Source organism: Agreia sp. Leaf283 (genome assembly GCF_001422485.1).
GTDB lineage: Bacteria > Actinomycetota > Actinomycetes > Actinomycetales > Microbacteriaceae > Agreia.
The window spans coordinates 1,715,949-1,769,196 of sequence record NZ_LMNF01000001.1 but is presented as its reverse complement, the minus strand read 5'-3'; the positions used below and the strand labels follow the sequence as shown (position 1 = coordinate 1,769,196).

Annotated in this window: 70 protein-coding genes (2 of these 70 only partly in view); 6 read left to right on the top strand and 64 right to left on the bottom strand. The window is 66.4% G+C overall.

Going from position 1 to position 53,248, the window contains the following annotated elements:
* Positions 1-906, top strand: partial view of a class I SAM-dependent methyltransferase gene (locus ASF51_RS08045; RefSeq protein WP_055927196.1) — the 3' portion only. 282 nt of this gene lie to the left of the window's left edge; only the last 906 of its 1,188 coding nucleotides appear in the window; its start codon lies off the left edge, out of view; its stop codon occupies positions 904-906.
* 114 nt (positions 907-1,020) lie between these two features.
* Here ASF51_RS08045 and ASF51_RS08040 read toward each other — a convergent pair whose 3' ends face one another.
* From ASF51_RS08040 to glmS, 10 genes are all read right to left on the bottom strand, one after another.
* Positions 1,021-1,545, bottom strand: a complete 525-nt coding sequence (locus ASF51_RS08040) for a DUF4190 domain-containing protein (RefSeq protein ID WP_055927193.1) — start codon at positions 1,543-1,545, stop codon at positions 1,021-1,023.
* 78 nt (positions 1,546-1,623) lie between these two features.
* On the bottom strand, positions 1,624-1,950 hold the full coding sequence (locus tag ASF51_RS08035) for a DUF4190 domain-containing protein (RefSeq protein ID WP_055927190.1): 327 nt from the start codon (positions 1,948-1,950) through the stop codon (positions 1,624-1,626).
* A 10-nt stretch (positions 1,951-1,960) separates the two neighbouring features.
* Positions 1,961-3,052 (bottom strand): tRNA (adenosine(37)-N6)-threonylcarbamoyltransferase complex transferase subunit TsaD, encoded by a 1,092-nt coding sequence (gene tsaD, locus ASF51_RS08030; RefSeq protein ID WP_055927187.1) that lies wholly within the window; start codon positions 3,050-3,052, stop codon positions 1,961-1,963.
* On the bottom strand, positions 3,049-3,570 hold the full coding sequence (gene rimI / locus ASF51_RS08025) for a ribosomal protein S18-alanine N-acetyltransferase (RefSeq protein WP_055927184.1): 522 nt from the start codon (positions 3,568-3,570) through the stop codon (positions 3,049-3,051). The genes tsaD and rimI overlap by 4 nt, the downstream gene beginning before the upstream one ends.
* Positions 3,567-4,184 carry a tRNA (adenosine(37)-N6)-threonylcarbamoyltransferase complex dimerization subunit type 1 TsaB gene (tsaB, locus tag ASF51_RS08020; RefSeq protein WP_055927181.1) on the bottom strand — a complete coding sequence of 206 codons (618 nt, stop codon included), beginning with the start codon at positions 4,182-4,184 and terminating at the stop codon, positions 3,567-3,569. The genes rimI and tsaB overlap by 4 nt, the downstream gene beginning before the upstream one ends.
* A 45-nt stretch (positions 4,185-4,229) precedes the next feature.
* Positions 4,230-4,724 (bottom strand): tRNA (adenosine(37)-N6)-threonylcarbamoyltransferase complex ATPase subunit type 1 TsaE, encoded by a 495-nt coding sequence (gene tsaE, locus ASF51_RS08015; RefSeq protein WP_055927178.1) that lies wholly within the window; start codon positions 4,722-4,724, stop codon positions 4,230-4,232.
* Positions 4,721-5,482, bottom strand: a complete 762-nt coding sequence (locus ASF51_RS08010; RefSeq protein WP_055927175.1) for an alanine racemase — start codon at positions 5,480-5,482, stop codon at positions 4,721-4,723. Before ASF51_RS08010 ends, tsaE begins: the two co-directional genes overlap by 4 nt.
* Positions 5,479-6,591 carry an alanine racemase gene (alr, locus tag ASF51_RS08005; RefSeq protein ID WP_235497164.1) on the bottom strand — a complete coding sequence of 371 codons (1,113 nt, stop codon included), beginning with the start codon at positions 6,589-6,591 and terminating at the stop codon, positions 5,479-5,481. Before alr ends, ASF51_RS08010 begins: the two co-directional genes overlap by 4 nt.
* Positions 6,588-6,944, bottom strand: a complete 357-nt coding sequence (locus ASF51_RS08000; RefSeq protein WP_055927172.1) for a holo-ACP synthase — start codon at positions 6,942-6,944, stop codon at positions 6,588-6,590. The genes alr and ASF51_RS08000 overlap by 4 nt, the downstream gene beginning before the upstream one ends.
* Positions 6,945-6,953: 9 nt before the next feature.
* Positions 6,954-8,804, bottom strand: coding sequence for a glutamine--fructose-6-phosphate transaminase (isomerizing) (gene glmS, locus ASF51_RS07995; protein WP_055927169.1), 1,851 nt, complete (start codon positions 8,802-8,804; stop codon positions 6,954-6,956).
* Positions 8,805-8,852: 48 nt separating this feature from the next.
* Between glmS and coaA the strand changes: the two genes are divergently transcribed.
* A complete protein-coding gene (gene coaA, locus ASF51_RS07990; protein WP_055927166.1) occupies positions 8,853-9,809 on the top strand; it encodes a type I pantothenate kinase in 957 nt (318 codons plus the stop codon).
* Positions 9,810-9,846: 37 nt separating this feature from the next.
* Here the strand turns inward: coaA and ASF51_RS07985 are convergent, their stop codons facing one another.
* From ASF51_RS07985 to infA, 11 genes are all read right to left on the bottom strand, one after another.
* Positions 9,847-10,701: an SDR family oxidoreductase gene (locus ASF51_RS07985; protein WP_055927164.1), complete on the bottom strand. Its 855-nt coding sequence runs from the start codon at positions 10,699-10,701 to the stop codon at positions 9,847-9,849.
* A gap of 38 nt (positions 10,702-10,739) precedes the next feature.
* On the bottom strand, positions 10,740-12,104 hold the full coding sequence (gene glmM, locus ASF51_RS07980; protein ID WP_055927161.1) for a phosphoglucosamine mutase: 1,365 nt from the start codon (positions 12,102-12,104) through the stop codon (positions 10,740-10,742).
* A 41-nt stretch (positions 12,105-12,145) separates the two neighbouring features.
* On the bottom strand, positions 12,146-12,646 hold the full coding sequence (gene rpsI, locus ASF51_RS07975) for a 30S ribosomal protein S9 (RefSeq protein ID WP_055927157.1): 501 nt from the start codon (positions 12,644-12,646) through the stop codon (positions 12,146-12,148).
* Positions 12,647-12,696: 50 nt separating this feature from the next.
* A complete protein-coding gene (gene rplM / locus ASF51_RS07970; protein ID WP_055927154.1) occupies positions 12,697-13,143 on the bottom strand; it encodes a 50S ribosomal protein L13 in 447 nt (148 codons plus the stop codon).
* 209 nt (positions 13,144-13,352) lie between these two features.
* Positions 13,353-14,198 carry a tRNA pseudouridine(38-40) synthase TruA gene (gene truA / locus ASF51_RS07965; RefSeq protein WP_055927151.1) on the bottom strand — a complete coding sequence of 282 codons (846 nt, stop codon included), beginning with the start codon at positions 14,196-14,198 and terminating at the stop codon, positions 13,353-13,355.
* A 93-nt stretch (positions 14,199-14,291) separates the two neighbouring features.
* Positions 14,292-14,840, bottom strand: a complete 549-nt coding sequence (rplQ, locus tag ASF51_RS07960) for a 50S ribosomal protein L17 (protein ID WP_055927148.1) — start codon at positions 14,838-14,840, stop codon at positions 14,292-14,294.
* 56 nt (positions 14,841-14,896) lie between these two features.
* Positions 14,897-15,886 carry a DNA-directed RNA polymerase subunit alpha gene (locus ASF51_RS07955; protein ID WP_055927145.1) on the bottom strand — a complete coding sequence of 330 codons (990 nt, stop codon included), beginning with the start codon at positions 15,884-15,886 and terminating at the stop codon, positions 14,897-14,899.
* 151 nt (positions 15,887-16,037) lie between these two features.
* Entirely contained in the window at positions 16,038-16,436 is a 399-nt protein-coding gene (rpsK, locus tag ASF51_RS07950) for a 30S ribosomal protein S11 (RefSeq protein WP_044440047.1), read from the bottom strand.
* Between the two features lie 51 nt (positions 16,437-16,487).
* Positions 16,488-16,862 (bottom strand): 30S ribosomal protein S13, encoded by a 375-nt coding sequence (gene rpsM, locus ASF51_RS07945; protein ID WP_055778034.1) that lies wholly within the window; start codon positions 16,860-16,862, stop codon positions 16,488-16,490.
* A 162-nt stretch (positions 16,863-17,024) separates the two neighbouring features.
* On the bottom strand, positions 17,025-17,141 hold the full coding sequence (gene rpmJ / locus ASF51_RS07940; RefSeq protein WP_044440044.1) for a 50S ribosomal protein L36: 117 nt from the start codon (positions 17,139-17,141) through the stop codon (positions 17,025-17,027).
* An 85-nt stretch (positions 17,142-17,226) separates the two neighbouring features.
* Entirely contained in the window at positions 17,227-17,448 is a 222-nt protein-coding gene (gene infA / locus ASF51_RS07935; protein ID WP_022883252.1) for a translation initiation factor IF-1, read from the bottom strand.
* Between the two features lie 168 nt (positions 17,449-17,616).
* Here infA and ASF51_RS07930 point away from each other — a divergent pair, with 168 nt between their 5' ends.
* The gene (locus ASF51_RS07930; protein WP_055927142.1) at positions 17,617-18,180 is read left to right on the top strand and encodes a CDP-archaeol synthase; all 564 of its coding nucleotides are present in this window, start codon (positions 17,617-17,619) and stop codon (positions 18,178-18,180) included.
* Here the strand turns inward: ASF51_RS07930 and ASF51_RS07925 are convergent.
* Genes ASF51_RS07925 through ASF51_RS19030 form a run of 5 tightly spaced genes read right to left on the bottom strand, consistent with a single transcriptional unit; the run spans position 18,167 to position 23,144 of the window.
* Positions 18,167-18,784 (bottom strand): hypothetical protein, encoded by a 618-nt coding sequence (locus ASF51_RS07925; RefSeq protein WP_055927141.1) that lies wholly within the window; start codon positions 18,782-18,784, stop codon positions 18,167-18,169. The genes ASF51_RS07930 and ASF51_RS07925 overlap by 14 nt on opposite strands.
* Complete coding sequence (locus ASF51_RS07920) at positions 18,781-19,287, bottom strand: hypothetical protein (protein ID WP_055927138.1); 507 nt, start codon at positions 19,285-19,287, stop codon at positions 18,781-18,783. The genes ASF51_RS07925 and ASF51_RS07920 overlap by 4 nt, the downstream gene beginning before the upstream one ends.
* A complete protein-coding gene (locus ASF51_RS07915) occupies positions 19,275-19,889 on the bottom strand; it encodes a phosphatidylcholine/phosphatidylserine synthase (RefSeq protein ID WP_055927135.1) in 615 nt (204 codons plus the stop codon). Before ASF51_RS07915 ends, ASF51_RS07920 begins: the two co-directional genes overlap by 13 nt.
* Entirely contained in the window at positions 19,876-22,308 is a 2,433-nt protein-coding gene (locus ASF51_RS07910; protein ID WP_055927133.1) for a PEP/pyruvate-binding domain-containing protein, read from the bottom strand. The genes ASF51_RS07915 and ASF51_RS07910 overlap by 14 nt, the downstream gene beginning before the upstream one ends.
* On the bottom strand, positions 22,305-23,144 hold the full coding sequence (locus ASF51_RS19030; protein ID WP_157412048.1) for a hypothetical protein: 840 nt from the start codon (positions 23,142-23,144) through the stop codon (positions 22,305-22,307). Before ASF51_RS19030 ends, ASF51_RS07910 begins: the two co-directional genes overlap by 4 nt.
* A 12-nt stretch (positions 23,145-23,156) precedes the next feature.
* On the opposite strand from ASF51_RS19030, the gene ASF51_RS07900 reads away from it, so the two are divergent.
* Positions 23,157-23,645 carry a hypothetical protein gene (locus ASF51_RS07900; RefSeq protein ID WP_055927127.1) on the top strand — a complete coding sequence of 163 codons (489 nt, stop codon included), beginning with the start codon at positions 23,157-23,159 and terminating at the stop codon, positions 23,643-23,645.
* Between the two features lie 23 nt (positions 23,646-23,668).
* A complete protein-coding gene (locus tag ASF51_RS07895; protein WP_055927124.1) occupies positions 23,669-24,115 on the top strand; it encodes an SRPBCC family protein in 447 nt (148 codons plus the stop codon).
* A 5-nt stretch (positions 24,116-24,120) separates the two neighbouring features.
* On the opposite strand, the gene ASF51_RS07890 is transcribed toward ASF51_RS07895, so the two are convergent.
* From ASF51_RS07890 to ASF51_RS07865, 6 genes are all read right to left on the bottom strand, one after another.
* Positions 24,121-25,269, bottom strand: a complete 1,149-nt coding sequence (locus tag ASF51_RS07890) for a mannitol-1-phosphate 5-dehydrogenase (RefSeq protein WP_055927121.1) — start codon at positions 25,267-25,269, stop codon at positions 24,121-24,123.
* Positions 25,266-25,703, bottom strand: coding sequence for a PTS sugar transporter subunit IIA (locus tag ASF51_RS07885; RefSeq protein ID WP_055927118.1), 438 nt, complete (start codon positions 25,701-25,703; stop codon positions 25,266-25,268). The genes ASF51_RS07890 and ASF51_RS07885 overlap by 4 nt, the downstream gene beginning before the upstream one ends.
* A gap of 108 nt (positions 25,704-25,811) precedes the next feature.
* Positions 25,812-27,383 carry a PTS mannitol transporter subunit IICB gene (locus ASF51_RS07880; protein ID WP_055927115.1) on the bottom strand — a complete coding sequence of 524 codons (1,572 nt, stop codon included), beginning with the start codon at positions 27,381-27,383 and terminating at the stop codon, positions 25,812-25,814.
* Between the two features lie 67 nt (positions 27,384-27,450).
* Positions 27,451-29,103: a phosphoenolpyruvate--protein phosphotransferase gene (gene ptsP / locus ASF51_RS07875; RefSeq protein WP_055927112.1), complete on the bottom strand. Its 1,653-nt coding sequence runs from the start codon at positions 29,101-29,103 to the stop codon at positions 27,451-27,453.
* Between the two features lie 12 nt (positions 29,104-29,115).
* Positions 29,116-29,382: an HPr family phosphocarrier protein gene (locus ASF51_RS07870; RefSeq protein ID WP_055927109.1), complete on the bottom strand. Its 267-nt coding sequence runs from the start codon at positions 29,380-29,382 to the stop codon at positions 29,116-29,118.
* A gap of 35 nt (positions 29,383-29,417) precedes the next feature.
* Complete coding sequence (locus ASF51_RS07865) at positions 29,418-29,741, bottom strand: PTS sugar transporter subunit IIB (RefSeq protein WP_055927106.1); 324 nt, start codon at positions 29,739-29,741, stop codon at positions 29,418-29,420.
* 156 nt (positions 29,742-29,897) lie between these two features.
* On the opposite strand from ASF51_RS07865, the gene ASF51_RS07860 reads away from it, so the two are divergent.
* Positions 29,898-31,811 (top strand): transcription antiterminator, encoded by a 1,914-nt coding sequence (locus ASF51_RS07860; protein ID WP_055927103.1) that lies wholly within the window; start codon positions 29,898-29,900, stop codon positions 31,809-31,811.
* A 145-nt stretch (positions 31,812-31,956) separates the two neighbouring features.
* Here the strand turns inward: ASF51_RS07860 and ASF51_RS07855 are convergent, their stop codons facing one another.
* From ASF51_RS07855 to fusA, 32 genes are all read right to left on the bottom strand, one after another.
* Positions 31,957-32,244: a GIY-YIG nuclease family protein gene (locus tag ASF51_RS07855; RefSeq protein ID WP_055927098.1), complete on the bottom strand. Its 288-nt coding sequence runs from the start codon at positions 32,242-32,244 to the stop codon at positions 31,957-31,959.
* A 221-nt stretch (positions 32,245-32,465) separates the two neighbouring features.
* Positions 32,466-33,296, bottom strand: a complete 831-nt coding sequence (gene map, locus ASF51_RS07850) for a type I methionyl aminopeptidase (RefSeq protein WP_055927096.1) — start codon at positions 33,294-33,296, stop codon at positions 32,466-32,468.
* Positions 33,293-33,889, bottom strand: coding sequence for an adenylate kinase (locus ASF51_RS07845; RefSeq protein WP_200926100.1), 597 nt, complete (start codon positions 33,887-33,889; stop codon positions 33,293-33,295). The genes map and ASF51_RS07845 overlap by 4 nt, the downstream gene beginning before the upstream one ends.
* The gene (secY, locus tag ASF51_RS07840; protein WP_055927092.1) at positions 33,886-35,208 is read right to left on the bottom strand and encodes a preprotein translocase subunit SecY; all 1,323 of its coding nucleotides are present in this window, start codon (positions 35,206-35,208) and stop codon (positions 33,886-33,888) included. Before secY ends, ASF51_RS07845 begins: the two co-directional genes overlap by 4 nt.
* Before the next feature lie 129 nt (positions 35,209-35,337).
* Positions 35,338-36,027, bottom strand: a complete 690-nt coding sequence (rplO, locus tag ASF51_RS07835) for a 50S ribosomal protein L15 (RefSeq protein WP_055927090.1) — start codon at positions 36,025-36,027, stop codon at positions 35,338-35,340.
* A complete protein-coding gene (gene rpmD, locus ASF51_RS07830; RefSeq protein WP_044440029.1) occupies positions 36,027-36,212 on the bottom strand; it encodes a 50S ribosomal protein L30 in 186 nt (61 codons plus the stop codon). The genes rplO and rpmD overlap by 1 nt, the downstream gene beginning before the upstream one ends.
* Positions 36,212-36,883 carry a 30S ribosomal protein S5 gene (gene rpsE, locus ASF51_RS07825; protein WP_044440027.1) on the bottom strand — a complete coding sequence of 224 codons (672 nt, stop codon included), beginning with the start codon at positions 36,881-36,883 and terminating at the stop codon, positions 36,212-36,214. Before rpsE ends, rpmD begins: the two co-directional genes overlap by 1 nt.
* 29 nt (positions 36,884-36,912) lie before the next feature.
* A complete protein-coding gene (rplR, locus tag ASF51_RS07820; RefSeq protein ID WP_055927088.1) occupies positions 36,913-37,284 on the bottom strand; it encodes a 50S ribosomal protein L18 in 372 nt (123 codons plus the stop codon).
* Between the two features lie 2 nt (positions 37,285-37,286).
* On the bottom strand, positions 37,287-37,823 hold the full coding sequence (gene rplF, locus ASF51_RS07815; RefSeq protein WP_055927085.1) for a 50S ribosomal protein L6: 537 nt from the start codon (positions 37,821-37,823) through the stop codon (positions 37,287-37,289).
* 6 nt (positions 37,824-37,829) lie between these two features.
* A complete protein-coding gene (gene rpsH, locus ASF51_RS07810) occupies positions 37,830-38,228 on the bottom strand; it encodes a 30S ribosomal protein S8 (protein ID WP_044440024.1) in 399 nt (132 codons plus the stop codon).
* A gap of 183 nt (positions 38,229-38,411) precedes the next feature.
* Complete coding sequence (rplE, locus tag ASF51_RS07805) at positions 38,412-39,002, bottom strand: 50S ribosomal protein L5 (RefSeq protein WP_044440023.1); 591 nt, start codon at positions 39,000-39,002, stop codon at positions 38,412-38,414.
* A complete protein-coding gene (gene rplX / locus ASF51_RS07800) occupies positions 39,002-39,361 on the bottom strand; it encodes a 50S ribosomal protein L24 (RefSeq protein ID WP_044440022.1) in 360 nt (119 codons plus the stop codon). The genes rplE and rplX overlap by 1 nt, the downstream gene beginning before the upstream one ends.
* Positions 39,362-39,364: 3 nt before the next feature.
* The gene (rplN, locus tag ASF51_RS07795; RefSeq protein WP_044440021.1) at positions 39,365-39,733 is read right to left on the bottom strand and encodes a 50S ribosomal protein L14; all 369 of its coding nucleotides are present in this window, start codon (positions 39,731-39,733) and stop codon (positions 39,365-39,367) included.
* A gap of 35 nt (positions 39,734-39,768) precedes the next feature.
* Entirely contained in the window at positions 39,769-40,074 is a 306-nt protein-coding gene (rpsQ, locus tag ASF51_RS07790) for a 30S ribosomal protein S17 (protein WP_044440020.1), read from the bottom strand.
* A complete protein-coding gene (rpmC, locus tag ASF51_RS07785) occupies positions 40,074-40,403 on the bottom strand; it encodes a 50S ribosomal protein L29 (protein WP_044440019.1) in 330 nt (109 codons plus the stop codon). The genes rpsQ and rpmC overlap by 1 nt, the downstream gene beginning before the upstream one ends.
* On the bottom strand, positions 40,403-40,822 hold the full coding sequence (rplP, locus tag ASF51_RS07780; RefSeq protein ID WP_055927082.1) for a 50S ribosomal protein L16: 420 nt from the start codon (positions 40,820-40,822) through the stop codon (positions 40,403-40,405). Before rplP ends, rpmC begins: the two co-directional genes overlap by 1 nt.
* 2 nt (positions 40,823-40,824) lie before the next feature.
* On the bottom strand, positions 40,825-41,634 hold the full coding sequence (gene rpsC / locus ASF51_RS07775) for a 30S ribosomal protein S3 (RefSeq protein WP_055927079.1): 810 nt from the start codon (positions 41,632-41,634) through the stop codon (positions 40,825-40,827).
* Entirely contained in the window at positions 41,634-42,029 is a 396-nt protein-coding gene (rplV, locus tag ASF51_RS07770; RefSeq protein ID WP_055927076.1) for a 50S ribosomal protein L22, read from the bottom strand. Before rplV ends, rpsC begins: the two co-directional genes overlap by 1 nt.
* A gap of 24 nt (positions 42,030-42,053) precedes the next feature.
* Positions 42,054-42,335, bottom strand: coding sequence for a 30S ribosomal protein S19 (rpsS, locus tag ASF51_RS07765; RefSeq protein WP_044440015.1), 282 nt, complete (start codon positions 42,333-42,335; stop codon positions 42,054-42,056).
* A gap of 12 nt (positions 42,336-42,347) precedes the next feature.
* On the bottom strand, positions 42,348-43,187 hold the full coding sequence (gene rplB / locus ASF51_RS07760; RefSeq protein WP_044440013.1) for a 50S ribosomal protein L2: 840 nt from the start codon (positions 43,185-43,187) through the stop codon (positions 42,348-42,350).
* A gap of 18 nt (positions 43,188-43,205) precedes the next feature.
* Positions 43,206-43,511, bottom strand: a complete 306-nt coding sequence (gene rplW, locus ASF51_RS07755) for a 50S ribosomal protein L23 (RefSeq protein WP_044440011.1) — start codon at positions 43,509-43,511, stop codon at positions 43,206-43,208.
* Positions 43,512-43,513: 2 nt separating this feature from the next.
* Positions 43,514-44,176 (bottom strand): 50S ribosomal protein L4, encoded by a 663-nt coding sequence (rplD, locus tag ASF51_RS07750; protein WP_055927073.1) that lies wholly within the window; start codon positions 44,174-44,176, stop codon positions 43,514-43,516.
* A 3-nt stretch (positions 44,177-44,179) separates the two neighbouring features.
* Positions 44,180-44,851, bottom strand: coding sequence for a 50S ribosomal protein L3 (rplC, locus tag ASF51_RS07745; protein WP_055927070.1), 672 nt, complete (start codon positions 44,849-44,851; stop codon positions 44,180-44,182).
* A gap of 17 nt (positions 44,852-44,868) precedes the next feature.
* On the bottom strand, positions 44,869-45,177 hold the full coding sequence (rpsJ, locus tag ASF51_RS07740; protein ID WP_018171443.1) for a 30S ribosomal protein S10: 309 nt from the start codon (positions 45,175-45,177) through the stop codon (positions 44,869-44,871).
* 407 nt (positions 45,178-45,584) lie between these two features.
* Positions 45,585-46,556, bottom strand: a complete 972-nt coding sequence (locus ASF51_RS07735) for a DNA topoisomerase IB (RefSeq protein WP_055927067.1) — start codon at positions 46,554-46,556, stop codon at positions 45,585-45,587.
* Between the two features lie 107 nt (positions 46,557-46,663).
* Entirely contained in the window at positions 46,664-48,628 is a 1,965-nt protein-coding gene (locus ASF51_RS07730) for a hypothetical protein (RefSeq protein WP_055927064.1), read from the bottom strand.
* A complete protein-coding gene (locus ASF51_RS07725; protein ID WP_055927062.1) occupies positions 48,625-49,128 on the bottom strand; it encodes a GtrA family protein in 504 nt (167 codons plus the stop codon). The genes ASF51_RS07730 and ASF51_RS07725 overlap by 4 nt, the downstream gene beginning before the upstream one ends.
* A complete protein-coding gene (locus ASF51_RS07720) occupies positions 49,128-50,144 on the bottom strand; it encodes a glycosyltransferase family 2 protein (protein WP_055927059.1) in 1,017 nt (338 codons plus the stop codon). The genes ASF51_RS07725 and ASF51_RS07720 overlap by 1 nt, the downstream gene beginning before the upstream one ends.
* Positions 50,145-50,314: 170 nt before the next feature.
* Positions 50,315-50,524: an Rv0909 family putative TA system antitoxin gene (locus ASF51_RS07715; RefSeq protein WP_176141235.1), complete on the bottom strand. Its 210-nt coding sequence runs from the start codon at positions 50,522-50,524 to the stop codon at positions 50,315-50,317.
* Between the two features lie 54 nt (positions 50,525-50,578).
* On the bottom strand, positions 50,579-51,349 hold the full coding sequence (locus tag ASF51_RS07710) for a fructosamine kinase family protein (protein ID WP_055927053.1): 771 nt from the start codon (positions 51,347-51,349) through the stop codon (positions 50,579-50,581).
* Positions 51,350-51,564: 215 nt separating this feature from the next.
* Complete coding sequence (tuf, locus tag ASF51_RS07705; RefSeq protein WP_055927050.1) at positions 51,565-52,758, bottom strand: elongation factor Tu; 1,194 nt, start codon at positions 52,756-52,758, stop codon at positions 51,565-51,567.
* 133 nt (positions 52,759-52,891) lie between these two features.
* Positions 52,892-53,248 carry the 3' end of an elongation factor G gene (gene fusA, locus ASF51_RS07700; protein WP_055927048.1) on the bottom strand. Its footprint extends 1,758 nt past the window's final position, so the window shows 357 of its 2,115 coding nt (coding positions 1,759-2,115); its start codon lies beyond the right edge, outside the window; the stop codon is at positions 52,892-52,894.

Below are 53,248 nucleotides of genomic sequence, written 5' to 3'. Positions count from 1 at the left end.
CAGAGTGCCGGCATCCGGAGCGTGGCAGACCTGGGGTGCGGCATCGGCGCCGATGCGCTGGCCTTCGCCGCGCTCGACCTCGAGGTGCAGGCCGTCGAACTCGACGAGGTGACCGCGGCGATCGCCTCGTACAACCTGGCTCCGTTCACGAACGTGACGGTGAGCCTCGGCGATGCCGCCCAACACGACCTCGCCTCGGTCGAGTCCGTCTACCTCGACCCGGCAAGGCGCACCGCGGGGCATGCGGACACCAGGCGCCTGCCCGACCCGCGCGACTACTCCCCCTCGCTCGACTTCGCTTTCGGCGTGGCCCGCACGCTGCCGACGGGCATCAAGCTCGGCCCCGGGTTCGACCGATCGCTCATCCCCGACGACGCCGAGGCCCAGTGGATCTCGGTCGACGGCCAGCTCGTGGAGAACAGTCTGTGGTTCGGCTCGCTCGCGCGGCCCGGCATCGCCCGCAGCGCCCTCGTGCTGCGCGGCGGAGCCAGCGCCGAGCTGGTCTCAGACGCCGACAGCCCCGACGCCGAGACGGGCGAACTCGGCACCTACCTGTACGAACCGGACGGCTCCGTCATCCGCGCACGCCTGATCGGCGATCTCGCCCGGTCGCTGGGCGCCCGCATGCTGAGCGAGCAGATCGCGTACCTCTCCTCCGACGACCTGGTGTCGTCGCCGTTCGCGACGGCGTTCCGCGTCGTCGACACCCTTCCCAGCGACGAATCGAAGCTGAAGAAGGAGCTGCGGCGGCGAGGCATCGGCCGACTCGAGATCAAGAAGCGCGGGGTCGACGTCGACCCGGCCGTTCTGCGTCGACGGCTGTCGCTGTCGGGCGACGGCGAGGCGACCCTGGTGCTGACGCGCGTGGCCGGTCGGCACACGGCCATCCTCGCCGAGCGCGTCTGACCCTGCGCCCGCGCTGACACCCGCTGCGCTGACAACCACCGCACAGACACCCGCCGCACAAAACGAAGTGCCCCTCGTCGACAGACGAGGGGCACTTCACATACGACGTGCGGGTCAGTACGACTCGTAGCCGCTCGACGACCCGACGGCCACGACGAAGATGATGATTCCGATGACCCACAGGAGGGTCAGCGCGATACCGGCGAAGCCCGTGATGATCGCGGTGAGCCAGAAGCCCTTGGCGGCAGGCTCGCGCTTCTTGCCGAGGAAGCCGAGAACGACGGCGCCCACCGAGAAGATGAAGCCGATCCCATAGAAGAACGAGAGGAAGACGCCGACGATACCGGCGATCATGCCGATGAGGCTGAGCGTCTTCGGAGCGGCGGCGACCGGCGAGTAGGGCTGGCCGTAAGGAGCGGCGCCGTTCGGGGCCTGCGCGTACGGGTTGGCCGGGGGCGCCTGCTGGTAGCTGGGTGCTCCGTACGACGGAGTCGACTCGGCCGGCGGCGTGTAGGCGGGCGGAGTGGAGGGCGCGCTCGGCGCGCCGTAGCTGGGTGCCGCGGGGGCGGACGGTGCGGTGGGAGGCAGCGGGGGGACCGACGGCGTGCCCTCGGTCGACGGGGTATTGGGATCAGTCATGTGTCCACACTACTGAAGCTCAGTGACCCACATCTACGGGACACCCCGATTCGCCGAGGCGCGGCATGACCGGTGGGATCAGAACGACGTGGGCGGTGTGGGGCCCGAGTTCACGAACAGGACGAGGGCCACGAGCGCAGCGACGGTCGCGACGAACCCCAGGTATCCAAGAATGAGGCCGACGATGGCGAACGCCAGGCCGGACTGCCGGCGGCGGCGAACCTGGACCACACCGATGTGCCCGAGAACGATGGCGACCGGCGAGATGAGCAGAATGCCGGTGATGGCCGCGAAGAGCGCGGGCATGTTGAGCGTCTTGCGGGGCCGAGCGGAGGCGGGACGAGACGGCGGCTGAGCCGTTGCCGGATCGGGCGAGTACGGCGCGAAGGCGGGCTGGCTCGACATGGAACCGAGCTTATCCGACCTGGATCTCGGTGACCGGCAGGGTCGAGTCGGCCCCGAATCCGAGGCCCGAGGGCGCGTGCCCTGCCATGATCAGCTGCGCCCCGAGTGCCGCGATCATGGCTCCGTTGTCGGTGCACAGGCTCAGGGGCGGGATGCGCAGGGCGACCCCCGCAGACGCGGCACGCGCTGCGGCGACCTCGCGGACCCGCGCGTTGGCCACGACGCCGCCGCCCAGAAGCAGACGCGGAACCCCGTACTCGGCGCAGGCTGCGAGGGCCTTGGTGATCAACACGTCGACGACGGCCTCGCGGAAGCTCGCAGCCACGTCGGCGAGGGGAACCTCCTCACCCGCGTCCTGCCTCTTCTCGACCCAGCGGGCGACGGCCGTCTTCAGCCCCGAGAAGGAGAAGTCGTAGCGGTGGGCCTCGTGATCCTTCGGCAGGCTCAGCCCGCGCGGGAACCGGATGGCCTTCGGATCGCCGCCGACGGCCGCCCGGTCGATCTCGGGCCCGCCGGGGTAGGGCAGCCCGAGCAGGCGGGCGACCTTGTCGAACGCCTCCCCCGCGGCGTCGTCGATGGTCTCGCCGAGAAGCTCGACGTCGGACACGAGGTCGCGAACGAGAAGCAGCGACGTGTGCCCTCCTGACACGAGCAGGGCGATGGTGGGGTACTGGATCGGCGCCTCGTCGCCCGCGAGCGCATCGACTCCCCCGTCGACCGGGGCGCGCAGAACGTCGGCGCCGACGTGGCCGACGAGGTGGTTGACGGCGTAGATCGGCTTCTCCATGGCCAGCGCCAGAGCCTTCGCCGCGCCGACTCCGACCATGAGCGCTCCTGCGAGGCCGGGGCCGCTGGTGACGGCGATCGCGTCGATCTCGTCGAGGGTCACTCCGGCATCGGCCAGGGCGGTCGCGATGGCCGGCGTCATGGCCTCGAGGTGCGCGCGCGCGGCCACCTCGGGAACCACTCCCCCGTAGCGCGCGTGCTCGTCCATCGACGACGAGATCGTGTTGCTCAGCAGGGTGGTGCCCCGCACGATTCCGACACCGGTCTCGTCGCACGACGTCTCGATGCCCAGAACGAGAGGATTCTCGGTGTTCATGGTTCGATCTCCTCGACCTTGTCTGCGCCCGTCCACCGCGTCTGCGGCTGCGGAACCGCAGCCCGCATGACGATGGCGTCCACATTGTCGGGCTGGTAGTAGCCGGCTCGCACTCCGAGGCGCTCGAAGCCCAGCGACTCGTAGAGCGCCTCGGCGTGAGGGTTGTCTGCGCGCACTTCGAGGAACACCTCTCGGGCACCGCGACGACGCGCCTCGTTCAACAGGCTCGTCATCAGCACTCGACCGAGGCCGTTGCGACGGGCCTCGGGGGCCACGGCGATGGTCTGAATGTCGCCCTCCTTCGCCCCTCGGGGAGCCAGAAGACCGGCGTAGCCCGCGATCGTCGTGCTCGAGGGCGGGTCGGAGGCGGGCAGCGCGACGACGTAGTAACAGTGCTCGTTCGCGAGGTCGGCCCTCATGGCGTCGGGGGTCCACGCGTCGGTCGTGAAGACGCTCGACTCGATGCGCATGATGGCGTCGAGGTCGTCGACGCCAGCCCGGCGCAGCTGCCAGGTCACTGGGTCACCCGCTTGATGCCGGATGGCATAGTCACGTCGGGCGAGCGCAGGTAGAGCGCGTCGTCGGATGCGAGGGGCTTGCCCGCCTCGACGAGGGCGGCCGCGGCCAGGGCGAGCTGCGCGGCGGGGATCTCGGCCGCATCCACACGACGAGCGCCCGTGTGCGGAAGCGAGTCTGGCTTCGCGAGGCCAGGGCCGTCGACGCGCACGGGCTCGGAACCCGACAGCTCGTACAGCGACCAGAAGACCTCTTTGCGGCGGGCGTCGGTCACCACGATGACCGTGTCCGAGGCGCCGGAGAGCGCCTGCTGGCGCGCCACGGCGTCGGCGCTGACCATCGGAAGCAGGGGAAGCCCCGCGCCGAGGGCGAAGGTGCGCGCGGCCGCGATGCCGACTCGAAGGCCGGTGAAGGGCCCGGGGCCCATGCCCACGACGACGCCGTCGAGCGCGGCCGGTCTCACAGCGGCAGCCTCGAGAACCTCGGCGAGCAGGGTGCCGATCACCTCGGCGTGCCTCATGGTGTCGGGCGTCGACCGTTCTGCCACGATGCGGCCGGTCGACGGGTCGACGATGGCGACGGAGGTACCCGCAGAGGTGTCGATGGCCAGAAGCACGTGTTCCAGATTAGCCGCCCGGGAGGCACCTCGGCCCCCTGCCGGTCACTGCCAGCGGGGCCCGACGCCGTCGATGGTGACCGTGCGCGGTTCGATCGGCTCCTCATCGTCGCGGCCATCGGCATCCGGGTCATCGGATGCGCCGCGCGGCCGGTCGATCGTGATCGACAGCCACGAGTCGGCCAGCTCCTCGATGAGGCCGGCACCCCACTCGACGACCACGATCGAGCGGGCGAAGTCGATGTCGAGATCGTCGAGCTCGACCGCTGACGAGAGCCGGTAGGCGTCGACGTGCACGAGGGCGGGCGCGCCCGGGTCGAGCCGCGGATGCGTGCGAGCGAGAACGAAGGTCGGGCTCGTCACCGACCCCCTCACCCCCAGAGCCTGTCCGAGGCCGCGAGTGAACGTGGTCTTGCCCGCGCCCAGTTCGCCCGTGAGCAGCACGACGTCGCCGGCGGAGAGCCACGAGGCCACCTCGTGCGCCAGCTGCGCCATCTGCTCGGGCGTCTCGATGGTCGTCTGCCTGTGCACCGCGGTCATCGGCTCGCCTCTCGATCGATGTAGCGACGGGGAACACGTCGGCCGATGCGGGCGAGGATCTCGCCGGCCGTCGAGCGGGTCGCGGCGGCCCAGTCCGCAGCCGTGGGTTCGCCGTCGAGCCCGGCACCGAACGCGACGGCGCGGTCGCCGGGAGCTATCGGCGCATCGCCGACGTCGAGCACGACCTGGTCCATGGCGATGCGCCCGACGACGGGGAACTGCGTGCCTCCCACGGCCATACGGCCCGAGCCCGTCGCCGCCCGGGGAAGGCCGTCGGCGTAGCCGAGCGGAACGAGCGCCAACGTCGTCTCCTTCGGCGTGCGGTACACGAAGCCGTAGGAGACGCCGTGGCCCTGCGGCACCCTCTTGACCGAGAGGACGGGAGCCGACACCCGCATGACCGGCACGACCCCGTCGGGCGCCCCGTCGGTGAGCTCCATGCCGAACCCGAAGGCGGCGATGCCGGATCCGGCGGGAGGAACGGCGAACCTCCTCGTCTGCCAGCAGTGCACGTCGATGCCGATGCGCGCGTCGGAGATGGCATCGGCGTCGGCCTGGTCGCGCACGCTCAGGATGTCGGCGCCCGACTCGGCCGCCGCACGCGCGAGCCGTACGAGTCCGTGTCCGTAGGCATCCGCCGTCATGTCGATCACGAGGGGGCCGCCGACCGCGCGGGCAGCGAGGAGCGCCACGTTGGAGCGGAACACGCCGAGATCGACGGCCGCCTCGCGACCGAGCCCGGTGTCGACGCCGGTCATGAGACGTACTCCCTCGCCACGCGGTCGCCGAGGCGGGTGACGATCTCGTAGTTGATGGTGTCGGCGGCCCTGGCCCAGTCGTCGACGGCCGTGACCCCCTCGGAAGGGTCGCCGAACAGAGTCACGGCGTCTCCTCGCACCACGTCGTTGCCCGGCGACACGGGTTCGACGACGAGGTGGTCGGATTCGATTCGGGTCACGAGCAGCGGGCCGGCGTCGCCGGTGACATGGATGCGGCCTGCGGCCTGCGGGGGTATCCCGTCGCCGTAGCCCAGGGGCACGATGCCCGAGTGCGCTGCGAAATCCGCGTCGGACGACGGAGCCACGGCGACGACGGTGCTGCGCAGCGTCATGGCCGGCTGCAGCCCGAGTTCGGCGGAGCCGCCGCCGTCGAACGGGGAGAGCCCGTAGGCTCCGATGCCGATGCGCACCAGGTCGAGTCGCATGGGTGGCAGGCGAAGAGCCGCGGCCGTCGACGCCAGATGCCGAAGCTGCGGCTGAAGGCCCGCGCGCCGCGCGCCCTCGATGCCCCGGTGGAGCCGCTCGAGCTGCAGGGCGTCCTCCGCGTCGTCCGCGTTCGCGAGGTGGCTGAAGATGCCGCGCACGCGCAGCACCCCGGTGAGCTCGAGCCGACGCGCCTCGTCGAAGAGAGCAGCCCAGTTCGGCTCGTCGGCGCCGTTCCGGCCAAGCCCTGTGTCGAGCTTGAGGTGAACGGAGGCCGGACCCGCGCCGACGGCGTGCTGCGCACGGACGACGGACTCGAGCTGGTCGAGGTCGCTCACGCCGATGTCGATGCCGGCCTCGAGCGCCGCCGTGAAGTTCTCGTGCGACTCGTGCAGCCACGCGAGCAAGGGCGCGTCGATGTGGGCATCGCGGAGCTCGAACGCCTCGGCGAGATCGGCGACGCCGAGCCAGGAGGCTCCGCCCTGGATGGCCGCACGGGCCACCTCGACCGCACCGTGGCCGTAGCCGTTCGCCTTGACCACGACCATGACCTGGGCTCCGTCTGCGAGCAAGACGAACCGGGAGACGTTCCGGGCGACAGCCGCGAGGTCGACGATGGCCACCGATTCCGGGGCAATGCGGGCCGCGCCGTCTGCGACGGTCACGGCGTGCGCTCCGCGACGACGAAGGCGAACGCGGAGTCGCCGTCGTGGCTGAGCGAGAGGTGGATCGCCCCCACACCGCGAGCGCGCGCGGTCTCTGCGACCTGCCCGCCGAGCAGGAACGACGGCTTTCCGTCGTCGTCGGTGACGACCTCCATGTCGTGCCAGCGGAATCCCGAGGAGTCTCCGAGCGCCTTGATAAGCGCCTCCTTCGCGGCGAACCGGGCGGCGAGCGACCGAGGCGAGCGCCGGCGTTCGCCCTCAGCGAACAGGCGCTCGACGAGACCCGGCGTGCGGTCGATCGACCGCACGAACCGGGGCACGTCGACGAGGTCGACGCCGATGCCGACGATCACCGCCCCGTCCTACTCGACGGTGACGGACTTGGCCAGGTTGCGCGGCTGGTCGACGTCGAGCCCCTTGGCCGTCGCCAGCTCCATGGCGAAGATCTGCAACGGGATGACGGCCAGGAGCGGCTCGAACAACGGACCGGCGAGCGGGATGCGGAAGACCTCGGACGCGTACGGCAGCACGGCCACGTCGCCCTCTTCTGCGATCACCAGCACCTTGGCACCCCGGGCCTTGATCTCCTGGATGTTCGACACGACCTTGGCGTGCAGCGAGTTGGGGTGACGAGGGCTCGGCACCACGACGAACACGGGCTGGCCCGGCTCGATCAGCGCGATCGGTCCGTGCTTCAGCTCGCCGGCCGCGAACCCCTCGGCGTGGATGTAGGCGAGCTCCTTGAGCTTCAGCGCGCCCTCGAGGGCGACAGGGAAACCGACGTGGCGCCCGAGGAACAGCACGGCGCGCGAGTCGCTCATCCAGTTCGCGAGCTCGGTGATGTCGCCGTGCTGCTCGAGCACCCAGCGGATCTTGTCGGGAATGCCCTGGAGCTCGACGATCGAGCTCGCGATCGTCTCGTCGTCGATGCTCTGCCGCACTCGCGCGAGGTGCAGGCCGAAGAGGTAGAGCGCGGTGATCTGCGCGATGAAGGCCTTGGTCGAGGCGACCGCGACCTCGGGGCCCGCGTGCGTGTAGATGACGGCGTCGGACTCGCGCGGAATCGTGGCGCCCTGGGTGTTGCAGATAGACAGGGTGCGAGCGCCCTTGGCCTTGGCCTCCTGAACGGCGACCAGAGTGTCCATGGTCTCGCCGGACTGGCTGATCGAGATGACGAGGGTGCCCTCGTTGACCACAGGGTCGCGGTAGCGGAACTCGTGCGAGAGCTCCACCTCCACGGGGATGCGGGCCCACTTCTCGATGGCGTACTTGCCGAGCATCGCCGAATAGGCGGCGGTGCCGCAGCCCAGGATCACGATGCGGTCGATCGAGGTGAGCAGCGAGTCGATGCCCTCGAGCTCGCCCAGCACGACGTGGTCGTTGTGGATGCGACCCAGAAGGGTGTTCGAGACGGCCTCGGGCTGCTCGCTGATCTCCTTCGCCATGAAGCTCGACCAGCCGCCCTTCTCGACGGCCGAGGCGTCCCACGACACCTCGTACTCGTGGGCCTCCACGCCGTTGCCGGCGAAGTCGGTGACCGAGACGGAATCGGGAGTGATCGTGACGATCTGGTCCTGGCCGATCTCCATGGCGCGCCGCGTGTGCTCGATGAAGGCGGCGACGTCGGAGCCGAGGAAGTTCTCGCCGTCTCCGAGGCCGATGACGAGGGGCGAGTTGCGACGGGCGCCGACGACGACGCCCGGCTCGTCCTGGTGCAGTGCGAGCAGGGTGAAGGCTCCCTCGAGGCGGGCGACGACACGGCCGAGCGCTGCGGAGAGACCGCCCTCGCCCTCGAGGTACTCGCGGCCCAGCAGCTTGGCGGCGACCTCGGTGTCGGTTTCGCTCTCGAAGGTGTAGCCGTCGGCGAGCAGCTCGTCGCGCAGAACGGCGAAGTTCTCGATGATGCCGTTGTGGATCAGGGCGATGCGGCCGTCGGCACTGAGGTGCGGATGCGCATTCACGTCAGTGGGGCCGCCGTGCGTCGCCCACCGGGTGTGGCCGATGCCCGTGCGCCCGTCGGTGAGAGCGGATGCCTCCAGGTCGGCGGCGAGGACGGCCAGCTTGCCGGCGCGCTTGCGGGTCACGAGGTCACCGTCCTCGGTGATGATCGCCACGCCCGCGGAGTCGTATCCCCGGTACTCGAGGCGGCCCAATCCGCCCATCAGAACATCGAGACTGGAGTTGTTACCGACATAACCTACGATTCCACACATCCCTCGAGTTTACGGCCTGCCCGGAGCGTGGGGCACAATGGGTGGTCTATGGCTGACATCGGGCACGCACCCCATTCCACGGGCCACCCGACGCCCTTCCGCGAGATCGACCGTGGCGACTGGGCCGCCCTCGCCCCCTCGACGCCCCAGCCTCTGTCCGAGACGGAGATCGTTCAGCTGCGCGGGCTCGGCGAACCACTCGACATGACCGAGGTGGCAGAGGTCTACCTGCCTCTCAGCCGTCTGCTCAACCTGTACGCGGCCGGGGCGAAGCGACTGCACGCATCCACCAGCGACTATCTCGGCGACCGGCAGACGGCGACGCCGTTCGTCATCGGCGTGGCCGGCTCCGTCGCCGTCGGCAAGTCGACGATCGCACGCCTGCTTCGAGAACTCCTGGCCCGCTGGTCGGACACGCCCCGGGTCGAACTCGTCGCCACCGACGGCTTCCTCTATCCCAACGCCGAGTTGACGCGTCGCGGCATCATGCACCGCAAGGGCTTTCCCGAGTCGTACGACCGGCGCGCCCTGCTCCGGTTCATCAGCGCGGTCAAGAGCGGCGTGCCCGAGGTGCGCGCCCCGTTCTACTCGCACCTCGCCTACGACATCGTGCCCGAGGCGCAGATCGTCGTGCGGCAGCCCGACATCCTGATCGTCGAGGGACTCAACGTGCTGCAGCCTCCCCTGCCGGGCCAGGGCCTCGCCGTGAGCGACCTGTTCGACTTCTCGATCTATGTGGATGCCCGCACGAGCGATATCGCGAGCTGGTACGTCGATCGCTTCCTGGCCCTCAAGCGCGGAGCGTTCGCGAACCCGAATTCGTTCTTCCACCGCTACGCGCAGCTGAGCGACGACGACGCGCGCTCGACGGCCGCCGAGATCTGGCGCTCGATCAACGAGCCCAACCTGGTCGAGAACATCCAGCCCACCAAATCGCGCGCGACGCTGGTGCTGCGCAAATCGTCGACCCATGCTGTCGACAGGGTGCTGCTGCGCAAGATCTGAGCGCGTGCGCGCCTCAGCGTCTCAGCGGCTCGGCCTCTCACCTCAGCGAGAAGCCGCCGTCGCTCGTGAGCACCTGGCCGACCATCCACCGGCCCTCGTCTGAGACGAGCCACGCGATCAGGCGGGCGGGGTCGCTGGGCAGCCCGAAGCGACCGAACGGCATCGAACGCAGCACCCCCTCTTTGACCTCGGCCGATCTGTCGGTGGGCACGTCGTCGAGATATCCCGTGTTCACCGGGCCCGGGTTGACCGTGTTCAGCAGGATCCCCCGGGTCAGGAGCTCGGCGGCGACCGTCGGCGTGATGCCCGCAAGAGCCGCCTTGCTCGTGGCGTAGGCCACCTCCCCCGGCATCGGACCCTCGTGCTGCCCGGAGGTCATCCAGATCACCCGGCCCGTCGCGCCCTCGTCGATCGGACCGAACGAGTCCGGGGCGAACTGGTCGGCGAAGTGACGGGTCAGCAGCAGCGTCGAGCGCGCGTTGACCGACCAGTGGGCGTCGAGGCCCTCGGGCGTCATGTCGAAGATGGAGCCGTCTCCGCCGCTGCGCGCGTGATTGCAGATCAGGATGTCGAGCCTGCCGAATGCGTCGACCGCTGCATCGATGAGGCGGCGGGGGGCCGTGGGCTCCGCGAGGTCGAGGCCCCAGTCACCGAAGTCCGCACCCGGTGTCAGCGCCGAACGCACTGCGGCGCGAACGGAGTCGATGTCGTCTGCGCCCCACGGCTGGTCGGCATCGTGGGGAGAGAAGTGCTGCACGAAGACGCTCGCCCCGAGTTCGGCCAGCCGTCGGGTCACGCCGAGTCCGATGCCCCGGCGACGCGACACCCCTGTGACGAGAGCCGTGCGACCGGCCAAGGGCAACGACGATGTGCGTTCGGCAGACGTGTGCATGCCGCCAAGGCTACGCCGGGCGCCCTCTCAGCGGCGGGTCAGAGACCGAGACGCTCGCGAACGACGTCGGCCAGGCTGTGGGCGATGCGGTCGGCGGTGACCTGGTCGGCGGCTTCGACCATCACGCGCACGAGGGGCTCTGTGCCCGACTTGCGCAGCAGCACGCGTCCGGTGTCGCCGAGTTCGGCTTCTGCGGTGCGCACGGCCTCGGCGAGCACCTCGTCGGTGTGCACGGCGTGGTGGTCGACGTTCTTCACGTTGACCATGATCTGCGGGTACACCGTCATGACGCTCGCCAGCTCGGCCAGCGTCTTGCCACGCCAGGCCATCTCGGCGACGAGGTGGAGGCCGGTGAGAATGCCGTCACCCGTGGTGCCGAAGTCGCTCATGATCACGTGGCCGGACTGCTCGCCGCCCAGCGAATAGTTGTGGGCGTTCATCTCTTCGAGCACGTAGCGATCGCCGACGCTCGTCTGAAGAACCCGGATGCCGTTGTGCTTCATCGCGACGAGAAGGCCGAGGTTGCTCATGACCGTGGCGACGAGGGTGCTGTCGCGCAGGGCCCCCCGCTCGTTCATGCCGATCGCGAGGATCGCCATGATCTGGTCGCCGTCGACGATGGTGCCGTCGCGGTCGACGGCGAGGCAGCGGTCGGCGTCGCCGTCATGGGCGATTCCGACGTCGGCCCCGTGAAGCAGCACTGCTTCGGCGAGCTTGTCGAGGTGGGTCGAGCCCACGCCGTCGTTGATGTTGAGGCCGTCTGGATCGTCACCGATCACGGTGACGCGCGCCCCGGCATCCGTGAACACCTGCGGCGAGACCCCGGCTGCCGCGCCGTTGGCGCAGTCGAGCACCACGTGCAGGCCGTCGAGCCTGTGCGGGAGGCTGGCGAGGAGGTGGATGACGTAGCGGTCTTCGGCATCGGCGAAGCGCCGGATGCGGCCGACGTCTTTGCCCGTGGGCGCCTTCTTGGGGCCCGACATGGCGGCTTCGATGCGATCTTCGACCTCGTCGGGCAGCTTGGTGCCGCCGCGGGCGAAGATCTTGATGCCGTTATCGGGAGCGGGGTTGTGCGACGCCGAGATCATGAAGCCGAAGTCGGCGTCGATGTCGGCGATGAGGAATGCGATGGCCGGGGTGGGGATCACTCCCGCGTCGAGCACGTCGACGCCGGAGCTGGCGAGCCCGGCGGCCACTGCCGCGGTGATGAACTCGCCCGAGATCCGAGGATCGCGTGCGACCACCGCAACAGGACGCCTCCCCGTCGCCGCGCGAGCGGCCGCACTGCGCCCCTGGCCGAGGACCACAGCGGTGGCCTGGGCGAGGGAGAGTGCGAGGTCGGCGGTGAGATCGGCGTTCGCGAGTCCGCGAACGCCATCCGTGCCGAACAGACGGGGAGGCATGTGTGTTGCTGAGTTCTAAAGCAGTCGACGAACGACTGCGATTAGCGCTTGGAGAACTGAGGAGCCTTGCGGGCCTTCTTGAGACCGGCCTTCTTGCGCTCCTTGACGCGTGCGTCGCGGCTGAGGAAGCCCGCCTTCTTCAGCGTGGCGCGGTTGTTCTCTTCGTCGATCTCGTTCAGCGCGCGGGCGATGCCGAGGCGAAGCGCTCCGGCCTGGCCCGAGGGGCCGCCACCGGAGATCTTGGCGACGACGTCATAGCTGCCGAGCAGGTCGAGCACCTTGAAGGGGTCGGTGATGAGCTGCTGGTGAAGCTTGTTCGGGAAGAAGTCGGCGAACTCACGGCTGTTGACCGTGATGGTGCCGGCACCCGGAACGAGGCGCACGCGGGCGATGGCCTGCTTGCGACGGCCGACGGCCGCTCCTGAAACGGTGAGCGCGGGGCGCGGGGCTGCCTGTGCGGCGGCCTCGGCGGGCGTCTCGGTGGAATAGCTCTGCTGCTCCTCGGTGGAAGCAACGTCAATCTGGTCTGCGATCTTCGCCACGATGGTTACGAATCCTTAGCTTGTCTTAGAAGAAGTGTCTGGGCCGGTCGCTACTGGGCGACCTGGTCGAGGGTGTACGGCGTCGGCTGCTGGGCAGCGTGAGGGTGCTCGGAGCCGGTGTACACCTTGAGCTTCGTCAGCTGGGCGCGACCGATCGAGTTCTTCGGGAGCATTCCGCGAACGGCCTTCTCGATGGCACGAGTCGGGTTCTTCTCGAGGAGCTCGGCGTACGTCGTCGAGGACAGTCCGCCCGGGTAGCCCGAGTGGCGGTAGGCCAGCTTCTGCGCGAGCTTCTTACCCGTGAGGGCAACCTTCTCGGCGTTGATGATGATGACGAAGTCACCCATGTCCATGTGGGGGGTGAAGGTGGCCTTGTTCTTGCCGCGGAGGATGACCGCGGCGTGGCTGGCGAGGCGGCCGAGGACAACGTCTTCGGCGTCGATGATGACCCAGTTACGGGTGACCTCGCTGATCTTGGGGGAATAAGTGCGCGTCACAGTATTACTGCTTTCTTTGTCGAAATGAGGAGTCCGTGAAATCCCACTCCGGTGGCGTGTTCCTTCGGCCGATACATGATCGGCCACAGACAAGAAGCCTGGGAACACGGCCCGTGGAGGGCTCAAGTTCGGGCGCCACACGAAGCTGCGTGGACACCAAGAATCGAGACTAGCCTATTTGCGGCCTCACCGCGACTGCGGGGCGCGCGTCAGGTGCGTTTCGCGCGGGTCTGCAGGGCGCGGGCGGCGAGACCGGATGCCTCGGGGTAGCCCACCTCGCGCAGTATCAGGCCGCGCGCCGGCATGACCTTGAAGGCACTCGTGCGCTCGAGCGCCTCGCTCAGCGATACGAGTCCTCTCGTGTCGAATCGCCCCTCCCCCACGGCGACGCAGGCGCCGACCAGCGCCCGCACCATGCTGTGGCAGAACGCGTCGGCCTGGAGCTTCGATACCAGAACGCCCTCGTCGTCGCGCTGCCAGGTGAAGGACTGAAGCGACCGGATGGTCGTCGCGCCCTCCCGCGGCTTGCAGAACGAGGCGAAGTCGCGCAGCCCGAGCAGGCTCTGCGCGGCCTCGTGCATCAGGTCGACATCGAGAGATCCGGTGTAGGCGGCCGTGAAGGTGCGCTCCAGCGGATTGCGCTCGGTGGACGCATCGGCGAGGCGATACTCGTAACGCCGCCACGTGGCGGAGAACCGCGCGTCGAAGCTCTCGGCGGCCCGCTCGCTCGACGTCAGCACGACATCCGATGTCGAACCGAGCACGCCGTTGACACGCCGGGCCAGGGCCTCCGGCGCCACCCGCGCGGCCTGGGCCGGCGCCAGTTCCAGGTGGGCGACCTGCCCGGTCGCGTGCACCCCGGCATCCGTTCGACCGGCGACCACCAGCATGGGCGCGGGGCCGTGGCGGTGATAGATGGTGTCGAGAGCCTCTTCGAGCACCCCCTGCACGGTGCGGAGCGCGGGCTGCTTCGCCCAGCCGGAGAAGCCCGTGCCGTCGTAGGCGATGCCCAGGCGCACGCGAACGAGCTCGTCGGCACTCGGTACGAGCGTCATGTCACTTCTCCGGTCGGTCATCGTCAACGAGCATAGAACGAGAGAACGCCCCGTCATCCGAGTGGATGGCGGGGCGTTCGCAGGTGGTGCTGACTACTTGGCGTCGTCGGCCTTGTCGGCAGCGTCGGCCTCGACCTCGGCGGCGGAGTCGGTGACGACCTCGTCTTCGACGGGCGCGCTCTCTTCGACGGTCTCGGTCTGCTCGACCGGCACGTCTTCGACGGGAGCCGCGACGGGAGCGTCGGCGACCTTCTTGGACTTCGACTTCGACGGCGTCTTCACGACGGGCTCGAGAACGAGCTCGATCTGAACCATCGAGGCGTTGTCGCCCTTGCGGAAGCCGAGCTTCGTGATGCGGGTGTAGCCGCCCTCGCGCTCTGCGACGAGCGGAGCGATCTCGGTGAAGAGCTCGTGCACGACGCTCTTGTCGCCGATGACGCCGAGAACGCGACGACGAGCGTGCAGGTCTCCGCGCTTGGCGAACGTGATCAGACGCTCGGCGACCGGACGCAGGCGCTTGGCCTTGGTCTCGGTGGTCTTGATGCTCTTGTGGGTGAAGAGGGCGGCAGCCAGGTTGGCGAGCAGCAGGCGCTCGTGCGCCGGTCCGCCACCGAGACGGGGTCCCTTGGTGGGCTTAGGCATGGTGTTTCTCCAGAATCAGTTCAGGTGTGTGGGGTTCGTGGGAGCGCGTCGAGCGACTAGATGTTCTCGTCGTCGTAGCCGCCGTAGAAGTGGGCTCCGTCGAATCCGGGAACCGTGTCCTTCAGCGACAGGCCAAGCTCCACGAGCTTGTCCTTGACCTCGTCTACCGACTTCTGGCCGAAGTTGCGGATGTTCATCAGCTGCGTCTCGCTCAGGGCGACGAGCTCGCTCACCGTGTTGATTCCCTCACGCTTGAGGCAGTTGTACGAACGAACCGACAGGTCGAGGTCTTCGATCGGAACCGCGAGCTCGCTGGAGAGGACGGCGTCGACCGGCGCGGGGCCGATCTCGATGCCCTCAGCGGCGGTGTTGAGTTCGCGAGCCAGACCGAACAGCTCGGTCAGGGTGCGTCCGGCCGATGCGATGGCGTCGCGCGGCGTGATGGCGTTCTTCGTCTCGACGTCGACGACCAGGCGGTCGAAGTCGGTGCGCTCACCGGCACGAGTCGCCTCGACGCGGTAGGTCACCTTGAGAACGGGCGAGTAGATCGAGTCGACCGGAATCTGGCCGGCCTCGGAGAACTCGCTGCGGTTCTGGGTGGCGGAGACGTATCCACGACCGCGCTCGATGATGAGCTCGAGCTCGAACTTCGCCTTCTCGTTGAGCGTGGCGATCACGAGGTCGGGGTTGTGGATCTCGACACCGGCGGGAGCCGAGATGTCGGCAGCCGTGACCTGGCCCGACGCGTGCTTGCGCAGGTAGGCGGTGATCGGCTCGTCGTGCTCGCTCGAGACGACGAGGCCCTTGATGTTCAGGATGATCTCGGTGACATCTTCTTTCACACCGGGGATCGTCGAGAACTCGTGCAGCACTCCGTCGAGACGGATGCTGGTGACAGCGGCTCCGGGGATCGACGAGAGCAGGGTGCGGCGGAGCGAGTTGCCGAGCGTGTAGCCGAAACCGGGCTCCAGGGGCTCGATGACGAACCGCGAGCGGAATTCGGAGATGTTTTCTTCGGTGAGCGTGGGGCGCTGTGCAATAAGCACTATTGATTCCTTTCGGCCAGATGTCCGCTATATGACACCTGCAGTGACAACCGGGTGGCGGGCCCGGCCGGTTATTGAGTTATGAAACCACGTACAACCCGTCGATCGGAGAATGGGAAAAATCCCATTCTCCGATCGGCGGTTGGCTTACTTAGACGCGACGGCGCTTCGGCGGGCGGCAACCGTTGTGCGCCTGCGGGGTGACGTCGTTGATCGATCCGACCTCGAGGCCGGCGGCCTGGAGCGAACGGATGGCGGTCTCGCGACCCGATCCCGGTCCCTTGACGAAGACGTCGACCTTCTTGACGCCGTGCTCCTGCGCCTGGCGGGCGGCGGACTCGGCGCTCAGCTGAGCGGCGAACGGGGTCGACTTGCGCGATCCCTTGAATCCGACGGTTCCCGACGAAGCCCAGCTCAGGACAGCGCCCTGCGGGTCGGTGATGGTGACGATGGTGTTGTTGAACGTCGACTTGATGTGGGCCTGGCCCACGGCGATGTTCTTCTTCTCTTTACGACGCGGCTTACGAGCGGCCGATTTTGGTGCTGCCATTGTTTTCTCCTAAAACGTTTATGGCGATGCGTGAGGCGCGGGGGCCTCTCGCTATCGGGCCTTCTTCTTGCCGGCGACGGTGCGCTTCGGGCCCTTGCGGGTACGAGCGTTGGTTTTCGTGCGCTGTCCGTGAACGGGCAGGCCACGACGGTGACGGACACCCTGGTAGCTGCCGATCTCGACCTTGCGACGGATGTCTGCTGCGACCTCACGACGAAGGTCACCTTCTACCTTGAAGTTGCCTTCGATGTAGTCGCGCAGAGCGATGAGCTGGTCATCGCTGAGGTCCTTGACCCGGATGTCGCCCGAGATGTCGGTGTCGGCCAGAGTCTTGAGGGCGCTGGTGCGACCGACTCCGTAGATGTAGGTGAGTGCGACTTCCACGCGCTTGTCGCGCGGAATGTCTACGCCTGCTAGACGTGCCATGGTGGTGGCTCCTGTTGATGAGTGGAGGTCTGCAGCAGAACCGGTGCCGCGGCCTCCTGCCGCGGGTGTCCCCGATCGGCAAACCGATCGGATCTGGTTCTGCTGTTGTGTTGTGTTGGTGGAGCGGGTGTAGCTGGTTGCCCAGACGGGCAGGCCTGCTGCTTAGCCCTGGCGCTGCTTGTGGCGCGGGTTGCTCTTGCAGATGACCATCACGTTGCCGTTGCGACGGATGACACGGCAGTGCTCGCACATCGGCTTGACGCTGGGGTTGACCTTCATGATGTTTTCCTTGTTTTCGCTGTCTTCGTACCCGGAGGATGCCCCGGGCCGTTACTTTCCAGCGATCAAATCGCTCGGGTGAGCGTTACTTGTAGCGGTAGACGATTCGACCGCGGGTCAGGTCGTAAGGGCTCAGCTCTACGATCACCCGGTCCTCAGGGAGGATTCGGATGTAGTGCTGACGCATCTTGCCCGAAATATGGGCGAGTACTTTGTGTCCGTTGGTCAGCTCAACACGAAACATCGCGTTGGGCAGAGCCTCGACCACTGCGCCTTCGATCTCGATGACACCGTCTTTTTTGGCCATTACTCACTATCGCTAAAGTTATTGATTGCTGGTCGTGCGTTGGATGGGTGTGTGCGACGGGGCCCGTGGGCTCGAACGCGGCACGCCGAAAAGGGCGTACAAACACCAAAGATCGAGCTTAGGTGATATGAGCCTTTCTGGCAAGTCGATCCCGGTACGATTCAGGGGATGTCCGCCCTCCTCCTCGTCTCGCAGCTCGCCTCGCTGCTCGCCACCGTTCTCCTGCCGGGCGTCGTGCTGATCGTCGTGCTCAAGCAGGGGTGGATGCGACGGCTCGCCGTTCCGATCGACGCCGGCGCCACATGGCGCGACGGACGCCCGGTGTTCGGGCGGACGAAGACCTGGCTCGGCGTCGTGATCTACGTGGGAGGGGCCGCCATCGTCGCCGGTGTGCTGGGCCATCCCGACCTCGGATCCTGGGTCGCCCCCGTTCTGCGCGGCCCGCGCTCGGCGGCCATCGGCTTCGCGATCGGCGTGGCCTACGTGCTGGGCGAGCTGGTGAACAGCTTCGTGAAGCGCCGGGTCGGAATCGCCTCGAGTGTCGAGACGTCGTCGCGGTGGCGTGGCGTGCAGCGCATAGCCGACCTGGCCGACGGCATCGTGGCCGTCTCGGTGCTGCTCGTCGCGCTCGGTTCCTCTCCCCTGCTGGTCGCGGCCACGGCGCTCGTCGGCGTGGTCGTGCACGCGACGACCGACCTGGTGATGCACCGGCTGCGGCTCAAGTCGCGCTGATCACGAGGAGCCCGGCGACGACGAACGGGATGCTGACGTTGTCGGTGCCCAGCGGCGAGTAGCGCTCCGTCACCGTGGCGAGCAGGGCCACAGCCGCGATCGCGACGACCGGGAACCCGCACAGGGCGAGCACGACGACGCTCACCGCGAGGAACGCCCCCGAGCCCCACCACGTCTTACGCCTCGAGCGAAGGTGGTCGCCCACCAGCCCGGCGGCCACGTCCGCGAGGCCGAGGATGAGTACCGCGGCCACGAAGACCGCGGTGTCGGCCTGGCCCAGCAGGGCGGCGGTGCCGATTCCGAGGGGGAGATAGACGTCTCCGAGCGAGCGCCGTCTCACCTTGTGGATGGCGGTGAAGACGTGGAAGTGACGCGAGAGCCACATGAGGGCCGCGAACACGAGCGAGAGCACGACGAAGAGCCAGACCGACACCAGGGTGTGCACCAGCAGGGCGAACAGGCAGGCGAGAACGTGCGCGACGCGCCGCGTGATCTCGGTGGGCACGTCGCGGGTGCGCACCAGGCGCTCGAGCGCGACGAACGACAGCGCGAGGGCGATCGTGGCGGCCCCGAAGACGAGGGCGCCCGAGGGTTCGACGATCACAGCCCCGGCCTCCGCCAGGTCAGATAGATCGGCGACGCCGCCGTGGTGTGCCGCGCCACCGCCGCCATTCGAGCGGGCGTCAGTCGTCGAAGCAGGAAGGTACCCCGCGACAGCATCACGACGCCGCCCAGGCTCGCGCGCTCGAAGCCGTACGACCGCTCGAGCCACGCGGCGAACGCCGGGCGGAAGGTGACCGCGACGGCGCGCGACTCGATCTCGAGCAGCAGCGCCAGCATCCGGTCGAAGACCTCGCCCGTGCGGAATCGACGCTCGACGAAGAGGTAGCCGAGCTCGTGCGTCGCGACACCCGACCCTTCGGAGAGGAACCAGCCGACGACCCGGGAGTCGTCGATCGCGATCGCGAGGCGCCCCTGTCTGAGGGCGCGCACGAGGCGGCGTGCGCTGCGCTCCGAGACCTCGGGATGCTCCCGGGCGATCGAGCGGATCTGCTCGGCCAGAGCGCGATGCGTCTCGGCCGGGAAGCGCGTCGCTACGTCAACCACAGGATGGCGCCCACGGCCAACGGCACGACCAGGGCGGCCCACCACGCCTGCCGACCGGTCTTGCGGATGCGGATCAACGACAGCTGCAGAACCGACAGCACGATCAGAACGACGACGGCCAGCCACGGGATCCACCCCGCCTCAGGAAAGAGCTGGGTGAGGATCAGGAAGACGATGGCGCCGAGCGACAGGTGGCACACGACGATGCCGCGGTAGTACTTGATGGGCTCGTCGTCGGTGAAGCCCTCGATGTTGAACCGGATGAGACGCAGGATGCCGGTGGCGACGATCACGAATCCGAGAGCCCAGCCGATCAGGCCGGGAATGATGTGGAAGCCCACGAGCACGGCTGCGTAGAGGGAGTAGTTGACGACGTCGATGAAGCTGTCGAGCTGCCGGCCGAACTCGCTCGAGACGCCGAGCCTTCGTGCCACGAAGCCGTCGAGCATGTCGAGAAGGAACGCGCCGAGCGCGCACAGCACGCTCGCCCGCAGCGACCCCGAGATCGCGAGGCCGATCGCGATCCACGCCAGGAGGAGGCTTGCGAGCGAGACGGCCCCCGCGGGCCCGATGGCCTTCAGCCAGTAGCTAGAGCGCGGCATCGATGTCTCCCGTTGTTCCGTTGATCGTGATGAGCTGCCCCGTTCGCAGGGCGTCGACGGCGCCCATCGCGGCGACGACGGCGGGCATGCCGAGCTCGCGGGCGATGATCGCCACGTGCGAGAGCGCGTTGCCCCGCTCCGTCACGACGCCGGCGGCCTGCACGAAGAGGAGGGTCCAGCCGGGGTCGATGTGACTGGTGACGAGGATCTTGCCCCGCACATCGACGGTCGGGTCGAACTCGTGCACCACGATCGCCTCGGCGGTGAGGACGCCCGGGGAGACGCCCATGCCCGCGGCCATTCCCGCCGCCGTGCGCTGTTCGTCGTCACGCAGCCGCGCGGGTGCAATGAGGCCCGATCCGACCACCCGGCGCGCGAGGGAACGGGCCTCGAACGTGGTGAACTCGTCTCGCCGCCTGGCCACCACGGCTCGAGGATCGGAGCTCCACGCGTGGCCGAACACCGCCTCGTCGAGTTCCTGCTCCGTGAGCCAGAACACGTCGTCGGCCGCGTCGAGCAGCTGCGCCTCGACCAGGCGTCGACCCAAGGCGAGATAGGCCGTGCGCGCGAGCCCGTAGACCTGGGCCCGGTTGAAGCGGAACCGCTCCCGCCAGTCGATGGCCTGCCGGGTGTTGCGGCCGATGAACCGGGTGCCGAGACGCCCGCGGATCGAGCGCGCCGTCGCATCCACCGGGGGCCGACCCTCGGGGTCGGTGCCGAGCGCCAGCGCGAGAAGCGAGGCGTGGTCGTCGGCCAGTCGCGGGTTCTCGAGCTGCAGCTCGTCGGGCGCCCGCCCGCCGAACCGCGCGAGATAGTCGTCGATGTCGAGGCGCGTCGCCGTCCAGTCGGGCGACGACAGGATGCTGTCGGCCGTCGCATCGCTGCCATGACGGTCGCGCAGTCGGTTGCCGAGCGCGCCGAGAGCGGTGAGCGGGGCGATCGACGCCCGGTCGCTGAGGCCGTGCAGGTAGCCGAGGTAGTCGGCGTGCTGCTCGGGGCCGAAGCTGTAGGTCTTCAGCAGCCCGTGGAAGATCATGACCCGCAGGTCGTTGAACACGGGAGTCGCCCACAGCGTGAGGAGCTCGCCGCGCATGGTCTCGAGGGTCGACAGGATCGCGTCGGCCTGCAGGCTCGCCCAGTCGATCGACTCGAAGCGGTTCAGACGCTTCTGGAATGTGCGGCTGAAGCCCTTCGACATCGAGTTCGACCGCAGCAGGAGCCAGCCGAGCCGACCCACCAGCGGCGCCATCGTCACCGCGCCCTTCAGCCCGAGCCGTCGACGCGGCGCCTCCCCGGGCGTGCGCTGCGGCTGCAGCATCGCCGAGAAGAAGGCCTGGTTGCTGCTGGGACCCGGGATCATGCGCACCATCTCGTACCAGTTGTCGATCTGGTAGTAGACGTGACCGCCCAGGTAGCCGAGCGTGTTGCGGAACACCTGCTGCTTCGCATCCAGAACCGTCTGGGCCACGCCCAGCTTGCGGAAGAAGGCGGGATAGACGCGCGAGTAGAGACCCCGGATGAAGGAGTAGGTGAGAGGAAGCGTGATGCCGGGATAGTTCTCGGCGATGTTCGTGCAGTCCCACGCCAGCTCGTAGTCGAGCGCGACCGTGGTCTGCGGCCTCAGCTGCAGCAGGGCGAGGCGGGTTCCGCGCGCGGCCCACTCGATGTCGACGGGGCGATCAAGCCTCGTCTCGCTCTCTACCGCGATGTCGAGCAGCCGCTCGGGCGCGGGCAGGTTCGCCGGCCGGTCGGCGACCTTCGACACCCTCAACTCGAGCGCGTTCTCGCCCTCGACCGTGGTGTTGCGGGCCGATCTGCTCCACGCGAGCGTCAACTCGCCGCGGCCGTTCTCGCTGAACAGCACGCCGCTCGTCGTGCCGACGAACATCTGCTGCACGACGACAGAACCGCCGAGCTCGAGCGCTTCGATGCCGCGCGCCCGCGCGTAGGCCGCCACTCGCGCGGAGAAGAGGCTGGCCACGGAGGCGCGGATCGCGTCGCGGACCGGCTGAGGCTGCACGGGCACGTCGAGGGTCGTCACGTACTGCCCGGCGAAGGAGTGCTCGGCGCCGTCCTCCGCGAGCGCGGAGGTGCGCACGCTGACAGAGCTCCAGCCGGCCGCAGACGACAGGGCCTCGGCGACGACGGTGTCGTCGAGGGCGATGGATGCGACGAGTCGCGTCTCGCGCGCGCCGTACGCGACGTCGTCGGTCGCGTCGTCGTCGACGGCGCCCTCGCAGAACTCGGCGACGAGGGCCTCGGCGCCCGCCTTGAGCTCCAACCAGTTCTCGACGAGCCTCTCGACGGGGAGCACGACGAACGACGGAACGAGGCCGGGGTACAGGCGATCGAGCTCGACGAGTCCGAGTGCCTTGCGACCGACGGATGCGTCGGGCGACTCGGCTGCGCGCGCGCTCACGAGAGCATCGCCGCCGCCTGCAGGGGAAGGTGGATGGCGACGACCGTCGTGACCCAGCGATCGGATGCCGGCCGCGCGAGCGCGACGGCCGCAGCGACGACCGCGATCACCGGAGAGGCGAGGCCCGCGCCCGCCGTCGTCGCGAGCACTCCGCTCAGAACCACCAGCACGACCATCGCCCCCAGCGTACGGCCCCTCCCCCACACGGCCGAATACGTGTCGAGCACGACCCGGCCCTCCGTATCGAAACGCGGGCTGAACTTGCGGGCCAGTTCGACCGACACGAAGAGTGCCGTGCAGGCCAGCACTCCCGCGGCGGTCCGCCAGTCGGGCGCTGCACCGAGCACGACCGCGACCCAGAGGAACAGCGGCAGGTAGATCGCCTCGTGCAGAACGAACGACAGCGTGAAGTGCCGCTCGAGCCGCGGTGCGGAGAAGAACTCGAAGACGGTCAGGGCGGAGTAGGCGAGAACCGGCAGGTAGAGCACGAATCCGAGCGCGCCTCCGATGAGCAGCACACCGAGCAGCTCGACGGCGAACGCGCCCGCACCGATGACGAACAGCGTCCGCGGCGAGACCACTCCGCGCTGCACGGGACGATCGGGATACACGGCGCTGTCGTGAGCGAAGTCCTTCCACTCGTCGGTGACCCGGTAGCGCAGCAGCAGCGCGAGATAGATCACGAACAGCAGGATCGCCGACGACCACGTGTGCGCACCGGGGGTGTCAGTGGTCGGCGTGAACAGTCCCACGGATGCGGCGGCGAACGCGGCCGACATGAGGGCGACGAGGGCGAGGGGAAACCGCTCGCGTAGATATATCCACGCGCCCCTCATAGTGTTGTGCCGATGGTCATCGTCTCCGTATGTGCGTTCGGCGTCGTTCTGGCGATCCTGGCGCACCTCGTGCTGCTGCCCCTGGCGAAGCGTCGACCGGTTCTCCTCCGCGGGGCGGAGTCCTACGCGCTCGGCGCCCTCGTCATTGTAGCCGTGGCGTTCCTTAGCGTCTGGACCCTGCCCGCGCTGCTGCTTCTCGTCGCGCAGCTCGTCGTGGCGCTCGTGTGGCGGCCCTGGGTGGCGATCGGCCTCGAGACCGAGCAGGTGCTGGCGGCCGTGGTGAAGGCATCCACGATGGTGCGCGTAAAGCGCGTTCCCGCCGACGACAGCACGTTCGTCATGGGTGAGAAGTCGACCCTGATCGTGCGTGCCGTGGCGTCTCGCGTTCAGCTCGTCACGATCCAGGTCTCCGCGTCGAACGCCACCGGCCTCAAGAAGATCGCCCTCTTCCGCAACGTTCTGCGCAAGACTGTTCAGAACTACTCCCTCGGTCGAGGCTGACCGGCAACCAGGAAGGAACCGCAATGGCCAGCGCCAAAGCACTCATCGTCATCCGCAAGCCCGTCTCCGAGGTGTTCGAGTACACCGCGAGTGCCGAGAACGGTCCGGCGTTCATTCCGAACCTGAACGAGAACACGAACATCACGCCCGAGAAGGCCGGTGTCGACCAGACCTTCGACTGGCGCTTCAACATGGCCGGGGCCGACCTGCGGGGCAAGGCCGAGGGGATCGCGTTCGAGGTGGACAAGAAGGTCACCCTGCGACTCACCGGCGATGTGAACGCCACGTGGGACTACACGTTCGACGACCTCGGCGACGGCACCACGCGCATCACCACCGAGATCCTCTACGAGGTCGAGCCGACCGTTCTGCAGAAGGTCGTCAACGCGACTCTGCTCGATCGCATCAACCAGAACACGATCGAGCAGATGTTCGACAACCTCAAGCTGATCCTCGAGAGCGACGACTGACTCGGTTAGCTCTTCTGCACCCGCTCGACCACGCGCACGACGTGGGCGTAGAGGGGGTGGGAGGCGTCGAGCCCGGTCAGGTGTGACGTCGCGTCCTCGGCCGTCGACGTGGCGAGCAGCTCCTTCAGCTCCACGCTCTGCGCGTCCTCCGGCAGATCGAAACGCAGCGCGGCACCGATCGCGCCCAAGAGGGCCTCGGGCACGAGGCCTCGCTCGGCGAGCTCCGCCGCCGGGCCGATGAAGCGCTCGTGTCGGCTGAGCTTGCGCACGGGCTGGCGTCCGACCCTGGCCGGGGTGTCGGGAAGGAACGGGTTCGCGAAGCGCGTCAGGTTCTTCTGAACGTATGCCTCCTGCACCTCGGGGTCGAAGTCGTACTTCGCGATGAGCAGGGTCTTGGTCTCGTCGAGCACCGCGGCGACCCGGGCGAAGACCTCGGGGCTGCGCATGGCGTCGGCCAGCGTGGCAGCGCCCTCGAGAAAGCCGAAGTAGGCCGTGGTGGCGTGGCCGGTGTTCACGGTGAAGAGCTTGCGCTCGATGTAGGGCGCGAGATCGTCGACGAAGTGGGCCTCGGCGATCTCGGGCAGGTCGTCGCCGAAGGGGCCGGATTCGATGGCCCACTCGAAGAAGTCCTCCACGGTCACGTCGAGTCCGGCGTCTGCGGCCTGGCCGGGAACGATGCGGTCGACGGCCGTGTTCGCGAACACGGCACGCGCGTCTATGGATGCGAGGGCCGCGTCGTCGAGTCCTGCCACGATCTCCTGCTTCAGCAGGTCGGTCGCGTTGATGGCGTTCTCGCAGGCCATGACGGCGAGCGGCTTCAGCGACGCGTCGCGGATGTTGATGGCGCGCGCGATGAGCGGCGCGACGAAACGCAGGATGTTCGGGCCCACCGCGGTCGTGACGATGTCGGCCGAGGCGATCTCGGCGACGACGTCCTCCTCGTGCGTGGCCGAGTTAAGAGCACGGTAGTTGTCGACCGTCCAGCTCTTCGACGACGCTCCCACCTCGTGCACCCGGTAGCTGGGCGTCGAGGCGAGCGAGTCGATGAGCTCGGCGTTCACGTCGGCGAACACCACCTCGTAGCCGGCGTTGTGCAGGATCAGTCCGACGAAGCCGCGACCGATGTTGCCGGCACCGAAGTGCACAGCCTTCATTCGTTCACCTCGCCGAGCAGCGCGAACAGCGCGGGGGCGTCAGGCGCATCCAGAAGCTTCTGCACCTCGTCGTCGTCGGAGAAGATGATGGCGATCTTCGAGAGGATGTCGAGGTGGCCGTTGTCTTTGCCGGCGATGCCGACGACGAAGCGCACCTCGTTGCCCTCCCAGTCGATCGGGTTGGCGTAGCGCACGAACGACAGGCCGGAGGCGAGGATCGTGTCCTTGCCCTCGTTCGTTCCGTGGGGAATGGCCAGGAAGTTGCCCATGTACGTCGAGACGCTGGTCTCGCGCTCGAGCATGTAGTCGACGTAGTCGTCGGTCACGGCGCCGGCGGCAACGAGAATGGATGCCGCTTCGCGGATCGCGTCCTCCTTGGTGGTCGCGGTGCCGTCGACACTGATCGATTCGAGGTCCAGTACTTTGTCGCTCATGACGTCCTTCGTTCGCTTCGTGGGGCTTCGTCGGTGATGCAGGCCAGGGCCGCCCGGCCGCCGGAGTCGTGCTCCGACGGCCGGGGGCGTCCTGGGGTCAGGATCAGGCTACGCCTGGTCCGTGGGGTGCTGGGCTGCGACCTGGTTCACGACCTCGTCGTACCGCGGGCTGTTCATGAAGTTGTCGACCGACACGTGCTGTGCGTTCGGCGTCTTCTGCTTCGCCCTGTCGGTGAGCTCCTTCTGGGTGATCACCAGGTCGATGTCGTCGGTCAGGTTCGCGATGGCGAGGTTTCTGACGGAGACGTCGGTGATGCCGGCCTTCTTGAGCTTGTTCCGCAGGACGGAGGCTCCCATGGCGCTCGATCCCATGCCGGCGTCGCAGGCGAACACGATGTTCTCGAGCTTCGCGGCTGTCGCCACGCCACCGGCTGCGGTCGCGGTGGCGGAGGCGCCTGCGTCCGTGCCCAGGAGCGATCCGACGCGGCTCTCGCCACCCTTGTTGGCGGCGTTGGCCGCGAGGGCTGCGCCCAGGGCGTCCTCACCGGCGGCCTCGGCTGCGAGGTCCTTCTTGCGGCTCGCCCGGAGGATGATCATCGACACGAAGAACGTGACCGCGGCCGACAGCAGAACCGACAGCGCGACGCCGAGGTAGCTGTCCGATGCGGTCTGCGCGAAGATCGCGATGATGCTTCCCGGGGCCGCAGGAGCACGGAGGCCCGAGTCCATCAGCATGTTGGTGGTGACGCCGGTCATGCCACCCGCGATGAGGGCGATGATCAGGGTCGGCTTCATCAGGGCGTACGGGAAGTAGATCTCGTGGATGCCGCCGAAGAACTGGATGATCGCGGCTCCGGGAGCGGAGGCGCGGGCCGCGCCGATTCCGAACACGACGAACGCGAGCAGCAGGCCGACACCGGGGCCGGGGTTCGCCTCGAGCAGGAACAGGATCGACTTGTGGCTCTCGCCGGCTGCCTGCTCGATGCCGAGGGGGGTCAGCACGCCGTGGTTGATGGCGTTGTTCAGGAAGAACACCTTGGCGGGCTCGATGATGATGCTCGTCAGGGGCAGCAGGTTCGTGTCGACGAGCCATCCGACGGCGCCGCTGAGCAGCGACATGATGCCGTTGATGACGAAGGCCACCGGGTAGAACCCGATGATCAGAAGGATGAAGCCCCAGATACCGGCCGAGAACATGTTTACCAGCATCTCGAAGCCGGGCCGTATCTTGCCGTCCCACAGGCCGTCGAGCCACTTCATCGAGTACGCGGCGATCGGGGCCATGATCATCGCACCGATGAACATGTGCACCTGTCCGAGCTCCGACGCGTCGGGGTTCTCAGCCAGCGCCGCCGCGTTGATCTGCGCGATCAGGTAGTCAGACCCGCCGATGACACCCATCAGGGCGATCGAGGCGACGACTCCACCGCGCACCTGGTAGATCATGTGGCCGCCCGTGTAGGCGATCAGGATCGGCAGGAGGTAGTGGATGAACGGCCCGACGATGGTCGCCAGCTGCTCGTTCGGCAGCCATCCGACATCGATGAAGAGGGCCGTCAGCAGGCCCCACGCGATGAGGGCGGGGATGTTCGGCATGATCATGCCGGAGAGGAACGTGCCGAACCGCTGGACGCGAACTCGGGCACCTCCCGACGTGGTCGTTTCTGACGTCGTCGTCATGAGCGTTCTCCTTGTTTTCTGTGTTGAAGGGGTGTGTGTGGTGCGGGTGTGTGGTGCGGGTGGTACGTCAGGAGGACGCGCTGGCGGACACCGCTGCGCGGGCCTCCATCGCGCTGTTCGCCTTGAGGGCGAGTTCGGCGAAGTGCTGGGCCTGCTCGATCGTGTAGAGACGCAGCTCCGCACGAACGTCCGCAAGCGCAGCGGGTGACATCGAGAGGCTCGTCGCTCCGAGCCCGACGAGCACGACGGCGAGCAGCGGGTCGGCAGCAGCCTCGCCGCAGATGCCGACGGGCTTGCCCAGTGCGGCCCCGGCCTTGCCCACTTCGCCGACGAGGCGGAGCACGGCGGGGTGCCACGGGTCCTGGAACGACGCGACGCTTCCGAGGAGGCGGTCGGCGGCCAGCGTGTACTGGGTCAGGTCGTTGGTTCCGATCGACGCGAAGTCGGCGTCGACCAGGATGCGATCCGCGAGCAGGGCGGAAGAGGGCACCTCGATCATGACGCCGGCCGTCTTCAGGCCCACCTCGCGGGCGATGGACGTGAAGTAGCGCGTCTCCTCGAGGGTCGACACCATGGGCGCCATGACCCAGACCTCGGCCGTGTTCTCGGCCTCGGCGTTGCGGATGGCGGTGAGCTGGTCGCGCAGGATCTGCTCGTTCGCCCGCAGCGCCCGCAGGCCGCGGAGCCCGAGCGCCGGGTTCTCTTCTGGAGCGTCGTTCAGGAAGCTGAGCGGCTTGTCGGCCCCGGCATCCAGTGCCCGAACCACGACCTTCTTGCCGGGGAACGCGGCGAAGAGCGCCGAGTACTGCGACTGCTGTTCTGCGACCGTCGGCGCCTGCGCCGAGTCGAGGAACAGGAACTCGGTGCGGAACAGGCCCACGCCTTCGGCTCCCAGCTCCACGGCCTCTGCCGCTCCGCCCGAGGAACCGAGGTTGGCCAGCAGGGGGATCGCCGTGTCGTCGGCGAGACGGCCGGGACCGGCGGGCGCCTTGGCCAGCGATGCGCGCTCCTGGATGGCGATCTTCGCCTTGAAGCGGGCATCCTCGTCGGGGTCGACCGTGACGGCGCCCGTCGAGGCATCCACGATCACGGTGGTGCCGTTCGGAATGTCGAGCGCACCGGCGACGCCGACGACCGCGACGATCGACTTCTCGCGGGCGAGGATGGCCGTGTGCGAGGTGGGACCGCCGTCGCTCGTGATGAGCCCGAGCACCTTGTCGAGGTTCAGCAGAGCCGTATCGGCCGGAGCGAGGTCGCGGGCGACGAGCACGAACTGGTGGTCGGGATCGGGCACGCCGGGAGCCTCGACACCCTGGAGCTGCGCCACGACACGCTGCGACACGTCGTCGAGGTCGGTCGCCCGCTCCCCCATGTATCCGCCCATGCTCACGAGCAGGTCGCGGAAACTGGCGAAGGCCTCGAACACGGCACGCTCGGCGGTCTTGCCCGTCTCGAGCCGCGCCTTGACGTCGTCGGAGAGGGTCGGGTCCTCGGCCATGAAGGCCTGGGCCTCGAGCACGTCCTTCGCGGATCCGCCGGCGCGCTCGCCCCGTGCACGGATGCCGGCGGCCGTGGCGGCCAGCGCGACCGCGGCCCGCTCCTTCTCAGCGTCGACGCTCAGCGCCGACGGCGCATCCTGCGGTTCGGGAAGCGGTGCCGGCATCTGCAGCACCGTGCCCATGGCCATTCCGCGACCGATACCTACTCCGGTGAAAGTCATGTCCGCCGCCGCTCAGGCTGCGTCGTGGTCGGTCGAGAGCAGGGCCGCGAGCTCGTCGAGCACCGCGTTCTCGTCGTCGCCCTCGACAGACAGCACAACATCGTCGTTGTGGTCGATGCCGAGCGAGATGACGCCGAGGATGCTCGCCGCGTTCACCGTCTTCTCGCCCTTCGTCAGCTGAACGGGCACGCCGGCCTTGGCGGCCGCCTGCGTGAAGATCGACGCGGGACGGGCATGCAGTCCGTGCGTCGAAGCGATGGTGACGGTGCGTTCAGCCATGATTTCTCCTTGATTTTCGTATGTCGTTCGGTCTGTCATGCCGAGGTGGTTCGTTCGGCGTCGCTGCCCAGCACGAGATCGAGCGCGGCTTCCTCGCCGCGCGTGCCGAACACGGTGTCCGGCAGCAGGGCGCTTCTCGCACCGGCCTCGTCGGCGAGCCGGGTGAGCTCGTCGAACTGCGCTGCGAGGTGAGAGCCGACCAGCAGCACGTCGACCTCGCCCAGGCGTTGGGCGAGACCTTCGGTGCTGGATGCCGCTACGGTGATGTCGATTCCGCGACCGCGGGCGGCCGCACGAAGGCGATGGGCCAGAAAGGTGCTCGACGCACCGGCACCGCAGACAACCAGTACTCTGTGCATCTCCCGCCTCCTTGCGATCACGTCCAATACTCTCGGAGAAGTCACGGCTTCGCGCCCCATTCCGCCCCAGAAAACTTTCCGCAGGGGAGGAAGCGGGCTCGCGGCAATTAGTCTGGAGGCGCCCGTGATGGTTGACTCGGGTCGGGAGCCACCAGCATGAATGAGAAGTACGAACGCCTTTTGGACTATCTGTCCCAGGCCGACGGCTGGGTGACCGCTGCCGAGCTCTCCGACAGGCTGGGCGTCACGACACGCAGCGTGCGCAGCTACGTCACCGCCGCGAAGACCGCCTCGCACCCGCACGAGACGATCCAGTCGGGCGTGCTGGGATACCGCGTCGACCGCGACGCACTGGCGGCCTTCCGCGCGGAGGGACGCAGCTCGGAGCCCGAGACGCCCCGCGACCGCATCTACCAGCTCGTGCGACTGCTCGGCAACGCGCCCGACGGTCTCGACGCGCGCAGCCTCGCCGCCGGGCTGTTCGTCAGTGATTCCACCCTCGAGCAGGACCTGCGCAAGGTCAAGCTGCTCGTCGAGTCGGAGGACCTGTCGCTCGTCAGGCGCGTGAACCACGTCTCCCTCGTCGGATCGGAGGCGAACCACCGCCGCCTGTTGAGTCGCATGTTCCGAGAGGAGAGCGCTCAGGGGTTCCTCGAGCTCGAGCGGGTGCAGCGCGAGTTCGAGTCCGAGAACCTCGGAGGCTTCAAGACCGAGCTGATCGAGATGCTCGACGCCCACGGCTACTTCGTGAACGAGTACGGCGTCAACAATGTGCTGCTGCACCTCATGATCGCTCTCGAGCGGCAGGACAGGGACCAGGCGGGCGACGCGCCCCTCGTGGCCGGCGGTCCCCGGATCGCCGAGATCGCCTCGGCGCTCTCCGGCCTCGTCGTGAAGCACTTCTCCGTGTCGCTCAGCACCACCGATCTCGACTATCTCGCCGTTCTGCTCACCACACGGGTCGTCACCCCTGGCCACGACCAGCCGACCGACGAGGTCGTCGAGAACTACGTCGATGCCGACGTGCTGGCGACCGTGCGCGAGATCGTCGCGCTCGTGCAGCAGGAGTACCTCATCGACCTCGCCGACGAGGAGTTCATGGTGCGGCTGTCGCTGCACGTGCGCAACCTGGTCGCACGGGCTCACGACAATGCCTACTCGGCCAATCCGCTGACCCGGTCGATGAAGACGTCGTATCCGATGACCTACGAGCTGTCCGTCTACATAGCCAGCCAGCTCCAGCGACGCGCCGGCATCCACATCAACGACGACGAGATCGCGTTCATCGCCCTGCATGTGGGCTCGTATCTCGAGCGCAGGCAGCGGCGAGGCGACAGGCTGCGCTGCGCCGTGGTGTGCCCGAACTACTACGACATGCACGAGATGCTCACGGAACGCATCCAGCGCGCCCTCGGCGACGAGCTCGACGTGGCGATCGTGATCACCCGCACCGACGTCGACTGGGCGGAGCTCGACGCCGACCTCGTGCTCACGACCATCGCCTCCCGTGCGCCGCGCGAGAACGAGGTCGTCATCCAGCCGTTCCTCACCGACGGCGACATCGAGAACGTGCGACGCGCGATCAGCCGGGTGCGTCGGCACGCCCGCCGCATGCAGATCAAGGACGACCTGCTTCTCTATTTCGACGAGGCCCTGTTCTTCCGCGAACTCCACGCGTCGAGCGAGGTGGAGATGATCGAGACTCTCGGCCGCCGCATGGTCGACCAGGGCGTCATCGAGCGCTCCTACGTCGACGGGGCCGTGGAGCGGGAGCTCATGTCGTCGACGGCCTTCACCGACAGCATCGCCGTGCCCCACGCGATGGCCATGACCGCGAGCCGCACCTCGATCGCCATCGTCATCAACGACTCGGCCATGGCCTGGGGTGAGAACAGGGTGAACGTGATCGCGTTCATCGCCTTCGCCGCCACGGGGCGTACCTCCTTCCAGGAGGTCTTCGACCAGTTCGTCGAGGTCTTCTCCGACAGGGAGGATGTGCAGCGCATCATCAAGCGCGCGGTGGACTTCCCGAGCTTCATCGAAGAACTCGTCCACATCATGGACAAATAGCAGCTGCTCCCTGAGCCCGTCGAAAGGGCACCCGCTCCCTGAGCCTGTCGAAGGGGCGCCCGCTCCCTGAGCCTGTCGAAGGGGCGCCCGCTCCCTGAGCCTGTCGAAGGGGCGCCCGCTCCCTGAGCCTGTCGAAGGGCCCGCGTCATTTCCCCGTTCGACCACCCCGGGCAAGGCCAGGCAGGTCGCCCCAGCGTCCTTCGATCAGAGCCTTCTTCTTCGCTCTGCTCCAGCCCTGTACCTGCTTCTCGCGGGCGAACGCAAGGCTGACCTCGTCGGAGTGCTCCGAGTAGACCAGCCGCACGGGAAGATGCGTGCGAGTGAAGTTCGCGCCGAGCCCGTTGTTGTGTTCCCAGACCCGCTTCTCGAGGTCCCAGGTGCTGCCGACGTAGTAGGCGCCATCGGCGCACTCGAGGATGTAGATGAATGGCATGCCACAGTGTGGCGCGGCCGTGATGGCGGGCGCGGGAGTTCTCCACAGGCCCGTTCGCCGACCCTGTCGAAGCGCACGGACCCTCACGACCCCCTTCGACAAGCTCAGGGAACGGAGACTACCGCTCGCTGAGCCTGTCGAAGCGCACCAGTCCCTTCGACAGGCTCAGGGAACGGAGACTTCCGCTCGCTGAGCCTGTCGAAGCGCAGCAGACCGCGGGGTTAGCGGATGGGGGTCGGGGTGACGCCGAAGGGGGCCAGGCCCGCCGCGCCGCCGTCGTGCGCGGTCGTGACCCAGATGCCGTCGGCGTGGACAGCGACGGAGTGCTCCCAGTGCGCTGCGACGCTGCCGTCGTCGGTCGCGACGGTCCAGTCGTCTTCGCGCACGAAGGTCTCGATCGACCCCAGCGTGACCATCGGTTCGATGGCGACGACGAGGCCGGGCCTGACGTCGGGCCCCTTGGCCCTGACCCTGTAGTTGAAGACGGGCGGTGCCTCGTGCATGCTGCGACCGATGCCGTGCCCGATGTAGTCGGTGACGATGCCGAACGTTCCCTGCGCCTCGATGTACTCCTCGATCGCCTCGCCCACCTCGTTCAGGTGACGGGCCGTGCTGAGGCGGGCGATGCCGGCCCACAGAGAGCCCTCGGTGACGTCGCTGAGTCGTTTTCTTTCGGCCACGAGCTGCGGACGGGAATCGTCGGGGATGACGACGGTGAAGGCCGAGTCGCCGTTCCAGCCGTCGACCTCGGCGCCGTTGTCGATCGACACGATGTCGCCCGGCTGCAGCACGCGGTCGCCCGGGATGCCGTGCACCACGTCGTCGTTGACCGATGCGCAGATGGTGTGCCGGTAGCCCGGAACGAGCTTGAAGTTCGACACTCCCCCGCCCTCGACGATCACCCTCTCGGCGATGGCGTCGAGCTCGAGGGTCGTGATGCCGGGCCGGATGGCCGCACGGACCGCGTCGAGAGACGCGGCCGTGAGTGCGCCCGGACGCACCATGAGCCTCAGCTCGTCTGGCGTCTTGTAGATGTTCTTTCGAAAGCTCATCGCGCCGCGAGGGCGGTGACGATGCGCTCGGTGACCTCGTCGACCGCGCCCAGTGCGTCGACGGCCACGACGAGCCCTCGGCTCGCGTAGACGTCGATCAGCGGCGCCGTCTGGTCTGCGTAGACCTCCTGGCGGTGACGGAGCACCTCTTCGGTGTCGTCGGCCCGACCTTCGACCAGGGCGCGCTTGCGCAGCCGATCGACGACCTCGTCGACGTCGGCGACCAGCTGCACGACGGCGTCGAGGCGCGCGCCGTCCTGGGCGAGGATGCGATCGAGTTCGTCGACCTGCTCGGTCGTGCGCGGATACCCGTCGAGCAGGAAACCGCCCACCACGTCGGGCTGAGTCAATCGATCGCGAACGAGATCGTTCGTGAGGGAATCGGGCACGTAGGAGCCCGACTCGACGATCGCCTGCACCTGCTTGCCCAGCTCGGTGCCCTCTTTGATGTTGGCTCGGAAGATGTCACCGGTCGAGATCGCAGGAATACCGTAGATCTCGGCCAGCTTCGCCGCCTGCGTGCCCTTGCCGGCCCCGGGAGGACCGATGATCAGCAGCCGCACGGTTCCCGTGACCGTGTCGACCGACGTCATCGCAGGAGGCCTTCGTAATGCCGCTGCTGCAGCTGCGAGTCGATCTGCTTGACGGTCTCGAGGCCCACGCCGACCACGATCAGGATGGAGGCTCCACCGAACGGGAAGTTCGAGGTGGCGCCGACCAGCGCGAGCGCTATCAGGGGAATCAGGGCGATGAGACCCAGATAGATCGAGCCCGGCAGGGTGACGCGGGTCAGCACGTAGTCGAGGTACTCGGCCGTCGGGCGACCCGCACGGATGCCGGGGATGAAGCCGCCGTACTTCTTCATGTTGTCGGCGACCTCTTCAGGGTTGAAGGTGATCGCAACGTAGAAGTACGTGAATCCGACGATGAGCAGGAAGTAGAGAAGCATGTAGAGCGGGTGATCGCCCTTGGTGAGGTAGTTCGTGACCCAGGTGACCCACGCGGCCGGTGTCTGACCGGCGGCGGGCTGGTTGAACTGGGCGATGAGCGCCGGCAGGTACAGAAGCGACGAGGCGAAGATCACGGGAACGACGCCCGCCATGTTGACCTTGATCGGGATGTACGTGTTGTTTCCGCCGTAGGTTCGCCTGCCCACCATGCGCTTGGCGTATTGAACGGGGATGCGTCTCTGGGACTGTTCGACGAACACGACGGCCGCGACGATCACCAGACCGACGGCTATGACCAGGAGGAATGTCTCGAAGCCCTTGGCCTGAGCGATGCTCCAGAGCGAGGTGGGGAACTGCGCCGCGATCGAGGTGAAGATCAGCAGCGACATGCCGTTGCCGATGCCGCGCTCGGTGATGAGCTCGCCCATCCACATGATGAGTCCGGTGCCGGCGGTCATGGTGATGACCATGAGCATGATCGCGTACCAGGCGTCGTCGGTGATGAGCTGCGTGCACTCCGCCACCGTCGTGGTGCCGAAGAGGGCTCCCGAGCGAGCGACCGTGATGAGCGTCGTCGACTGCAGCACGGCGAGGGCGATGGTGAGGTATCGCGTGTACTGCGTGAGCTTGGACTGCCCGGCCTGGCCCTCCTTGTGGAGAGTCTCGAAGTGCGGGATGACCACGCGCAGCAGCTGGGTGATGATCGATGCCGTGATGTACGGCATGATTCCCAGCGCGAAGATGCTCAACTGCAGGAGAGCGCCACCGGAGAAGAGGTTGACGAGCTCGTAGAGGCCCGACGTGTTTTGGTTCGCAGCGAGGCACAACTGCACGTTTCCGAAGTCCACGAATGGCGCGGGGATGAAGGATCCCAGACGGAACAGTGCGACGATGCCGAGCGTGAACCCGATCTTCCGGCGGAGATCCGGGGTGCGGAAGATCCGCGCGACGGCTCTAAACAAAAAATGCCTCCTGCTAATTGGCGAAAGTGATGGCGCGAAAGCCCCCGGCAGACTCAGGGAGTCTATCGGGGGCTCTCGTCGAAACCGTAGCGGGCGGGTGAATGAACACCCGCCGCACCGGAAGGTGCGTTACTTTACGGAGCCACCGGCGGCAACGATCTTCTGTTCGGCTGAACCGGAGACCTTGTCGACTGCAACGTTCAGCTTAACCGTAATGTCGCCCTGCCCGAGAACTTTGACCTTCTCGTTGTTGCGGACGGCACCCTTGGCGACGAGGTCACTGATCGTGACCTCTCCACCTGCGGGGTACAGCTCGGCGAGCTTCTCCAGGTTCACGACCTGGTACTCGACGCGGAACGGGTTCTTGAAACCACGCAGCTTCGGGGTGCGCATGTGCAGAGGCATCTGCCCACCCTCGAATCCGACGCGGACCTGGTAACGGGCCTTCGTGCCCTTGGTTCCACGACCGGCGGTCTTACCCTTGGATCCCTCACCACGACCGACGCGCGTACGCGCCTTCTTGGCACCGGGTGCGGGGCGAAGGTGGTGAACCTTGAGGACCTGCTCACGGGGAGCGACCTCTTCGGTCTTGGCAGCCTTCGGCTCAGCTTTCGCAGCAGCCTTGGGAGCTGCAGCGGCGGCCTCGGCCTTGTCTGCCTTGGGGGCAGCGGCCTTCTTGGGCGCGGCAGCCTTCTCCGCCTTGGGGGCGGCCTCGGCCTTGGCGGCCTTCGGAGCCTTCGCGGCGGTCTCTGCCTTGGGAGCAGCGGCCTTCTTCGGAGCAGCCTTGGCGGCCGTCTCCTTCTTAGCTTCTTCAGCCATTAGTCAATCTCCTCAACCTTCACCAGGTGAGCGACGGTGTTGACGTAGCCACGGTTCTGCGAGTTGTCCTCGCGGATGGTGACGTCGCCGATGCGCTTGAGTCCCAGGCTGCGAAGGGTATCGCGCTGGTACTGCTTCTCACTGACTTTGGACTTGATCTGGGTTACCTTGAGGCGCGCGGCCATCATGCACCTGCCTTCGCAGTTGCCGCGGCCTCGCGAAGCGCTGCCTCGGTGCGGAGCAGACGGGCCGGAGCCACGTCTTCGTAGGAAAGACCACGACGTGCGGCGACGGCGCGGGGCTCCTCGAGCATCTTCAGAGCCTCGACGGTCGCGTGCACGATGTTGATCGTGTTCGACGAACCGAGCGACTTCGAGAGGACGTCGTGGATGCCGGCGCACTCGAGCACGGCGCGGACGGGGCCACCTGCGATAACACCGGTACCGGCGGCCGCGGGACGAAGGAGAACGACGCCTGCGGCGGCCTCTCCCTGAACCGGGTGCGGAATGGTGTTGCCGACGCGGGGAACGCGGAAGAAGTTCTTCTTGGCCTCTTCGACGCCCTTCGAGATGGCGGTGGGAACCTCGCGGGCCTTGCCGTAGCCGACGCCGACGAGTCCGTTGCCGTCTCCGACGACGACCAGCGCGGTGAAGCTGAAGCGACGACCACCCTTGACGACCTTGGACACGCGGTTGATCGTGACGACGCGCTCGAGGAACTGGCTCTTCTCGGCGTCGCGGCTTCCGCGGTCTCCGCGGTTGGGGTTGCGCTCACGGCCTCCGCGACGAGCCTCGCGGGGCTCGGTCTGGTTTGCCTCCGTCGATGCGGCGGTCTCTACCGGGGCTTCAACAGCCACAGCGTTCTCCTTAGTAGTGTTTTCGGTGCTCACAGGTTCAGCCCACCTTCACGAGCGCCCTCGGCGATAGCCGCGACGCGTCCTGCGTAGCGGTTTCCGCCGCGGTCGAAGACGACTGCTTCGATGCCGGCTGACTTCGCGCGCTCGGCGACGAGTTCGCCGACCTTGCGTGCCTTGGCGGTCTTGTCGCCGTCGAACGATCGCATGTCGACCTCGAGGGTCGATGCCGACGCGAGGGTGTGACCCAGTGCGTCATCGACGACCTGCACGAAGACGTGGCGAGCCGATCGAGTCACGACGAGACGGGGGCGGAGGGCAGTGCCCTCGACCTTCTTGCGGAGACGGTCGTGCCGGCGCGAACGCGCAGCAGACTTGCTCTTTCCTCTAGTTCCGAGACCCATGGTTACTTACCACTCTTTCCGGCCTTGCGGCGAACGACCTCGCCGGCGTAACGCACACCCTTGCCCTTGTAGGGCTCGGGCTTGCGCAACTTACGAATGTTTGCGGCAACCTCACCGACGGCCTGCTTGTCGATTCCGGTGACCGTGAGCTTGTTGACGCCCTCGACCGAGAAGCTGATGCCCGCGGGCGGCTCGACGGTGATCGGGTGCGAGTAGCCGAGCGCGAACTCGACGCTGGCGCCCTTGGCTGCAACGCGGTAACCGGTACCGACGACCTCGAGGCTCTTGGAGTAGCCCTCGGTGACACCGATGATCTGGTTGGCGATCAGGGTACGGGTAAGACCGTGCAGCGAACGCGACTCGCGCTCGTCGTCGGGACGGGTGACCAGAACCTGGCCATCCTCGATCTTGACCTCGATGGGACTTGCAACGGTGAGCGCGAGCTCACCCTTCGGTCCCTTGACGGCGACGGCCTGGCCGTCGATCTTTACTTCGACCCCAGCAGGGATCTCAATGGGAAGTCGTCCAATACGTGACATCAGTAATCACCAAACGTAGGCGAGGACTTCCCCACCCACGCCCTTCTTGGAAGCCTGGCGGTCTGTGAGCAGACCGGAGGAAGTCGAGAGGATTGCAACGCCGAGGCCACCGAGAACCGTGGGGATCTCCGTCGACTTCGCGTAGACCCGGAGGCCCGGCTTCGACACGCGCTTGATGCCCGCAATGGAGCGCTCGCGGTTCGGACCGAACTTGAGGGAGAGCGTCAGGGTCTTGCCGACCTCTGCGTCCTTGACGTCCCACGCCGAGATGTAACCTTCGGCCTTGAGGATGTCTGCGATGTGAGACTTGAGCTTCGAGTGCGGCATGGACACGGTGTCGTGGTATGCCGAGTTCGCGTTGCGCAGTCTGGTCAGCATGTCTGCGACCGGATCTGTCATTGTCATTGTGTGTTGCCTTTCGCCTGGTTTCGACACCCTTTACGAGGGTGCCGACCTTTGGTGGTGAACCCCGCAGAACCTGCGAGGCCTTTCATTGCATGCGTTACGCCCGGACCGTGAGACACGGCCCAGGCGAAACGGCAAACAACAAAGCTTATCCCACGCGGTCGAAAACCGCGCGGGACGAGACTATGCGGGAGTGTTCTCCGCGTTGCGGAACGGGAAGCCCAGCGCCTTGAGCAGCGCGCGACCTTCGTCGTCGGTCTTGGCGGTCGTGACGACGGTGATGTCGAAGCCACGAACGCGGTCGATCTTGTCCTGGTCGATCTCGTGGAACATCGACTGCTCGGTCAGACCGAACGTGTAGTTTCCACGGCCGTCGAACTGCTTGTCGCTGAGACCACGGAAGTCGCGGATACGGGGAAGCGCGAGCGACAGCAGGCGGTCGAGGAACTCCCAGGCACGGTCGCCACGAAGCGTGACGTGTGCGCCGATGGGCTGGCCCTCACGAAGCTTGAACTGGGCGATCGACTTGCGGGCGAGGGTGACCTGCGGCTTCTGGCCCGTGATCGCGGTGAGGTCCTTGACGGCCCCATCGATGATCTTGCCGTCGCGGGCGGCCTCGCCGACACCGGTGTTGACCACGATCTTCACGAGTCCGGGCACCTGGTGCACGTTCGTGAAGCCGAACTCCTCCTGGAGCTGCTTCGAGATCTCGGAGCGGTACTTCTGCTTGAGACGGGGCTGGATTTTGCCAGACACCACTGCAGTATCGGTCATTACAGGTCCTTACCTGACTTCTTGGCGTAACGGATGCGGACGGTCTTGGTGACGCCGTCCTTCGTTACCTCTTCGGTGCGGAAACCGACGCGGGTCGGCTTCTTGGTCTCGGGATCGACGATCGCGACGTTCGACACGTGGATCGGGGCCTCGTGGGTCTCGATGCCGCCGGTCTTCGTGCCCCGCTGGGTCTGTCCGACGCGGACGTGCTTCGTGATGAAGTTCACGCCCTCGACGACGACGCGGTTCTTCTCGACGAGTACCTCGAGGACACGACCCTGCTTGCCGCGGTCTCCGCCGCGGGCCTGGGTCGCGCCCGTGATGACCTGAACGAGGTCACCCTTCTTGATGTTTGCCATGACTTAGATAACCTCCGGCGCCAGCGAGATGATCTTCATGAACTTCTTGTCGCGAAGCTCGCGGCCGACCGGGCCGAAGATACGGGTACCACGGGGGTCACCGTCGGTCTTCAAGATCACTGCGGCGTTCTCGTCGAACTTGATGTACGAACCGTCGGGACGACGGGTCTGCTTCTTCACGCGAACGATGACGGCCTTGACCACATCGCCCTTCTTGACGTTTCCGCCGGGGATCGCGTCTTTGACGGTGGCGACGATGACGTCACCGAGACCGGCGTACCGGCGGCCTGAGCCACCGAGAACGCGGATCGTGAGGAGCTCCTTGGCGCCGGTGTTGTCGGCGACCTTGACTCTGGATTCCTGCTGCAGCATTTTCTACTCTTCCTTAGGCGAAGTAAGCGCGAGGCCTACTTGGCCTTCTCGAGGATCTCGACCAGGCGCCAGCGCTTCGTGGCGCTGAGGGGACGGGTCTCGCTGATGAGGACGAGGTCGCCGATGCCGGCGGAGTTCGCCTCGTCGTGGACCTTGACCTTGGACGTGCGGCGGATGACCTTGCCGTACAGGGGGTGCTTCACGCGGTCTTCGACCTCGACGACGATGGTCTTCTCCATCTTGTCGCTCGTGACGTATCCACGACGCGACTTGCGGTAGCCGCGGGGGGCTGCCGTGGTCTCGTCGGCCGGCGTTGCAGCCGCATCTTTAGTCGTTGCCATTACTTGGCCTCCTCAGCCTCAGCGGCCGGGGCGTCTGCCGAAGCGGTCGCATCCTTCTTGGCCTTGCTTTTCTTTTCTGCCTTGGGAGCCACGGCAACCGGAGCGGGCGTGGCACGAATGCCCAGCTCACGCTCACGGATGATCGTGTAGATGCGCGAGATGTCGCGCTTCACGGCGCGCAGGCGTCCGTGGCTCTCGAGCTGGCCGGTAGCCGACTGGAAGCGAAGGTTGAACAGTTCTTCCTTCGCCTTCCGCAGCTCTTCGACCAGGCGGGCGTCTTCGAATGTGTCGAGCTCGACAGGGGCGAGCTCCTTGGAACCGATCGCCATTATGCGTCGCCCTCCTCGCGCTTGATGATGCGTGCCTTGAGCGGCAGCTTGTGGATGGCCCGGGTGAGGGCTTCGCGTGCGATCGTGTCGCTGACGCCGCTGAGCTCGAAGAGCACGCGACCCGGCTTGACGTTCGCAACCCACCACTCGGGTGAACCCTTACCGGAACCCATGCGGGTTTCGGCGGGCTTCTTGGTGAGCGGGCGGTCGGGGTAGATGTTGATCCACACCTTTCCGCCTCGCTTGATGTGACGGGTCATCGCAATACGAGCGGACTCGATCTGGCGGTTCGTCACATAGGCGGGGGTGAGGGCCTGGATGCCGTACTCACCGAAGCTGACCGTCGTGCCGCCGGTGGCGTGGCCACTGCGTCCGGGGTGGTGCTGCTTGCGGTGCTTGACTCTGCGTGGAATCAACATGGTTATGCCTCAACTCCTGCTGCAACGGGAGCCTCTGCCTTGGGGGCGGAGGCGCCAGCGCCTGAATTCGTGCCGGCAGCACCACGACGGGGACGGTCGCCATCGCGGCGGTCGTCACGACGGTCGGGACGCGTCGACTTCTGGTTGGCCTGCTCGCGAGCAAGCTCCTTGTTGGTGATGTCACCCTTGTAGATCCAGACCTTCACGCCGATGCGGCCGAAGGTGGTCTTGGCCTCGTAGAAGCCGTAGTCGATGTTCGCGCGAAGGGTGTGCAGCGGCACGCGACCCTCGCGGTAGAACTCCGAACGGCTCATCTCGGCGCCGCCGAGACGGCCGGAGACCTGGATTCGAACACCCTTGACCGATGCGGTGCGCTGGGCGCCCTGCATTCCCTTGCGCATGGCACGACGGAAGGCGACGCGAGCGGTGAGCTGCTCCGCGATTCCCTGTGCAACGAGCTGGGCCTCGGCCTCGGGGTTCTTGACCTCGAGGATGTTCAGCTGGATCTGCTTGCCCGTGAGCTTCTCGAGGTCGGTGCGGATGCGCTCGGCCTCGGCTCCACGACGACCGATCACGATGCCCGGACGGGCGGTGTGGATGTCGACGCGAACTCGGTCACGGGTGCGCTCGATCTCGATGCGGGCGACGCCGGCACGATCGAGCGAGGTGCTGAGCAGCTTGCGGATCTTGACGTCTTCTGCAACGAAGTCCGCGTAGCGCTGCCCAGGCTTCGTCGAGTCGGAGAACCAACGCGACACGTGGTCGGTGGTGATACCGAGACGGAAGCCGTACGGGTTTACTTTCTGTCCCATTACTTCTTACCTGCCTTCTTCGTGGCCGTTGCCACTGCTGCCTCGTCGGGCGTGTTCAGCACGATCGTGATGTGGCTCGTGCGCTTCAGAATCTGGAACGCGCGGCCCTGTGCACGGGGCTGGAAACGCTTGAGGGTGGTTCCCTCATCGACGAACGCGGCCGAGACGAACAGGTCCTGCTCGTCGAGGTAGCTGTTCGACGCGTCGGCCTTGACCCGAGCGTTCGCCATGGCGGACGCGACGAGCTTGTAGACCGGGTCGGACGCACCCTGCGGCGCGAACTTCAGGATCGCCAGTGCTTCGACTGCCTGCTTGCCGCGGATCATGTTGACGACGCGACGAGCCTTCATGGGGGTGACGCGGATGTGTCGCACGCGTGCGATTGACTCCACCATTTCTCTCCTCCTTTCGCCACCGCGTTAGCGGCGACGGCCCTTCTTGTCGTCCTTCACGTGCCCACGGAAGGTGCGGGTGGGAGCAAACTCTCCGAGCTTGTGCCCAACCATGGTTTCGGTGACGAACACCGGGATGTGCTTACGACCGTCGTGGACGGCGATCGTGTGGCCGAGGAACGCCGGGATGATCATCGATCGGCGCGACCAGGTCTTGATGACGTTCTTGGAACCGGCTTCGTTCTGGGTGACAACCTTGCGATACAGGTGGTCGTCAACGAAGGGGCCCTTCTTGAGACTGCGTGGCATCTTCTACAACTCCTACTTACGCTTCTTGCCGACGGTACGGCGACGAACGATGAGCTTGTCGCTTTCCTTGTTGATGTGCCGGGTGCGGCCTTCCTTCTGGCCCCAGGGGCTCACAGGATGACGTCCACCGGAGGTCTTTCCCTCACCACCACCGTGCGGGTGGTCGACCGGGTTCATGGCGACACCACGCACGGTCGGGCGAACGCCCTTCCAGCGCATACGGCCGGCCTTTCCCCAGTTGATGTTCGACTGCTCGGCGTTGCCGACCTCGCCGATGGTTGCGCGGCAGCGGGCGTCGACGTTGCGGATCTCACCGCTGGGAAGACGAAGCTGTGCGTAGGGGCCGTCTTTGGCGACGAGTCGAACCGAGGCACCGGCGGAGCGGGCCATCTTGGCGCCACCGCCCGGCTTCAGCTCGATCGCGTGGATGACGGTACCCGTGGGGATGTTCTTGAGCGGCAGGTTGTTGCCCGGCTTGATGTCGGCCGAGGCGCCCGACTCGACGATGTCGCCCTGCGCCAGCTTGTTCGGAGCCAGGATGTAGCGCTTGGTTCCGTCGAGGTAGTGCAGCAGAGCGATGCGCGCGGTGCGGTTGGGGTCGTACTCGATGTGAGCGACCTTCGCGTTGACGCCGTCTTTGTCGTTGCGACGGAAGTCGATCACGCGGTACTGGCGCTTGTGGCCACCACCGATGTGACGCGTCGTGATGCGACCTGCGTTGTTTCGTCCACCGGTCTTCGAGAGGGGACGCAGCAGCGACTTCTCGGGGGTGGAGCGGGTGATCTCCGCGAAGTCGGCGACGGACGAACCGCGACGACCCGGGGTGGTGGGCTTGTACTTGCGAATAGCCATTTCTATATCCCTCTGGCCCTAGCCGACAGCGGTGAAGATGTCGATGGTGCCGGACTTGAGCGTGACGATGGCGCGCTTCGTGTCTTTGCGCTTGCCGATGCCGAACTTGGTGCGACGGGTCTTGCCGACACGGTTGAGCGTGTTGATCGACGCGACCTCGACCTTGAAGATCTTCTCGATGGCGAGCTTGATCTCGGTCTTGTTCGAGCGGGGGTCGACGATGAACGTGTACTTGCCCTCGTCGATCAGGCCGTAGCTCTTCTCGGAGACGACCGGCGACAGGATGATGTCGCGCGGATCCTTGTTGAATGCAGCGTTGCTCATGTCTAGACCTCTTCCTGAGCAGTGTTCTTCGACTTGGCCGCGACGAATGCGTCGAACGAGGCCTTGGTGAAGATGATGTCGTCGGAGACGAGCACGTCGTAAGCGTTCAGCTGGTCGGCCGGCAGCACGTGCACGGTCGGGATGTTGCGAACGCTCTTGAGGCTCAGCACGTCGTCGCGCTCGAGCACGATCAGAACGTGCTTCGAGGTCGCGACCTGGCTGAGCAGCTCGAGAACACCCTTGGTCGACGGGGTGTCGCCCTGGGCGAGCGACTCGACGACATGAACGCGTCCACCGCGTGCGCGGTCGGACAGCGAACCGAGCAGAGCAGCGGCGATCATCTTCTTGGGGGTGCGCTGGTCGTAGCTGCGCGGGGTCGGTCCGTGGACGATGCCACCACCGGTCATCTGGGGGGCGCGGATCGAGCCCTGACGAGCGCGACCGGTTCCCTTCTGCTTGAACGGCTTGCGACCGGCACCGGAGACCTCGCCACGACGCTTGGTCTTGTGGGTTCCCTGGCGGGCGGCGGCGAGCTGGGCGACGACGACCTGGTGGATCAGCGGGACATTGGTCTGGACGTCGAACAGCTCGGCGGGAAGGTCGACGGTGCCGGCCTTCTTGCCCGTGACGTCGACGACGTCAACCGTGGTAGTTGCGGTAGCCATGAACTAGGCCCCCTTCACTGCGGTACGAACGAAAACGAGACGGCCACGAGCTCCGGGAACGGCACCCTTGATGAGGATGACGTTCTTCTCGGCGTCGATGGAGTGCACGGCGAGGTTGAGCACGGTGACGCGCTCTCCACCCATGCGACCGGCCATGCGCATGCCCTTGAAGACGCGCGACGGGGTCGACGAGGCTCCGATGGAACCGGGCTTGCGGTGGTTGCGGTGTGCACCGTGCGAGGCATTGTCGCCTCGGAAGTTGTGACGCTTCATGACACCGGCGAAACCCTTGCCCTTGGAAGTGCCGACGACGTCGACCTTCTTGCCGGCTTCGAAGACGGCGTCGACGGTGAGCTCCTGGCCCACCGTGTAGTCGGCCGCGTCGGCGGTGCGGATCTCGGTGATGTGACGACGGGGCGTGACACCGGCGGCGTCGAAGTGACCCGTGGCAGGCTTGTTCACCTTGCGGGGGTCGATCTGGCCGGCGGCGATCTGCACGGCGACGTAGCCGTCGCGCTCGACGGTGCGCACCTGGGTGACCACGTTCGGGGTGATCTCGACGACGGTGACGGGGATGAGACGGTTGTTCTCGTCCCAGACCTGGGTCATGCCGAGCTTCTTGCCGAGGAGACCCTTGCTGGTCTTGGTGGCTGCTGCTTGTGTAGGCGTAGACATAGTGTTCAGTCCCCCGCTTAGAGCTTGATCTCGATGTTGACGTCTGCCGGCAGGTCGAGACGCATCAGCGAATCGACGGCCTTGGGCGTGGGATCGATGATGTCGATCAGACGCTTGTGCGTGCGCATTTCGAAGTGCTCGCGGCTGTCCTTGTACTTGTGGGGCGAACGGATCACGGCGATCACGTTCTTCTCGGTCGGCAGCGGTACCGGACCGACGACGGTCGCACCCGCGCGGGTCACCGTGTCGACGATCTTGCGCGCCGAGGAGTCGATGACCTCGTGGTCGTACGACTTAAGTCGAATGCGGATCTTCTGTCCCGCCATGTGTGACTCACTCTCTTGTCTTGCGTCTTACCGCCTGGAGGCAGCATTGGACGCGCTTGCTTGCTCGAGCCTTGCGGCCCGTGCTCGATACGCCCGCAGTCGGTCGCACCACTGTTCTTCTGTCAATGTCCTTGCGGACCCAACCCGTCACACGCAGCGCACAGGACGAACCCGTCACGCCGAGAAATAGGATTGAAGTGTGTTCTGCTACCCGCGGCCCAGCTCTCAACCTCGGATCGTGAGACCCAGTGGGCTAGCTGTGCACTGCCTGGCAGTGATTTCGCGCACGCAGAGCGGCGCGAAAATGTTGAACTAGACGAGTTTGCCACACCCGAGGGGCATCGTGCAACCCGGGCGTGTCGCGTTGGGCGTGTCGCATCGGGCGGCGGATGCGCTGGCGCGTCGGTTCACTCGAACAGGAGTGCTCTGAGCTCCGACTCGGCCGAGCCCAGCCGCGCAGGATCGATCGTCGTTCCCGCCTGGTAGTGGTCGACGACCCGGGGATCGACGTAGCTCTTCTTCGCGATCGACGGGGTATTGCCGAGCACCTCCGCGGCATCGCGCATCGCCTGCGCGAGAGCCCGGGAGCGGGCGGTGACGCGCTGCTCGGGCCCGTGCTTCGCCAGGCTCACCGCAGCCGCGACCGTTCCGTGCAGGGTCCGGAAATCCTTAGCCGTGAACTGGCCGCCCGTCTTCTCCCGCACGTAGTCGTTGATCTCGTCGGCGGCGATCGGATGCCAGTTGCCGGCACCCGCACGCCAGGCCAGCAGGCGGGCCCGCGGCCCCCGGTGCTTGAGCGCGCCGACCACCGTCGCGAGGTCCGCGTCCCGGATGTCGCTCTCCCACGCCTGGCCGCTCTTCGCCGGGAACGCCAGGTGCACGATGTCGCCGCTGACCCGCGCGTGCGCTCCCAACAGGGTGGAGAGGCCATGGCTGCCGTTCGATTCCGCGTAACGCTCGCTGCCGACCCGCAGCGAGCCCGTGTCGAGCATCCGGAATGCGGCGGCCAGCGCGCGTTCACGGCTGGGCTCGCCGCTGCGGAGATCGATGGTGACCGCGCGTCGGGCCGTGGGCAGCGACTCGGCCAGCGCGAGTGCGCGGTCGAACTTGATGCGGTCCTTCTGCTCTCGCCATGTCGGGTGGTAGATGTACTGCCGGCGGCCGGCCGCATCGATGCCGGTGGCCTGGATATGACCATTGGCGTAGGGCGCGATCCAGACGTCGGTCCAGGCCGGCGGGATGGCGAGGCGTTCGATACGCTGACGCAGCTCGGTGTCGGCCACGACCGTGCCGTCCGCGTTGCGGTACGAGAATCCCCGTCCGGCTTTGACACGGTGCAGGCCCGCGCCCGCAGAATTGCTTCGCCTCAGCCTGACCATCCCATCATTCTGGGCGCGCGAAGCTCATCTGTCAGATGCGGCGGCCGGGGTTGACAGAGGGCTCCAGCGAGCCGACTATGCCCGAGCGGTGCCTCACGCCGGGTACTTCAGCGCGCGGACCCGACCAGGGTGAGAACGATGTCACCGGGGATGACCTGACCGTCGGCCGTCGTGACGAACTCATCCTGCGCGGGATTCATGCGAACCCTGATCGGTTCCGTCTCGCCGTCGCGGCCGCCGATGCGCACGGTGTATGCCGTGTCCTTCTCCAAGACGAGTCCTGGAGTCGAGAAGTTGGCCGGTCCTGCGCCCACTTCGTTCGCTCCGATCTCACCCTCGAAGACGGTGGCGCCTGTCGGATCGACGATGCCGACCGTCACGATCGCCGAATCGATCCAGGTCACCTGCGTCGCGTCGAGCCCCAGCCGGAGTTTCTCGACGTCCAGAGTGTCGGCGAACGTGAGCGTCTCTTCTACAACCGAACCGGGAGCCAGGATGTTGACGTCGGTGAGCGTCGGTGAGTCTGTGGCGGACGAGTATGCGGTCGGCGGCGGCGGGATGAGGTACACCGCGAACAGCAGCGCACAGAACGCGGCCGGAGCAGCAAGACGCACCCAGACGACAGTCCGCTTGATCGGCTCGATGTTGGGCATGCCCGCGACGAATGACGCGCGTGGGTAGTTGATCACCAGAACAGCGATGACGCAGGCGATCATGAACCCCACCAGGAACGCCGTGATGTTGTCGTCCACTCCCAGCGCCTTGAAGATCTCGGCCGGCGAGGCGAAACGCTGCGGGTCGGCTCCCGGCACCAGTCTTCCGAACAGGAGGTCCGTGAACAGGTACGAGTTGTAGATCGAGTATCCGACCAGTGCATAGATCACGAACAGAGAGGCCCCGATGCTGACCTCGAGGAGCGAATTCAGAGTCAGGTGCCGGGGGTTCGCAAAGATGATCAGCACCGCAAACGGGGCGACGAGAGCAATCCAATACGTGTTGAGAGGCACCAACGCGCAGAAGACGAGAAAGCCTGCGAAGGCGATGTACAGCGCAAAGGCCTGCAGTTCTCGCTGGCTGGAGGTTCGTTTCGCATAGGCGAAGATCACGAGCCCGACCAGGAAGATGACGAAGAGCGGAGCCGACAGGTTCGCCTGCCAATCGAAGCCCGCGGTTCGGAGACGAGCAAGCATGGTCTCGTTGAACCCTGCCGTCGACACCACGTAGGCCAGGTTGCCGCGATAGAGCAATCGACACAGCAGGAGTCCGGCGACACCGATCAGGATCTGTACGAAGGCGCGAGGAAGCCTCTTCTCCCTCAGCAGCACAAGGGGGATGAAGATGAACAGCCCGAAGAGCTTCAGCGTGTTCGCCGCCAGGAACCACAACAGGAAGGAGCGGGTGTTGCCTCGGAGATAAGCGAGGAGGCCGGCCAGCATCAACGTGATGGAGATGATGTCGTACTGCACGATGACGAACACGGGAATGAAGAGTCCCATGGAGGACAGGAAGTAGAAGGCGACCCACTTCGCCCGAGCCGCGGTCATGCCGAGCGTCTTGGCGATGGCCACCATCAACCGCGCGGCGGCGAGAGCGAAAATGACGATCATCAGCTTCAGCCACAGTTCGGCCGGAAGCGAGTTCAGGTAGTCGAAGCCTGTGAGCTGATGAAGCACATACGTCGGAAGGTTCCACAGGGCGAATATCGCGTAGATCGGAACGTCGTAGACCGCGGGATGACCGAACGTCGAGTTGTCGATCGCGATCTGGTAGAAGTCCTGCGGTCGGCCGGCAAGAACGGAGTCGAGGAAATTGAAGGAGTGCTCGAAGGTCGTCTTGGCGTCGGCGTAGAGGAACGTGACCAGAGCGACCGCGCTGATCGCGACGAGAAGAGCCCAGTCCAGCGCGTTCGGACGCTCCACTCGCTTGAACCAGCGGCCGACGCTGCTCGCGAGGACCGCATCACCCGCGGACCCCCAGGCGCTATCCACCCTCGCGATTCCGCGATCGAGCCAGCGCCCCGCCGTCGCGGCAGGAGACACACGCTTCTTCGTGGTCGTGTTCTTTGTCGTCATCGTGAGGTTCCGCCCGTAGTGTCCGTGTCCAGCTCGTCGTTCGCGAGCCCGTTCGCCCTCGGGCGATGGTCTCGCTCGATGAGCAGCTTGCGAGAGATGAAGTTGTAGACGAGCACCACCGCCGTCGCGATGAGTTTTCCGATCAGAGGTGATGCACCGAAAGCACTGACCGTCACGACGAGGATCAGTTGGTTGAGGCCCAGGGCGACGATATTCAGCCCGAGATAGACCGCGAACTCTTTCGCAAGGCTGCGCCCCGGCTTCGCCTCGAAGACGAACTTCAACGTGAGCACATAGTTGAGCACCAGCGAGAGGCAGAACGAGACGGTACTCGCCAGCACGTACTGAACGCCGAACACGTTCAGCAGCAGAACGAACACACCGTAGTCCACCGTGAACGAGATCAATCCGACGATCAGGAATCGGGTGAACTGCCACAGCAGCCGGCGCATGCGGCCCGTGCTGTTTCCTCCGCAGCGTGCGCCGTCGATCCGCTTCATCAAGCGTCGTTCTCGTTCGTGTCGCCGGGCAGATCGCGGGCTGAGGGACCGACGTTCGGGCCGCTGCCGGCGGCCGGGGCCAGGTTGACCCACTCTCCGACGACCACCCGCGGCTTCGCGGTGATGCGGCCGTTGATGCTCAGGATGTATTCACCGAGAACACCGATGAAGAACAGCTGCACGGCTCCCAGGAAGAAGATGCCGACGGTCGTGGATGCTTCGCCTGCCGGGTAGGTCTCCCAGTTGAAGAGCTTGTTGAAGAAGACGAAGATGGCGAACCCGAGACAGACGAGCGCGATGACTGCCGCGAGGAGAGTGGCGAAACGCATCAGGAGCTTTGTCGAGGACGTGATGCCCTGCATGGCGAAATCATAGTTCTTCAGGAAATTGAAGTTCGATCTGCCCCGAACGCTCTTGCCCTGGTCGTAGGGCACTATCGCGACGTTGAGTCCGTACTCCGCGACGACAGTCTTGAAGAAGGGCTGCACGTCGCCGATCTGCTCGAGAATGTGCACAAAAGCGCGGTCGTACAACCCGTACCCCGTGAAGCGCGGAATCTGTGCGGTCTCTGCGGTCCACCGGATGACGGTGTAGTAGATCCGCCGCAGCATCGTCATCACGAAGCCCTCGTCGCTGCTTCGGCGCTGCCCGACCACGACCTGGCTTCCGGCCTCCCAGGCCTTGACGAACTGGGGGAGGTTCTCCGGTGGGTCCTGGAGGTCGCCGAAGAGCATGAATGTGGCATCTCCGCTGCCGTAGGTCAGGGCGGAGAAGACGTTGCGGTGAAAACCGAAATTACGTGCGTTGAAGACGGCCTTCACCTTGGCGTCGACCGCCGCGAGACGACGGATCTCCGCGCGAGTTCCATCGGTCGAGAAGTCGTCGACGAAGATGATCTCGTAGTCGTACGCGGGCAGTTCTTCGCGAAAGACCGTGGTGAGCCTGTCGTACATCAATTGAACGCTGCGTTCCTCGTTGAAGCTGGGAACGACAACGCTGACAGTCTTACGCGACAATCGAATTCCTCAAGGTACGGTTCGTGCGGGTATGGCCGGAGCGCCTCAAGGAGTGTAGCGCAGCCCCAATTGTGGCGACAGCTCAGGCCCGCCAACACGTGTGCGTGCGCGGTGCCCTTCGACAGGCTCAGGGGACGACTCCGTTCCCTGAGCCTGTCGAAGAGGCGACGCTACTCCGTACCGACGGCCTTGTCGGCAGCTGCCCGGGCGCCCTCCACCTGCTCGTCGAACTTGTCGCCGGTCACCTTGTTGACCGCGCCGGCGACGCCGTCGAGGAGCTTGTCGCTGATGTCTTCGGCCTGCTCGCTCTTGAGCGCCTCCTGCACCTTGTTGTCGCCCAGGAACTCCTGTGCCTTCTTCGTGATGTCTTCGAGTCCCATGATTCTCCTTTGATCGGACCTCGTGAGCTGAGGCTTGCGCCCATTGTGCTCTTTTCAGCGCAGCGTGTCGAGGGCATGTCGCGCCGCGTCGCCGAGGGCGCGCCCGTACGACGCGCCATGACCCGCAGCGTGCACCGCGAGCGGGTGCAGCTGGTGCAGGGGGACGCGATCGCGCCACCCGGTCCGCAGAGGGAATGCGGTGTCGTAGGCGTCGACGATCACCTCGAGATGGGGCGCACCGAACAGCGCCAGCATGGCGAGGTCGGTCTCGCGGTGTCCGCCGTGGGCGGCCGGATCGATGAGCACGACCCCGTCGCCCGTGAAGATCACGTTGCCGTTCCAGAGGTCGCCATGGATGCGCCGCGCGGGTTCGCCGTCATCCGCAGGGCCCGACTCCAGCAGCTCGCAGACGGCCCGCACGGTGTCGGCGTCATCGGCGTCTATCGATCCGACCGAGACGGCGATCTCGAGAAAGGGCCTGACCCGCTGCTGCGAGTAGAACCGGCCCCACGACGTCTCCGGTTGGCAGCTCATGGGCCTCGACCCGATGAAGTTCGGGCCGCCCCATCCGGTCGGTGGCGATCCGAACTCCCCCGCACCCGCGCGATGCGTGACGGCCAGCGCCCGCCCGAACTCGGCCGCAGCATCCGGTGTCGGCCGGGCAGGAACGAGCTGTTCGAGCTCGATCGACCGCAACCCGACGGACTCCACCCGCACGATTCGTGCTCCCCCGTCGGGCTGCGCCTGCGCGAGCCACGCGAGGCCTGCTGCTTCCGCCTCGAAGAAACGTGGGGGTGCGTGCGGGTTCGACTTCACGAAGGGCATGGATTTATTGTCTCCCTTCGACAGGCTCAGGGAACGGGAGGGGGTGGGGCTCAGGGAACGGGCGGGGTGGGACTCAGGGAACGGGCGGGGTGGGGCTCAGGGAACGGGCGGGGTGGGGCTCAGGGAACGGGCGCGTTAAACGGAAGCAGGGCCCCACCCGAAGGTGAGGCCCTGCTGACGCCTAATTACTTAGGGCACTACTGGTGAAGAATCGACTACTTGGTGATCTTCGTGACGGTACCGGCACCGACGGTGCGGCCACCCTCACGGATCGCGAAGCCGAGGCCCTCTTCCATGGCGATGGGCTGGATCAGCTCGACGCTGATGTCAGTCGTGTCGCCGGGCATGACCATCTCAGTGCCCTCGGGGAGGGTGATGACGCCGGTCACGTCGGTGGTGCGGAAGTAGAACTGCGGGCGGTAGTTCGTGTAGAAGGGGTTGTGGCGGCCACCCTCATCCTTGGACAGGATGTAGGCGGTTCCGTCGAAACCGGTGTGCGGCGTGACCGAACCCGGCTTGACGATGACCTGGCCGCGCTCGACGTCTTCACGCTTGGTGCCGCGGAGCAGCAGACCACAGTTCTCGCCGGCCCATGCCTCGTCGAGCTGCTTGTGGAACATCTCGATACCCGTGACCGTGGTCTTGACGGTCGGGCGGATGCCGACGATCTCGACCTCGGAGTTGATCGCGAGGGTTCCGCGCTCGGCGCGACCCGTGACGACGGTTCCACGACCGGTGATCGTGAAGACGTCCTCGACGGGCATCAGGAAGGGCTTGTCCTTGTCGCGGACGGGCTCCGGGATGGAGTCGTCGACGGCCTGCATGAGCTCGAGGATCGAGTCGACCCACTTCTCGTCGCCCTCGAGGGCCTTGAGGCCGGAGACGCGAACAACGGGAGCGTTGTCGCCATCGAAGTCCTGGCTGGAGAGCAGCTCGCGAACCTCGAGCTCGACGAGCTCCAGGATCTCCTCGTCGTCGACCATGTCGGACTTGTTGAGCGCGACCAGCAGGTAGGGAACGCCGACCTGCTTGGCGAGCAGAACGTGCTCGCGGGTCTGGGCCATGGGGCCGTCGGTGGCGGCGACCACGAGGATTGCGCCGTCCATCTGGGCAGCACCGGTGATCATGTTCTTGATGTAGTCAGCGTGACCCGGGGCGTCGACGTGAGCGTAGTGACGCTTCTCGGTCTCGTACTCGACGTGCGAGATGTTGATCGTGATACCGCGCTGGCGCTCTTCGGGAGCGGAGTCGATCGACGCGAAGTCGCGCTGAACGTTGGTCTTGGACGGGAACTTGTCGGCAAGGACCTTGGAGATCGCTGCAGTCAGCGTGGTCTTTCCGTGGTCGACGTGACCGATCGTTCCGATGTTTACGTGCGGCTTGGTCCGCTCGAACTTGGCCTTGGCCACTGGGTCCTCCTCAGGACTCTCTTGCTCCGCATCCGGACAGAAAACTACCGGGTGAAGAGCGGGGGTGTTTGTGTATTGATGTTACGCGCTCCGGTGCTCGCAACAATATTGAGCACCGGAACACGATACAGGACTATTCGCCCTTGTTTTTGTTGATGATCTCTTCGGCGACAGCCTTGGGGACCTCGGCGTAGCTGTCGAAGGTCATCGAGTACACCGCGCGGCCCGAGGTCTTCGACCTCAGGTCACCGATGTATCCGAACATCTCCGAAAGCGGCACATGGGCACGGATGACCTTGATACCGGTCGCGTCCTCCATGGACTGGATCTGGCCACGACGCGAGTTGAGGTCGCCGATGACGTCACCCATGTATTCCTCAGGGGTGCGCACCTCGACTGCCATCAACGGCTCAAGGATGACCGGGTCCGCCTTGCGGGCGGCTTCCTTGAACGCCATGGAACCAGCGATCTTGAACGCCATCTCCGAGGA

Bases quoted from the DNA above. Each gene is read 5' to 3' on its own strand.
- ASF51_RS07985 (WP_055927164.1), bottom strand. From the start codon at position 10,701: ATGCACACGTCTGCCGAACGCACATCGTCGTTGCCCTTGGCCGGTCGC.
- rplQ (WP_055927148.1), bottom strand. From the start codon at position 14,840: ATGCCTAAGCCCACCAAGGGACCCCGTCTCGGTGGCGGACCGGCGCAC.
- rpsK (WP_044440047.1), bottom strand. From the start codon at position 16,436: ATGGCAGCACCAAAATCGGCCGCTCGTAAGCCGCGTCGTAAAGAGAAG.
- rpsC (WP_055927079.1), bottom strand. From the start codon at position 41,634: ATGGGACAGAAAGTAAACCCGTACGGCTTCCGTCTCGGTATCACCACC.
- rplD (WP_055927073.1), bottom strand. From the start codon at position 44,176: ATGGCTACCGCAACTACCACGGTTGACGTCGTCGACGTCACGGGCAAG.
- glmM (WP_055927161.1), bottom strand. From the start codon at position 12,104: ATGCCTCCCCGTCTGTTCGGCACGGATGGCGTTCGCGGACTCGCGAAC.
- rpsS (WP_044440015.1), bottom strand. From the start codon at position 42,335: ATGCCACGCAGTCTCAAGAAGGGCCCCTTCGTTGACGACCACCTGTAT.
- rpsJ (WP_018171443.1), bottom strand. From the start codon at position 45,177: ATGGCGGGACAGAAGATCCGCATTCGACTTAAGTCGTACGACCACGAG.
- ASF51_RS07735 (WP_055927067.1), bottom strand. From the start codon at position 46,556: ATGGTCAGGCTGAGGCGAAGCAATTCTGCGGGCGCGGGCCTGCACCGT.
- rplX (WP_044440022.1), bottom strand. From the start codon at position 39,361: ATGGCAAACATCAAGAAGGGTGACCTCGTTCAGGTCATCACGGGCGCG.
- glmS (WP_055927169.1), bottom strand. From the start codon at position 8,804: ATGTGTGGAATCGTAGGTTATGTCGGTAACAACTCCAGTCTCGATGTT.
- rpsH (WP_044440024.1), bottom strand. From the start codon at position 38,228: ATGACAATGACAGATCCGGTCGCAGACATGCTGACCAGACTGCGCAAC.
- ASF51_RS08040 (WP_055927193.1), bottom strand. From the start codon at position 1,545: ATGACTGATCCCAATACCCCGTCGACCGAGGGCACGCCGTCGGTCCCC.
- rpmJ (WP_044440044.1), bottom strand. From the start codon at position 17,141: ATGAAGGTCAACCCCAGCGTCAAGCCGATGTGCGAGCACTGCCGTGTC.
- rpmC (WP_044440019.1), bottom strand. From the start codon at position 40,403: ATGGCGATCGGTTCCAAGGAGCTCGCCCCTGTCGAGCTCGACACATTC.
- ASF51_RS07725 (WP_055927062.1), bottom strand. From the start codon at position 49,128: ATGAAGCGGATCGACGGCGCACGCTGCGGAGGAAACAGCACGGGCCGC.
- rplR (WP_055927088.1), bottom strand. From the start codon at position 37,284: ATGGGTCTCGGAACTAGAGGAAAGAGCAAGTCTGCTGCGCGTTCGCGC.
- rpsM (WP_055778034.1), bottom strand. From the start codon at position 16,862: ATGGCACGTCTAGCAGGCGTAGACATTCCGCGCGACAAGCGCGTGGAA.
- ASF51_RS08035 (WP_055927190.1), bottom strand. From the start codon at position 1,950: ATGTCGAGCCAGCCCGCCTTCGCGCCGTACTCGCCCGATCCGGCAACG.
- ASF51_RS07860 (WP_055927103.1), top strand. From the start codon at position 29,898: ATGAATGAGAAGTACGAACGCCTTTTGGACTATCTGTCCCAGGCCGAC.
- rplP (WP_055927082.1), bottom strand. From the start codon at position 40,822: ATGTTGATTCCACGCAGAGTCAAGCACCGCAAGCAGCACCACCCCGGA.
- ASF51_RS08010 (WP_055927175.1), bottom strand. From the start codon at position 5,482: ATGACCGGCGTCGACACCGGGCTCGGTCGCGAGGCGGCCGTCGATCTC.
- ASF51_RS07930 (WP_055927142.1), top strand. From the start codon at position 17,617: ATGTCCGCCCTCCTCCTCGTCTCGCAGCTCGCCTCGCTGCTCGCCACC.
- ASF51_RS07715 (WP_176141235.1), bottom strand. From the start codon at position 50,524: ATGGGACTCGAAGACATCACGAAGAAGGCACAGGAGTTCCTGGGCGAC.
- rpmD (WP_044440029.1), bottom strand. From the start codon at position 36,212: ATGGCCGCGCGCCTCAAGGTAACCCAGATCAAGTCCAAAGTCAGTGAG.
- ptsP (WP_055927112.1), bottom strand. From the start codon at position 29,103: ATGACTTTCACCGGAGTAGGTATCGGTCGCGGAATGGCCATGGGCACG.
- ASF51_RS07845 (WP_200926100.1), bottom strand. From the start codon at position 33,889: ATGACGTCGGTCGACACGGTCACGGGAACCGTGCGGCTGCTGATCATC.
- ASF51_RS07865 (WP_055927106.1), bottom strand. From the start codon at position 29,741: ATGCACAGAGTACTGGTTGTCTGCGGTGCCGGTGCGTCGAGCACCTTT.
- rplE (WP_044440023.1), bottom strand. From the start codon at position 39,002: ATGACCGATACTGCAGTGGTGTCTGGCAAAATCCAGCCCCGTCTCAAG.
- ASF51_RS07855 (WP_055927098.1), bottom strand. From the start codon at position 32,244: ATGCCATTCATCTACATCCTCGAGTGCGCCGATGGCGCCTACTACGTC.
- coaA (WP_055927166.1), top strand. From the start codon at position 8,853: ATGGCTGACATCGGGCACGCACCCCATTCCACGGGCCACCCGACGCCC.
- truA (WP_055927151.1), bottom strand. From the start codon at position 14,198: ATGACGCTCGTACCGAGTGCCGACGAGCTCGTTCGCGTGCGCCTGGGC.
- rplW (WP_044440011.1), bottom strand. From the start codon at position 43,511: ATGAGCAACGCTGCATTCAACAAGGATCCGCGCGACATCATCCTGTCG.
- infA (WP_022883252.1), bottom strand. From the start codon at position 17,448: ATGGCCAAAAAAGACGGTGTCATCGAGATCGAAGGCGCAGTGGTCGAG.
- ASF51_RS07870 (WP_055927109.1), bottom strand. From the start codon at position 29,382: ATGGCTGAACGCACCGTCACCATCGCTTCGACGCACGGACTGCATGCC.
- rplV (WP_055927076.1), bottom strand. From the start codon at position 42,029: ATGGTGGAGTCAATCGCACGCGTGCGACACATCCGCGTCACCCCCATG.
- ASF51_RS19030 (WP_157412048.1), bottom strand. From the start codon at position 23,144: ATGAGGGGCGCGTGGATATATCTACGCGAGCGGTTTCCCCTCGCCCTC.
- tsaD (WP_055927187.1), bottom strand. From the start codon at position 3,052: ATGAACACCGAGAATCCTCTCGTTCTGGGCATCGAGACGTCGTGCGAC.
- rplN (WP_044440021.1), bottom strand. From the start codon at position 39,733: ATGCTGCAGCAGGAATCCAGAGTCAAGGTCGCCGACAACACCGGCGCC.
- ASF51_RS07730 (WP_055927064.1), bottom strand. From the start codon at position 48,628: ATGACGACAAAGAACACGACCACGAAGAAGCGTGTGTCTCCTGCCGCG.
- tsaE (WP_055927178.1), bottom strand. From the start codon at position 4,724: ATGACCGCGGTGCACAGGCAGACGACCATCGAGACGCCCGAGCAGATG.
- rplB (WP_044440013.1), bottom strand. From the start codon at position 43,187: ATGGCTATTCGCAAGTACAAGCCCACCACCCCGGGTCGTCGCGGTTCG.
- rplF (WP_055927085.1), bottom strand. From the start codon at position 37,823: ATGTCACGTATTGGACGACTTCCCATTGAGATCCCTGCTGGGGTCGAA.
- ASF51_RS07915 (WP_055927135.1), bottom strand. From the start codon at position 19,889: ATGCCGCGCTCTAGCTACTGGCTGAAGGCCATCGGGCCCGCGGGGGCC.
- ASF51_RS07880 (WP_055927115.1), bottom strand. From the start codon at position 27,383: ATGACGACGACGTCAGAAACGACCACGTCGGGAGGTGCCCGAGTTCGC.
- ASF51_RS07710 (WP_055927053.1), bottom strand. From the start codon at position 51,349: ATGCCCTTCGTGAAGTCGAACCCGCACGCACCCCCACGTTTCTTCGAG.
- rplO (WP_055927090.1), bottom strand. From the start codon at position 36,027: ATGGCTGAAGAAGCTAAGAAGGAGACGGCCGCCAAGGCTGCTCCGAAG.
- rpsQ (WP_044440020.1), bottom strand. From the start codon at position 40,074: ATGGCAACGACTAAAGATGCGGCTGCAACGCCGGCCGACGAGACCACG.
- ASF51_RS07900 (WP_055927127.1), top strand. From the start codon at position 23,157: ATGGTCATCGTCTCCGTATGTGCGTTCGGCGTCGTTCTGGCGATCCTG.
- map (WP_055927096.1), bottom strand. From the start codon at position 33,296: ATGAGCTTTCGAAAGAACATCTACAAGACGCCAGACGAGCTGAGGCTC.
- ASF51_RS07895 (WP_055927124.1), top strand. From the start codon at position 23,669: ATGGCCAGCGCCAAAGCACTCATCGTCATCCGCAAGCCCGTCTCCGAG.
- rplC (WP_055927070.1), bottom strand. From the start codon at position 44,851: ATGTCTACGCCTACACAAGCAGCAGCCACCAAGACCAGCAAGGGTCTC.
- ASF51_RS07885 (WP_055927118.1), bottom strand. From the start codon at position 25,703: ATGAGCGACAAAGTACTGGACCTCGAATCGATCAGTGTCGACGGCACC.
- ASF51_RS07890 (WP_055927121.1), bottom strand. From the start codon at position 25,269: ATGAAGGCTGTGCACTTCGGTGCCGGCAACATCGGTCGCGGCTTCGTC.